Source organism: Sideroxyarcus emersonii (assembly GCF_021654335.1).
Classification (GTDB): Bacteria; Pseudomonadota; Gammaproteobacteria; order Burkholderiales; family Gallionellaceae; genus Sideroxyarcus; species Sideroxyarcus emersonii.
The window spans coordinates 735,206-791,775 of record NZ_AP023423.1 but is presented as its reverse complement, the minus strand read 5'-3'; the positions used below and the strand labels follow the sequence as shown (position 1 = coordinate 791,775).

60 protein-coding genes (2 of these 60 running past the window's edge) are annotated in these 56,570 nt (G+C 61.0%); 19 read left to right on the top strand and 41 right to left on the bottom strand.

The window, feature by feature from the left end; all coding sequences use genetic code 11:
* On the top strand, positions 1-2,249 hold the 3' portion of the coding sequence (locus L6418_RS03890) for a PAS domain S-box protein (RefSeq protein ID WP_237248161.1). Its footprint begins 1,108 nt before the window's first position; the window shows 2,249 of its 3,357 coding nt (coding positions 1,109-3,357); its start codon lies beyond the left edge, outside the window; its stop codon occupies positions 2,247-2,249.
* Complete coding sequence (locus tag L6418_RS03885; protein WP_237248160.1) at positions 2,246-3,271, top strand: HD-GYP domain-containing protein; 1,026 nt, start codon at positions 2,246-2,248, stop codon at positions 3,269-3,271. The genes L6418_RS03890 and L6418_RS03885 overlap by 4 nt, the downstream gene beginning before the upstream one ends.
* Positions 3,272-3,334: 63 nt before the next feature.
* On the opposite strand, the gene L6418_RS03880 is transcribed toward L6418_RS03885, so the two are convergent.
* Together L6418_RS03880 and L6418_RS03875 are read right to left on the bottom strand one after the other, a co-directional pair.
* On the bottom strand, positions 3,335-3,685 hold the full coding sequence (locus L6418_RS03880; protein ID WP_237248159.1) for a hypothetical protein: 351 nt from the start codon (positions 3,683-3,685) through the stop codon (positions 3,335-3,337).
* Positions 3,679-5,067, bottom strand: coding sequence for a (Fe-S)-binding protein (locus tag L6418_RS03875; protein WP_237248158.1), 1,389 nt, complete (start codon positions 5,065-5,067; stop codon positions 3,679-3,681). Before L6418_RS03875 ends, L6418_RS03880 begins: the two co-directional genes overlap by 7 nt.
* Positions 5,068-5,316: 249 nt before the next feature.
* Here L6418_RS03875 and nifB point away from each other — a divergent pair, with 249 nt between their 5' ends.
* The 8 genes from nifB (at position 5,317) to L6418_RS03835 (ending at position 11,663) form a co-directional block, all read left to right on the top strand.
* Positions 5,317-6,882 (top strand): nitrogenase cofactor biosynthesis protein NifB, encoded by a 1,566-nt coding sequence (gene nifB, locus L6418_RS03870; protein WP_237248157.1) that lies wholly within the window; start codon positions 5,317-5,319, stop codon positions 6,880-6,882.
* Between the two features lie 176 nt (positions 6,883-7,058).
* The gene (locus L6418_RS03865; RefSeq protein ID WP_237248156.1) at positions 7,059-7,313 is read left to right on the top strand and encodes a ferredoxin; all 255 of its coding nucleotides are present in this window, start codon (positions 7,059-7,061) and stop codon (positions 7,311-7,313) included.
* An 11-nt stretch (positions 7,314-7,324) separates the two neighbouring features.
* Positions 7,325-7,849, top strand: a complete 525-nt coding sequence (locus tag L6418_RS03860; RefSeq protein WP_237248155.1) for an ArsC/Spx/MgsR family protein — start codon at positions 7,325-7,327, stop codon at positions 7,847-7,849.
* Positions 7,842-8,126, top strand: a complete 285-nt coding sequence (locus L6418_RS03855; RefSeq protein ID WP_237248154.1) for a 2Fe-2S iron-sulfur cluster-binding protein — start codon at positions 7,842-7,844, stop codon at positions 8,124-8,126. The genes L6418_RS03860 and L6418_RS03855 overlap by 8 nt, the downstream gene beginning before the upstream one ends.
* Before the next feature lie 29 nt (positions 8,127-8,155).
* Positions 8,156-8,740 carry a nitrogen fixation protein NifQ gene (locus tag L6418_RS03850; RefSeq protein WP_237248153.1) on the top strand — a complete coding sequence of 195 codons (585 nt, stop codon included), beginning with the start codon at positions 8,156-8,158 and terminating at the stop codon, positions 8,738-8,740.
* Between the two features lie 213 nt (positions 8,741-8,953).
* Complete coding sequence (draG, locus tag L6418_RS03845) at positions 8,954-9,832, top strand: ADP-ribosyl-[dinitrogen reductase] hydrolase (RefSeq protein ID WP_237248152.1); 879 nt, start codon at positions 8,954-8,956, stop codon at positions 9,830-9,832.
* 74 nt (positions 9,833-9,906) lie between these two features.
* Positions 9,907-10,386 carry a LexA family transcriptional regulator gene (locus L6418_RS03840; protein WP_237248151.1) on the top strand — a complete coding sequence of 160 codons (480 nt, stop codon included), beginning with the start codon at positions 9,907-9,909 and terminating at the stop codon, positions 10,384-10,386.
* Entirely contained in the window at positions 10,365-11,663 is a 1,299-nt protein-coding gene (locus L6418_RS03835; protein ID WP_332875549.1) for a Y-family DNA polymerase, read from the top strand. Before L6418_RS03840 ends, L6418_RS03835 begins: the two co-directional genes overlap by 22 nt.
* A gap of 38 nt (positions 11,664-11,701) precedes the next feature.
* Here L6418_RS03835 and L6418_RS03830 read toward each other — a convergent pair whose 3' ends face one another.
* The 11 genes from L6418_RS03830 to L6418_RS03780 form a co-directional block, all read right to left on the bottom strand.
* Positions 11,702-12,286 carry a hypothetical protein gene (locus L6418_RS03830; protein WP_237248150.1) on the bottom strand — a complete coding sequence of 195 codons (585 nt, stop codon included), beginning with the start codon at positions 12,284-12,286 and terminating at the stop codon, positions 11,702-11,704.
* A 140-nt stretch (positions 12,287-12,426) separates the two neighbouring features.
* Positions 12,427-12,903, bottom strand: a complete 477-nt coding sequence (locus tag L6418_RS03825; protein ID WP_237248752.1) for a hypothetical protein — start codon at positions 12,901-12,903, stop codon at positions 12,427-12,429.
* 139 nt (positions 12,904-13,042) lie between these two features.
* Complete coding sequence (locus L6418_RS03820) at positions 13,043-13,564, bottom strand: TlpA disulfide reductase family protein (protein WP_237248149.1); 522 nt, start codon at positions 13,562-13,564, stop codon at positions 13,043-13,045.
* Positions 13,565-13,589: 25 nt separating this feature from the next.
* A complete protein-coding gene (locus L6418_RS03815; protein ID WP_237248148.1) occupies positions 13,590-14,627 on the bottom strand; it encodes a hypothetical protein in 1,038 nt (345 codons plus the stop codon).
* 77 nt (positions 14,628-14,704) lie between these two features.
* Positions 14,705-15,025 carry a copper-binding protein gene (locus tag L6418_RS03810; protein WP_237248147.1) on the bottom strand — a complete coding sequence of 107 codons (321 nt, stop codon included), beginning with the start codon at positions 15,023-15,025 and terminating at the stop codon, positions 14,705-14,707.
* On the bottom strand, positions 15,022-18,186 hold the full coding sequence (locus tag L6418_RS03805) for an efflux RND transporter permease subunit (protein WP_237248146.1): 3,165 nt from the start codon (positions 18,184-18,186) through the stop codon (positions 15,022-15,024). The genes L6418_RS03810 and L6418_RS03805 overlap by 4 nt, the downstream gene beginning before the upstream one ends.
* A 2-nt stretch (positions 18,187-18,188) precedes the next feature.
* Positions 18,189-19,457, bottom strand: coding sequence for an efflux RND transporter periplasmic adaptor subunit (locus tag L6418_RS03800; RefSeq protein ID WP_237248145.1), 1,269 nt, complete (start codon positions 19,455-19,457; stop codon positions 18,189-18,191).
* A gap of 55 nt (positions 19,458-19,512) precedes the next feature.
* On the bottom strand, positions 19,513-20,475 hold the full coding sequence (locus L6418_RS03795; RefSeq protein WP_237248144.1) for a multicopper oxidase domain-containing protein: 963 nt from the start codon (positions 20,473-20,475) through the stop codon (positions 19,513-19,515).
* Positions 20,476-20,612: 137 nt separating this feature from the next.
* Positions 20,613-20,969: a cytochrome c gene (locus tag L6418_RS03790; RefSeq protein WP_237248143.1), complete on the bottom strand. Its 357-nt coding sequence runs from the start codon at positions 20,967-20,969 to the stop codon at positions 20,613-20,615.
* Positions 20,959-21,645 carry a cytochrome c family protein gene (locus L6418_RS03785; RefSeq protein WP_237248142.1) on the bottom strand — a complete coding sequence of 229 codons (687 nt, stop codon included), beginning with the start codon at positions 21,643-21,645 and terminating at the stop codon, positions 20,959-20,961. The genes L6418_RS03790 and L6418_RS03785 overlap by 11 nt, the downstream gene beginning before the upstream one ends.
* Position 21,646: 1 nt before the next feature.
* Entirely contained in the window at positions 21,647-22,684 is a 1,038-nt protein-coding gene (locus L6418_RS03780) for a multicopper oxidase domain-containing protein (RefSeq protein ID WP_237248141.1), read from the bottom strand.
* A 422-nt stretch (positions 22,685-23,106) separates the two neighbouring features.
* Here L6418_RS03780 and L6418_RS03775 point away from each other — a divergent pair, with 422 nt between their 5' ends.
* Entirely contained in the window at positions 23,107-23,931 is an 825-nt protein-coding gene (locus L6418_RS03775; RefSeq protein ID WP_237248140.1) for a M48 family metallopeptidase, read from the top strand.
* A 15-nt stretch (positions 23,932-23,946) separates the two neighbouring features.
* Here the strand turns inward: L6418_RS03775 and nifM are convergent, their stop codons facing one another.
* From nifM to L6418_RS03675, 20 genes are all read right to left on the bottom strand, one after another.
* Positions 23,947-24,795, bottom strand: coding sequence for a nitrogen fixation protein NifM (gene nifM / locus L6418_RS03770; RefSeq protein ID WP_237248139.1), 849 nt, complete (start codon positions 24,793-24,795; stop codon positions 23,947-23,949).
* A complete protein-coding gene (locus L6418_RS03765) occupies positions 24,788-25,255 on the bottom strand; it encodes a nitrogen fixation protein NifZ (protein WP_237248138.1) in 468 nt (155 codons plus the stop codon). The genes nifM and L6418_RS03765 overlap by 8 nt, the downstream gene beginning before the upstream one ends.
* A 15-nt stretch (positions 25,256-25,270) precedes the next feature.
* Positions 25,271-25,603, bottom strand: a complete 333-nt coding sequence (nifW, locus tag L6418_RS03760) for a nitrogenase-stabilizing/protective protein NifW (protein WP_237248137.1) — start codon at positions 25,601-25,603, stop codon at positions 25,271-25,273.
* Positions 25,600-26,124: a hypothetical protein gene (locus tag L6418_RS03755; protein WP_237248136.1), complete on the bottom strand. Its 525-nt coding sequence runs from the start codon at positions 26,122-26,124 to the stop codon at positions 25,600-25,602. The genes nifW and L6418_RS03755 overlap by 4 nt, the downstream gene beginning before the upstream one ends.
* Entirely contained in the window at positions 26,121-26,855 is a 735-nt protein-coding gene (gene cysE, locus L6418_RS03750) for a serine O-acetyltransferase (protein WP_237248135.1), read from the bottom strand. The genes L6418_RS03755 and cysE overlap by 4 nt, the downstream gene beginning before the upstream one ends.
* A gap of 108 nt (positions 26,856-26,963) precedes the next feature.
* Complete coding sequence (gene nifV / locus L6418_RS03745; RefSeq protein ID WP_237248134.1) at positions 26,964-28,106, bottom strand: homocitrate synthase; 1,143 nt, start codon at positions 28,104-28,106, stop codon at positions 26,964-26,966.
* Positions 28,107-28,227: 121 nt separating this feature from the next.
* Positions 28,228-29,436 carry a cysteine desulfurase NifS gene (gene nifS, locus L6418_RS03740; RefSeq protein ID WP_237248133.1) on the bottom strand — a complete coding sequence of 403 codons (1,209 nt, stop codon included), beginning with the start codon at positions 29,434-29,436 and terminating at the stop codon, positions 28,228-28,230.
* 90 nt (positions 29,437-29,526) lie between these two features.
* Entirely contained in the window at positions 29,527-30,417 is an 891-nt protein-coding gene (gene nifU, locus L6418_RS03735) for a Fe-S cluster assembly protein NifU (RefSeq protein ID WP_237248132.1), read from the bottom strand.
* A gap of 155 nt (positions 30,418-30,572) precedes the next feature.
* Positions 30,573-30,896, bottom strand: a complete 324-nt coding sequence (locus tag L6418_RS03730; protein ID WP_237248131.1) for an iron-sulfur cluster assembly accessory protein — start codon at positions 30,894-30,896, stop codon at positions 30,573-30,575.
* 211 nt (positions 30,897-31,107) lie between these two features.
* Positions 31,108-31,269, bottom strand: a complete 162-nt coding sequence (locus L6418_RS03725) for a hypothetical protein (protein WP_237248130.1) — start codon at positions 31,267-31,269, stop codon at positions 31,108-31,110.
* Between the two features lie 27 nt (positions 31,270-31,296).
* Positions 31,297-32,754 (bottom strand): NAD(P)/FAD-dependent oxidoreductase, encoded by a 1,458-nt coding sequence (locus L6418_RS03720; protein ID WP_237248129.1) that lies wholly within the window; start codon positions 32,752-32,754, stop codon positions 31,297-31,299.
* Between the two features lie 130 nt (positions 32,755-32,884).
* On the bottom strand, positions 32,885-33,001 hold the full coding sequence (gene cydX, locus L6418_RS03715) for a cytochrome bd-I oxidase subunit CydX (RefSeq protein ID WP_237248128.1): 117 nt from the start codon (positions 32,999-33,001) through the stop codon (positions 32,885-32,887).
* 14 nt (positions 33,002-33,015) lie between these two features.
* Positions 33,016-34,155 carry a cytochrome d ubiquinol oxidase subunit II gene (gene cydB / locus L6418_RS03710; RefSeq protein WP_237248127.1) on the bottom strand — a complete coding sequence of 380 codons (1,140 nt, stop codon included), beginning with the start codon at positions 34,153-34,155 and terminating at the stop codon, positions 33,016-33,018.
* 14 nt (positions 34,156-34,169) lie between these two features.
* The gene (locus L6418_RS03705) at positions 34,170-35,735 is read right to left on the bottom strand and encodes a cytochrome ubiquinol oxidase subunit I (protein WP_237248126.1); all 1,566 of its coding nucleotides are present in this window, start codon (positions 35,733-35,735) and stop codon (positions 34,170-34,172) included.
* The gene (cydP, locus tag L6418_RS03700) at positions 35,732-35,935 is read right to left on the bottom strand and encodes a cytochrome oxidase putative small subunit CydP (protein ID WP_237248125.1); all 204 of its coding nucleotides are present in this window, start codon (positions 35,933-35,935) and stop codon (positions 35,732-35,734) included. The genes L6418_RS03705 and cydP overlap by 4 nt, the downstream gene beginning before the upstream one ends.
* 184 nt (positions 35,936-36,119) lie before the next feature.
* On the bottom strand, positions 36,120-37,748 hold the full coding sequence (locus L6418_RS03695; RefSeq protein ID WP_237248124.1) for an NAD(P)-binding protein: 1,629 nt from the start codon (positions 37,746-37,748) through the stop codon (positions 36,120-36,122).
* Positions 37,745-38,749, bottom strand: a complete 1,005-nt coding sequence (locus L6418_RS03690; RefSeq protein ID WP_237248123.1) for a thiamine pyrophosphate-dependent enzyme — start codon at positions 38,747-38,749, stop codon at positions 37,745-37,747. Before L6418_RS03690 ends, L6418_RS03695 begins: the two co-directional genes overlap by 4 nt.
* Before the next feature lie 13 nt (positions 38,750-38,762).
* Entirely contained in the window at positions 38,763-40,019 is a 1,257-nt protein-coding gene (locus L6418_RS03685; protein ID WP_237248122.1) for a transketolase C-terminal domain-containing protein, read from the bottom strand.
* Positions 40,000-40,593, bottom strand: coding sequence for a 2-oxoacid:acceptor oxidoreductase family protein (locus tag L6418_RS03680; protein WP_237248121.1), 594 nt, complete (start codon positions 40,591-40,593; stop codon positions 40,000-40,002). Before L6418_RS03680 ends, L6418_RS03685 begins: the two co-directional genes overlap by 20 nt.
* Positions 40,594-40,723: 130 nt before the next feature.
* Positions 40,724-41,380, bottom strand: a complete 657-nt coding sequence (locus L6418_RS03675) for a thiopurine S-methyltransferase (RefSeq protein ID WP_237248120.1) — start codon at positions 41,378-41,380, stop codon at positions 40,724-40,726.
* Between the two features lie 191 nt (positions 41,381-41,571).
* On the opposite strand from L6418_RS03675, the gene L6418_RS03670 reads away from it, so the two are divergent.
* From L6418_RS03670 to L6418_RS03655, 4 genes are read left to right on the top strand one after another with little or no spacing between them, the layout of a single operon-like run.
* The gene (locus L6418_RS03670) at positions 41,572-42,468 is read left to right on the top strand and encodes a TRAP transporter TatT component family protein (protein WP_237248119.1); all 897 of its coding nucleotides are present in this window, start codon (positions 41,572-41,574) and stop codon (positions 42,466-42,468) included.
* Between the two features lie 39 nt (positions 42,469-42,507).
* Positions 42,508-43,509 (top strand): TRAP transporter substrate-binding protein DctP, encoded by a 1,002-nt coding sequence (dctP, locus tag L6418_RS03665; protein ID WP_237248118.1) that lies wholly within the window; start codon positions 42,508-42,510, stop codon positions 43,507-43,509.
* A 3-nt stretch (positions 43,510-43,512) separates the two neighbouring features.
* Positions 43,513-44,028 carry a TRAP transporter small permease gene (locus L6418_RS03660; RefSeq protein WP_237248117.1) on the top strand — a complete coding sequence of 172 codons (516 nt, stop codon included), beginning with the start codon at positions 43,513-43,515 and terminating at the stop codon, positions 44,026-44,028.
* On the top strand, positions 44,025-45,311 hold the full coding sequence (locus tag L6418_RS03655; RefSeq protein WP_237248116.1) for a TRAP transporter large permease: 1,287 nt from the start codon (positions 44,025-44,027) through the stop codon (positions 45,309-45,311). The genes L6418_RS03660 and L6418_RS03655 overlap by 4 nt, the downstream gene beginning before the upstream one ends.
* 34 nt (positions 45,312-45,345) lie before the next feature.
* Here L6418_RS03655 and L6418_RS03650 read toward each other — a convergent pair whose 3' ends face one another.
* The 5 genes from L6418_RS03650 to L6418_RS03630 form a co-directional block, all read right to left on the bottom strand.
* Positions 45,346-46,584, bottom strand: a complete 1,239-nt coding sequence (locus L6418_RS03650) for an MFS transporter (RefSeq protein ID WP_237248115.1) — start codon at positions 46,582-46,584, stop codon at positions 45,346-45,348.
* Between the two features lie 46 nt (positions 46,585-46,630).
* Positions 46,631-47,176, bottom strand: a complete 546-nt coding sequence (locus tag L6418_RS03645; RefSeq protein ID WP_237248114.1) for a hypothetical protein — start codon at positions 47,174-47,176, stop codon at positions 46,631-46,633.
* A gap of 260 nt (positions 47,177-47,436) precedes the next feature.
* Entirely contained in the window at positions 47,437-47,895 is a 459-nt protein-coding gene (gene ssb / locus L6418_RS03640) for a single-stranded DNA-binding protein (protein ID WP_237248113.1), read from the bottom strand.
* 1 nt (position 47,896) lies between these two features.
* Positions 47,897-49,273: an MFS transporter gene (locus L6418_RS03635; RefSeq protein ID WP_237248112.1), complete on the bottom strand. Its 1,377-nt coding sequence runs from the start codon at positions 49,271-49,273 to the stop codon at positions 47,897-47,899.
* Positions 49,274-49,381: 108 nt separating this feature from the next.
* Entirely contained in the window at positions 49,382-50,203 is an 822-nt protein-coding gene (locus L6418_RS03630; protein ID WP_237248111.1) for an alpha/beta hydrolase, read from the bottom strand.
* Positions 50,204-50,397: 194 nt separating this feature from the next.
* Between L6418_RS03630 and uvrA the strand changes: the two genes are divergently transcribed.
* The 4 genes from uvrA to L6418_RS03610 all read left to right on the top strand — a co-directional run bounded on the left by uvrA (position 50,398) and on the right by L6418_RS03610 (position 54,610).
* A complete protein-coding gene (uvrA, locus tag L6418_RS03625; RefSeq protein ID WP_237248110.1) occupies positions 50,398-53,217 on the top strand; it encodes an excinuclease ABC subunit UvrA in 2,820 nt (939 codons plus the stop codon).
* Complete coding sequence (locus tag L6418_RS03620) at positions 53,214-53,735, top strand: CAP domain-containing protein (protein ID WP_237248109.1); 522 nt, start codon at positions 53,214-53,216, stop codon at positions 53,733-53,735. The genes uvrA and L6418_RS03620 overlap by 4 nt, the downstream gene beginning before the upstream one ends.
* Before the next feature lie 132 nt (positions 53,736-53,867).
* A complete protein-coding gene (locus tag L6418_RS03615; RefSeq protein WP_237248108.1) occupies positions 53,868-54,203 on the top strand; it encodes a hypothetical protein in 336 nt (111 codons plus the stop codon).
* Positions 54,200-54,610 carry a hypothetical protein gene (locus tag L6418_RS03610; protein ID WP_237248107.1) on the top strand — a complete coding sequence of 137 codons (411 nt, stop codon included), beginning with the start codon at positions 54,200-54,202 and terminating at the stop codon, positions 54,608-54,610. Before L6418_RS03615 ends, L6418_RS03610 begins: the two co-directional genes overlap by 4 nt.
* Before the next feature lie 66 nt (positions 54,611-54,676).
* Here the strand turns inward: L6418_RS03610 and rplQ are convergent, their stop codons facing one another.
* The 3 genes in view from rplQ to rpsD are tightly spaced (at most 41 nt apart) and all read right to left on the bottom strand, a layout consistent with a single transcriptional unit that may run on beyond the window.
* Positions 54,677-55,066 (bottom strand): 50S ribosomal protein L17, encoded by a 390-nt coding sequence (gene rplQ / locus L6418_RS03605; RefSeq protein WP_237248106.1) that lies wholly within the window; start codon positions 55,064-55,066, stop codon positions 54,677-54,679.
* Positions 55,067-55,107: 41 nt separating this feature from the next.
* Positions 55,108-56,076, bottom strand: coding sequence for a DNA-directed RNA polymerase subunit alpha (locus tag L6418_RS03600; RefSeq protein WP_237248105.1), 969 nt, complete (start codon positions 56,074-56,076; stop codon positions 55,108-55,110).
* 17 nt (positions 56,077-56,093) lie between these two features.
* Positions 56,094-56,570: the 3' portion of a 30S ribosomal protein S4 gene (rpsD, locus tag L6418_RS03595; protein ID WP_237248104.1), read on the bottom strand. Its footprint extends 153 nt past the window's final position; the window shows 477 of its 630 coding nt (coding positions 154-630); its start codon lies beyond the right edge, outside the window; its stop codon occupies positions 56,094-56,096.

The following is a 56,570-nucleotide window of genomic DNA, read 5'->3' as shown; positions in this document are numbered from 1 at the left end:
GCGACATCACCGAGCGCAAGCGACAGGAGGCAATGCGCGCGGAACTTGCCGCCATCGTGGAATCCTCCAGCGATGCAATCATCGGCAAAACCCTGGATGGCATCATCACCAGCTGGAACAAGAGCGCCGAAGCGATCTATGGATATTCCGCAGCCGAAATCGTCGGCAAGCCGATTACCATCCTCGCGCATCCGGCACATCATGCCGAGATCGATGAATTTCTGAAAAAAATCCGGAATGGCGCTGCAGTCGTCAATTACGAGACCGAGAGAATCCGCAAGGACGGCAGCCAGATCCAGATCGCGCTCACCCTCTCCCCCATCAAGGATGCTTCGGGCAATATAATCGGAGTCTCCACCATCGCGCGGGATATCACCGAGAAAAAGCGCCTGGAAGATGAGGTACGCCAAGCCAGCATCTATAACCGCAGCCTGATCGAAGCAAGCCTGGACCCGCTGGTGACCATCAGCCCGGAAGGCAAGATCACCGATGTCAATGAGGGCAGCATCAAAGCCACCGGGGTGCGGCGCGAAGAGCTGATCGGCACCGATTTCTCCAATTACTTTACCGAGCCGGAGAAGGCGCGGGCGGGTTACCTGCAAGTCCTTTCCAGAGGATACGTCACCGACTACCCGCTCACGATCCGGCACCGCGACGGCAAACTCACCGATGTGCTGTACAACGCCTCCGTTTACAAGAACGGGGAGGGCAAGGTTCTCGGCGTGTTTGCCGCCGCCCGGGATGTGACCGAACAGAAAGCGGCCCAGGAAGAATTGCGGCGATACAAGGATCACCTGGAGGAAGTGGTGCAGATGCGCACAGCGGATCTTGTATTGGCGCGCAATGCGGCGGAAGCGGCGAACCGCGCCAAGAGCGTATTCCTGGCCAACATGAGCCACGAGCTGCGCACGCCGTTGAATGCGATCCTCGGGTTTTCCAACCTGATGCGCAAAGACGCATTGCTCAGGCACGAACAGCGCGAGGACCTCGACATCATCAACCGCAGCGGCGAACACCTGCTGACCCTGATCAACGACGTACTGGAAATGGCCAAGATCGAGGCCGGTCGTGTCGAGCTGGAAAACAGCCCCATCGATCTCGGCAGCCTGGTGCGGGATGTCACCGACATGATGCATGTACGCGCACAGGAAAAAGGGCTGCGGCTGCTGGTCGACCAATCCTCCGAATTTCCGCGGTACATCAAGGGGGACGCAGCCCGCCTGCGTCAGGTTATGATCAACCTGATCGGCAATGCCGTGAAATTCACCGAGCAAGGCGGCATTACGTTGCGCCTGGGAGTGATCACCAATACCACCCAACACCTGCTGATCGAAGTCGAGGATACCGGCGTAGGCATCAAACCCGAAGACCAGAAAAAGCTCTTTGAACCGTTCATGCAACTGGGCGAATCGGCCATGCAGAAAGGAACCGGGCTGGGGCTGACGATCACGCGTCAGTATGTGCAACTGATGGGGGGAACGATCAGTTTTGAAAGCACCCCGGGCAAAGGCTCCGTCTTCCAGGTGGAATTGCCGCTGGAAAAACTTGAAGCGCACGATGTAGCCATGCCGGAAAGCATGCCAATGCGGGAGGTAGTCAGCCTGGCTCCGGATCAACCGGAATACCGCATCCTGATCGTTGAGGACCAGCTGGAAAACCAGTTGCTGCTCACCCAGTTGATGAAGAGCGTAGGTTTCCAGGTCAAGGTGGCTGAAAACGGCGCGCGCGCTGTGGAAATGTTCCAGAGCTGGCAGCCGCACCTGATCTGGATGGACAGGCGTATGCCCGTCATGGATGGCATGGAAGCAACCCGGCGCATCCGCAAACTGCCCGGCGGCAAATCGGTGAAGATCGTCGCCGTCACCGCCTCCGCCTTCAAGGAACAACGGGAAGAGATGCTCGATTCGGGCATGGACGATTTTGTGCGCAAACCCTATCGCTTCAATGAAATATATGAATGCATGACCAAGCAGCTTGGGGTGAAATACATCTATGCCGATGCTGCCACACCGGAACCCTCCAACGAGGTTACGCTGACGCCGGAAATGCTGGAAGTCTTGCCACCCGATTTGCGCCGTGAGCTTCGCGCCGCACTGGAAAGCCTGGAAGGCGAACGCATCAGTGCCGCCATCCAGCAAGTCCCCGCCTACGATGCCAAACTGCATAACGTATTGCATCATCTGGCGGAGAACTATAATTACCCTGCCATCCTTCAGGCATTGCAAGCCAGCCCGGGAACAAACACATGACACACAAAGGCAACATACTCGCGGTCGACGATACGCCAGCATCCCTGAAGCTCTTGACTGACCTCTTGCGGGAGGACGGCTATGAAGTGCGCGCCGCGATCAATGGCGAACTGGCCTTGCATGCCGCAGCCCAAAACCCGCCCGAACTGGTATTGCTCGATATCCGCATGCCCGGAATAGACGGATATGAAGTGTGCCGCCGCCTCAAGGCGCAGGCTTCGACACGCGATGTGCCCGTTATTTTTGTCAGCGCGGCGACAGAATCGGATGAAAAGGTGCAAGGGTTCAGTGTTGGCGCGATAGACTATGTCACCAAGCCTTATCAGCGCGATGAGCTCCTGGCCAGGGTTCATACTCATCTGGAGTTGAATCGTCTGCGCAACCATCTTGAGGATCTGGTTGACGAACGTACTGCCGAATTGAAGGAAAGCGAGAGAAAGCTCAGGACCAGCCTGATCGATTCCATCACGGCGCTTGCCGCAACCGTGGAAATGCGCGACCCCTATACGGCAGGCCATCAGCGCCGCGTGGCGGAGCTGGCCATCGCGATCGCCAAAGAACTGCACCTCGCGGAGGAGCAGATAGAAGGAATCCAGTTGGCCGGTGTAGTGCACGATGTAGGCAAGATCCAGATTCCGGCGGAGATCCTGAGCAAGCCGGGGCGGCTCACCCCGCTCGAATTCGAACTCATCAAACAGCATGCCCAAAGCGGGTATGAGATTCTCAAATCCATCGATTTCCCCTGGCCGATCGCCCGGATCGTGCTGCAGCACCACGAGCGCCTCAACGGTTCAGGTTATCCGCAGGGGCTGAAAGGGGAGCAGATCCTGCTCGAAGCGAAAATCATAGCGGTAGCCGATGTGGTGGAATCGATGACGTCTCACCGCCCATATCGGCCCGGTCTGGGAATCGATGCTGCACTGCAGGAAATTGCGCTCAACAAAGGCAAGCTTTACGAACCTGCAGCCGTGGATGCTTGTATCAGGCTGTTCCGGGAACGCGGATACGTCCTCCCCAGCTGAAACAAGATCATGGCAGCCGGGGGCTGCGCGCGTCAGGATCCGTCTCTCGCCGTGCATGATCAATCACGGCACGATGGAAAACAGCTGCGGCTGCTGCTTCCTGTAGTGTTTCAACCGCAACACGGTCAGCGGGGTGAGTTCCTGCACGGCCACCCATATCTGCAGGGGATGATGCGCATTGCCGGGCAGGATTGCCGCCAGGGCTTCCCACGCCGCCCAGTCGATCCCGGGCATGCGCTGCCGCACCTCGACAGGCAGGTCGGCAATAGTCCGGGTCATGCTGCCCAACCTTTGCAGGGCCTGGACACGAGCCAGCCGGCTGGAAAAGAACTCCGCTTCACTGAGGCCTTCGGTCAGGGTGATGATGTCCAGTCCGAGCTGTTCCAGCAGTCCCAGCATCGCGCCCGTCAGCATGATGCCCCTTGCTTCAATGCATCGCGCAGCAGCAATGCCACATGCCTCGCCTGGCGCTGTGCGCCTTCGCGTATCTGGTGGCGGCAGGAGAAACCATTCGCCAGGACGGCAGCATCCGGCACGCCGCGCAACGCGGGCAGCAAGTCGATCTCCGCCATGCGCATGGAGATGTCGGCATGCTCGGCCTCCAGCCCGAAGCTGCCGGCCATGCCGCAACAGCTCGATTCGATGAACTCGAATTCGAACTCGGGGATCAGGCGCAATACCTTGCGCAACGACTTCATCGCACCGACCGCTTTCTGGTGGCAATGTCCTTGCACCAGTGTCCTGCCCGGCGGCAGCGGCTTGAATTCGAGCGTGAAGCGCTTGCGGTCGTGCTCGCGCGCGATGAATTCCTCCAGCAGATAGACCTGCCTGGACAAGGCCACAGCGCGCTCTCCCAGACCGAGTTTCAGGTGGTCGTCGCGCAAGGACAGGATGCATGAAGGTTCCAGCCCGACGATGGGTATCCCGCTTTCCAGCGCAGGACGCAATGCATCCTGCATGCGCCGAGCCTCGGCCCGCGCGCGCTCCACCTGCCCCAGCGACAGCCAGGTACGCCCGCAGCACAGGGCGCGCCCAGGATCGTCATCCGGTGCGGCCTGCAGGGTGGCGACGCGATAGCCTGCGGCGCTCAACACCTGGTGAGCCGCCTCGGCGATGTCCGGCTCGAAGTGCATGGCAAAGGTGTCGACGAACAGAACCACGTCCCGGTCGCTTTTATCCGGCGCGCTCCGCACAGAGGGGGCCTTGTACGCTGCCGCCGCGGGTTCTGGCAAGCGGCGCCCCGCCGCGATACCGAGAACGAATTCGCCCAGTTGCGCCAGCCACGGCGCGCGATTGCGCCAACGGATCAGGCTGCGCAATGTGCGCCGATACCGCAGCCAGTCCGGCAGGTGCGCCATCAGCCAGTCGCGATGCGACACCCCCTTCAGTGCATTGTTCTGCGCCTGATATTCGATCTTGATGGCAGCCATGTCGACCTGGTTGGCGCATTCGCGCTTGCATCCCTTGCAGCCGACGCAGAGTTCCATCGCCTGCGCCAGCTCATCGCTGGCGAAAGCCCTTGTCCCCAGTTCGCCGTTCAATGCGGCTTTCAGCACCTTCACCCTGCCGCCGGGCGAGTGCGCGGCATCGCCGGTGACGCGGAAGCTCGGACACATCACGCCTTTGGGTGTGCGCTGGCACAGCTTGTCGCTGATGCATACCGCCACGGCCTTGGCAAAATCGCCCCCCGCGGCGGGGATGCCGGCATAGGCATCGCCCTGCCCCGCGGTTTCGTAAGCAGACCAGTCGAGATGATGTTTCATGGCCGGGATAGAGGCAAATACAGTGCCAGCCACGCTTTTTCCCTGCTGCTCGTGCTAACCCGCTGAGCCGATGCGCGATTGGCCGCCCAACCTGCCACCCCGATGACGGCGGCATGAAGATTTTGTCGCCTTCGCCACAAGCTGGTGCCGCTGTTGTGTGCCATTTACAACAGCGGGGCATGTCATGCGCACTCGACACATATAAAACAATCGGTTAGCCAGCGCAAACTGCCGGGCACGCTGCTTGCTCATACCCAGCCAGACCTTAGCGGAGGACACATCGTGCAACTACCCGTCATCAACAATACTGCAACCGAAGCCCCCAAAAGCGGCTGCTCCGCCGGATCGTGCGGATCGACCGACGACCAGATGAACCATCTGCCGGAACATATCCGCCAGAAGGTGTTCAACCATCCCTGTTATTCCGAGGAGGCGCACCACTACTTCGCGCGCATGCATGTGGCGGTGGCACCGGCCTGCAATATCCAGTGCAATTACTGCAACCGCAAATACGACTGCGCCAACGAGTCGCGGCCGGGCGTGGTGTCGGAGTTGCATCACCCGGACCAGGCGGTGAAAAAAGTATTGGCCGTCGCGGCCACCATCCCGCAAATGACGGTGCTGGGCATCGCCGGCCCCGGCGATCCTTTGGCCAACCCGGAGCGCACCTTCTCCACTTTCCGCCAGCTGGCCGAGCAGGCACCGGACATCAAGCTGTGCGTGTCGACCAACGGCCTGTCGTTGCCGGAACATGTGGAGGAGCTGTCCAAGCACAACATCGATCACGTCACCATCACCATCAACTGCGTCGATCCCGATGTGGGCGCGCAGATCTATCCGTGGATCTTCTGGAAGAACAAGCGCATCAAGGGACGCGAAGCGGCAGCCATCCTGATCGAACAGCAGCAGAAGGGACTGGAGATGCTGGTCGCCAGGGGCATCCTGGTGAAGGTGAATTCGGTGATGATCCCGGGCGTGAACGACAAGCACCTGGAAGAAGTCTCGAAGATCGTCAAATCCAAGGGGGCCTTCCTGCACAACGTGATGCCGCTGATCTCCGAAGCCGAGCACGGCACGTTCTACGGTCTCACCGGCCAGCGCGGCCCGACCCATGACGAATTGCAGGCGCTGCAGGATGCCTGCGCCGGCGACATGAACATGATGCGCCACTGCCGCCAATGCCGCGCCGATGCGGTGGGCCTGCTGGGCGAGGATCGCGGTGCCGAGTTCACGATGGACAAGATCGAGGCGATGGAGATCAACTATCCCGAAGCGATGAAAATGCGCGCCGAGGTGCATGCGGCCATCAACGAAGAACTGGAGAGCAAGCGACTGGCGAAAGAAGCCAAGGTGCAACTGGTCAACATCCAGGGCCTCAAAGGATCTCCCTCACCTCAATCCTCTCCCGCAAGCGGGCGAGGAAGCAATAGTGAAAAGCAATTGTTAATTCCTGCGCGCCCTGTGCTGATGGCGGTTGCCACCAAGGGCGGCGGCGTGATCAACGAACACTTCGGCCACGCCAGCGAGTTCCTGATCTACGAAGCCTCGTCCGAAGGCGTGCGCTTCATCGGCCACCGTAAGACCATCCCCTATTGCGAAGGGGGCGACACCTGCGGCGACGGCGAAAGCGCGCTGGATGTGACCATCCGCGAACTGGCCGGCTGTGAAGTGGTGCTGTGCAGCAAGGTCGGCTACGAACCCTGGGGGCCACTGGAAGCCGCCGGCATCCAGCCCAACGGCGAGCATGCGATGGAAGCCATCGAGGATGCCGTGCTCAAGGTGTACGACGAGATGCGCGTGGCGGGCAAGCTGGAACCGAAATTGGACGAACAGCAGAAAGTGGCATAACGAATCGTAAAACTACGTCATTCCGGCGAAGGCCGGAATCCAGTGAAAAAATATGTCCCGTAGAACGGACAAAACCGTGATGTTGTCCCGCTTCGCGGAATGTATTTAATCATCTGGATTCCGGCCTTCGCCGGAATGACGAGTTAATGAAAGTTGATTTAAAGAAGGAATAGATCATGGCACTCGAAATCATCGAATCCTGCGTCAACTGCTGGGCCTGCGAGCCGCTGTGCCCGAGCAAGGCGATCCACGAGGCAAAGCCGCACTTCCTGATCGACCCGGACAAATGCACGGAATGCGCGGGCGATTTCGAGGACCCGCAGTGCGCCACCATCTGCCCGATCGAAGGTGCGATCCTCAACGAGGACGGCAATGCGATGAACCCGCCGGGTTCGCTCACCGGTATTCCGCTGCAGAAACTGGCGGCCTGAGGGATTGCATCATGACCACTGTCGTCTTCTACGAGAAGCCGGGCTGCGGCAACAACACCAAACAGAAGGTGTGGCTGGCCGCATCGGGCCATACCGTACTGGCGAAGAACCTGCTCACCGAGAAATGGAACGCGACGGACCTGCGCCCCTTCTTCGGCGCATTGCCGGTGGCGCAATGGTTCAATCCCAGCGCGCCGCGCGTCAAATCGGGCGAGGTCGATCCCGCCGCACTGGACGCACATGCCGCACTGGAAATGATGGTTGCCGAACCGCTGCTGATCCGGCGCCCGCTGATGGAAGTGGACGGCGAATGCCGCGCCGGCTTCGATGCCGATGCGGTGCGCGCATGGATCGGGCTCAACGATGCAAGACCCGACGGCCTAGGCCGTCCCCCTCACCTCAATCCTCTCCCGCAAGCGGGCGAGGAGGCAAACGAATCGCTGCGCGACTTTTATAACTACGGCGACATCGAGGCCTGTCCAAAGGAACATCACGCACAGCCTTGTCCCGTATCCGAGGAATCCCATCATGCCTAAGGCCAACGTCACCTTCGAGAAACTCGGCCTCACCGTCACCGTCCCTGCGGGCACCCGGCTGATCGAAATCTCCGAGAAGATCGGTGCGGGCATCACCTACGGCTGCCGCGAAGGCGAATGCGGCACATGCCTGGTATGCATCGCCTCCGGCATGCAGAACATGAGCGAACGTTCGGTACTGGAAGACCGTGTGTTGCAGGAGAACATGGCCGCCAGCAACCAGCGGCTCGCCTGTCAGGCGCAAGTGCTGGGCGGGGACATCAGCGTCAAGGCTTGAACCTTTATCACACGACCGCAGGAGCGACCATGCAGCCAGACATCATGCCCGCCCAAAAGATTGCCGCACAGCCGAACCACGGACTGTATGCGGAACTGATGGCGCACGCGGCCGGGTTATCCAACGACGCACTGTTCGCGCAGATGATCTCCAGCCAGATCGGCGGCGTGGGCGCGCTGCCGCCGGGCCTCGGGCTGGAAGAAAAAGACTTCGCCGCGCTGCTGACGGAACATTTCCCCGGCGTCGAACTGGTCATCCGTTGCCAGGCAGCAGAAGCCGACCCGCGCGCACCGGAGCGCGACGACGTGCTCGGCCTGCTGCTGCAACACCGCGCCCACAGATGCATGTCGGAACAATGGATGGCGGAGATCGTCACCGCCGCCTGCATGGCCAGCGACCATCTGTGGCAGGATCTCGGACTGTGGTCGCGCGACCATCTCAGTCGCCTGATGACGCAGAATTTCCCCGCACTCGCGGCAAAGAACGTGCACGACATGAAGTGGAAGAAATTCCTGTACAAGCAGTTATGCGAACAGGAAGGCATCAACGCATGCCGGGCGCCCAGCTGCGAATACTGCACCGACTACCTGAATTGCTTCGGCCCAGAGGAGTGATCGCCTGACTCCAGGCGGGCATTCGACGATGGCTGGTATTGCGCGTGACGGCTCAGCCGATGGAACTATTGCCGAAACGGCCAGTCTTCCGGTACAGGCTGTCAAAGGATGGCTGCCTGACACACCTGCAAGCGCGTATGCCATGGTTGCCAGTGGCTACGGCCCCGACCTCACACGCAGGCTGATTACCTGGACGAACGGAGCCGCATTGCCATGATCACCACCGACCGCGCCATCGCTGCCTACCTCGGCCTCGCCATCGGCGATGCGCTGGGTGCGACGGTGGAATTCATGACGCCGCGCGAGATCGCTGCGCAATACCGCGTACACGACACGCTGCGCGGCGGCGGCTGGCTGCATCTCAAGCCGGGACAGGTCACCGACGACACCACCATGTCGCTGGCGCTCGGCAATGCCATCCTTGCACAAGGCAGAGTCGACGCGCTCGCCGCCGCACAGGCTTTCGATGCCTGGATGCGCGCCAAGCCGGTGGACATCGGCAACACCGTGCGGCGCAACCTGCTGCGATTCCGCAGGACCGGTGACCCGGAAGCCCCCTACTCCGATCACGATGCGGGCAACGGCGCAGCGATGCGCGTGTTGCCGGTGGCGCTCGCCACTTTCGGCCAGGCGGAAGAAACCGTGCGCGCCGCCTGCCGCGTGCAGGCCCATGTCACCCATCACTCCGCGCTCTCCGATGCCGCCTGCGAATGTCTGGCGCTCATGGTGCAGGATGCGCTGCGCGGCGCCGGCAAGAATCACCTGCTGCACCAACATGCCCACCCGCTGGTCGCTCGCCATCCCGAATTCGGATTCCGCGCAGTACGCCAGATCGGCAACCCAAGCGGCTATATCGTCGACACGATCCAGGCGGTATTCCAGAGTTTCTTCGATACCGACGATTTCCGCACCTGCCTGATCGACGTGGTCAATCGCGGCGGCGATGCAGACACCACCGGCGCGATCGCGGGCATGCTGGCAGGCGCCTTGTACGGGATGGTGGAAATGCCTGCCGCATGGCTGAAGACGCTGGATGAAGACATCCGCCGCTCCTGCGAAACCCAGGCACTGGCATTGCTCCCGGCCGGATGATGCAGGCACAGGATTGACAACAGAACGAACGTTCTTTAGTATTCAAAGAACGTTCGTTCTGTATCTATCATGCCATGGCCAATTTCAATCCCGACCTTTCCTCCCAGCGGCGCCGGCAGGCGCATTCCGCCTTGCTGTCGCTGACACACCCCAACAAGTCCATGTTCGAAAGGCAGCGCGCCCTGTTGCGCAAGGCGGTGCCGGCAGGCTTCCCGTCGCCTGCCGACGATTATGTCGAGCGACGCCTCAGCCTGGACGAGCACCTGATCCAGCACCGCGAATCCACGTTTTTCATGCGTGTCGCCGGACATTCAATGCGCGACCTCGGCATCTTCGACGGCGACCTGCTGGTGGTGGACCGCTCCGTACCGGCCGCGCACGGCTGCGTGGTGGTGGCTGTGATCGATGGCGAATTCACCGTCAAGCAGTTGCTCCATACCCCGCAAGGCAAGGTGCTGCGCGCCGCCCATCCGGACTACCCCGATGTTGCCGTCACCGCCGAATACGACTTCTCCATCTGGGGGGTGGTGCAGTGGAACGTGCACAGGGTGTGATGCGCCGCGCCATCGCGCTGGTCGATTGCAACAACTTCTATGTTTCCTGCGAACGCGTGTTCCAGCCCGGGCTGGAAGGCAAGCCGGTCGTCGTGCTCTCCAACAACGACGGCTGCGTGGTATCGCGCTCGCAGGAAGCGAAGGATCTCGGACTGAAGATGGCGGCACCGTGGTACCAGATGAAAGACCTCGCCCAACGGCACGGCATCGTCGCCCTCTCGTCCAATTACAGCCTGTATGCCGACATATCCAACCGCGTGATGTCCCTGCTTTCGCGTTTCAGCCCGGCCCAGGAGGTCTACTCGATAGACGAATCGTTCCTCGACCTGGGCGGCATCGCAGCCGACCACACCGCCTACGGCCAACAGATACGCGAAACCGTCAGGCGATGCGTCGGCATCCCGGTATGCGTGGGCATCGCTCCCAGCAAGACGCTGGCCAAACTCGCCAATCATGTCGCCAAACAGGATCGCCGCCTCGGCGGGGTGTGCGACTTCAACCGCCTGTCCCCGGCCGAACTGGATACCCTGCTCTCCTCCATCGCAGTGGGCGAAGTGTGGGGCATCGGCAGGCACACCGTACCCGGACTGGAAGCGATCGGCATCCGTTCCGTGCTCGACCTGAAACGCGCACCGGCCAACCGGCTGCGCGCCAGGTTCAGTATCGTGCTGGCGCGCATCGTCGAAGAATTGAACGGCGCCGCCTGCCTGGAACTGGATGACGTCGCCCCCGCAAAACGCCAGATCACCTGTTCGCGCTCATTCGGCACGCTTACTGCCAGCCTCGTCGACCTGGAACAGGCGCTGATCGCCTACACCACCCGTGCCGCCGAAAAATTGCGGCAACAGCATTCGATGGCAGGCGGCATCCAGGTATATATCCGCACCAACCCGCACCGGAAACGCGACCCGCAATACCAGCAGAGCATCCTGGTACCGCTGGCCGGGCCGAGCAACGACACCCGCCTGTTCTGCCGCGCAGCCTTATACGGGCTGGGCCAGATCCACCGCAGCGGCTACGCCTATCAGAAGGCCGGCATCACGCTCACCCACATCATCGATGCGGCGGACAAACCCAATACGCTGTTCGACGATGTTGTCCTGCAGCAGAGAACCTGCACGCTGATGACCACGCTGGATCGCATCAACCGCAGGATGGGCAGCGGAACGATCCGGCTGCTGGGGGAAGGAACCAGCGCACGCTGGGCGATGCGCAGGGAGAACCGGTCGCCACGCTACACGACGGAATGGAATGAACTGGCGGTATGCCGGGGCTAGCGCAGCCTGTCCCGCTCACCGCCCAGATATGGCGCGGCTTATTTACCGTTGAATTTCTGGATCGCTTCTTTCAGGGACTTCACCTGCCCGGGCGTCTTGTCGACGCCCTTAGGTACGGCAGCAGGTACGGTTTCCTTATTGCCGCTTGCTGCCGCGGCAGGCACTGCGGCCGGCGCAGAGACCGCACTGACCGCCACGGGTGAACTGGCGGCTTGTTGCAGTTGCATCTCCAGGGTGGGCGTCATCTTGAGTTTGATCTGCAAGCGGGTCACGCTCTGCACGATCATCTCGTCCTGCTCATCCAGCTTTTTGCGCTCCTCCGCATGCAGGGCCTTGTCTCGCGTCACGGCGAACTTGAGCGCTTCCAGTTCGGCCCGGCTGCCGCCAAGGCTTGCATTCAGGCTATCCACCCTGGCGGCCAACTCGGCCAACTGGGCGCGCTCCGCCTGGGATTGGTTGTTGACCACGGCGATCACACCGACGGTCAGCGCGACGACAGACACGACCGGTGCGAAAGCGATCGTCGCATAATGCGCGACGACCTTCAGCTTGGCACGGGCAAGCTCCGCTTTCGATGGCGTGCCGTCGTCCGCTTCGGCATCGTGTTCCCTGTCGTTATCCATGATGATCTCCCAGGCCAAGGTTGAAGTTCGGGGATCGGCACAGGCAGCGCCCCCCACTCGCATGCCCAGTCTATCACCATGCACAGGCGAAAAAAATCGGCGCCTTCTGCAAGGCGCCGATCCATCCGGGTCTGCTCGCGCTAGCTCTTCTTGCGCAAGGCCACGACGGCGATCACGACGATGACGATGCCCAGCAACCAGAGCCAGTATTTTTCCAGCAAGCCCGGCTCGGCAGGTTTGGGGACCGGAGCAACCGACACGGCGGGAGGCGGTGCCGGGGCCGGTTCCGGCTGCGCCACCGGAGCGGGTGCCGGTGCTGGTGCGGGCTCAGGTGCGGGTGCTGCGACCGGGGCCGGTGCTGCCTTGGCTACTTTTTTCTTTTTGGCTTTCTTGACTACGGGCCTGGGTGCGGCCTGCTCGGCCGCCGCTGCGGGCGCGGGGGCCTGTTCGGCAACCGCTGCCGGTGCAGGCGCAGGTTCAGGTGCGGCCGTCTTTTCGGCAGCCGCCGCCGGAGCTGGCTCAGCGGCAACCTCCTTCGGTTTGGTTGCGCAGGCCGACAAGGCCAGCGCCGAGCAAAGCAGCGCTACAGGTAAAGCAACATTGTGCATTCTTGACATAGCGTTCTCCTGAAAAGCGGTTGACGGGGTATGGCTGGAGGACATCCTCCCATAGTTACCTACCTCAGGCAAACCGCGGAGAAACATTATTGCAACGCATGCGTAACTGGTTGATGTGCTCCTGATATTGCCTCATCCATCAAAACCTGCCGCCGCCAGGCGACACCTTGCTGTCCAATATTTCCTCCACCTCCTCCCTGGTGACCGGTCCATCGTGTTTTCCGACGAGCTTGCCTGAAGGATCGTAGAGGAAACTGGTGGGCATGCCGTGCATCTCGCCGAAATCGCTGGCGATATCTTCATTGCCCAGCACCACGGGATACGACACCGCCGTCGAGCGCACCGCCTCCAGCACCTCCTGCCGCTTGCGGTACAGCACGGCCACACCGATCACCTGCACATCCTTGCGCTGTTGCTGCAGCGCCTCCAGCTCGGGCATCTCCTGCAGGCAGGGCGGGCACCACGGCGCCCAGAAATTCACCAGCACCCACTTGCCCTTCTCCGCAGCCAGCGTGTGATGCACCCCGGCCGTGTCCTTCAGGTCCCAGGCACCCGCCCGCACCGCGGGGGCCGAACACAGCAGCAGCGCCAGCAGCGCGCCCGCCCAGGAGATCGGCGCAGGCGGCAGAAAGGATCGTTCCATGCGGGGGGGCATCATCATGCGGGGTTCCATCATCCGGTTCGCCTCAGAAAGACTGCCTCAGCCCCAGCGTCAGGGTATAGCCCGGCGTCAGCTGGAGAGAATTGACGTTCTGGTAGATCGGGATCTGCACGAAGCCGTAGACGGACGCGCCGCCGCCGACACGCACCGATACGCCGGGGGCCAGATACGCCAGGGTGCCGCCGCTGACCGACACGCCGGTGACCGGATCGACCGGGACGGTGAAGGCGCCGCTGTCGACCTCGCGCTTGATCACGTTCAGCTGCAGCATGGGCGAGACCTTGGCGCCGAAGCCCGCATAGCGGATGCCGGTGTTCAGCTGATAGGCGTCGCCGGGACGGTAGTACAGGTTGCCCAGCGCCTGCTGGGTGGCCACGGCATGCTGGACGGTGCCCTGCAGGAACCAGCCGTAGGTGTCGACGGTGCCGGTGGTGTAGGCGCCGAGGATGAGGTCGGTGGAGCCGGTGCCGATCTGCAGGCCGGCGTCCAGCGGGGTGCCGGCGGCGGTGCCGCTGTCGAAGTTCTTGCCGAAATTGCCGGTGGGCAGCTTGATGCCGGCGATGAGGCCGCTGGCCCCCTCCTCGGACAGGCCGGTATAGCGACCGACGAGGCGGATGTCGCCCACACTGGCGTCCGCCGAGGCGGAGTAGCTGGAGCCCAGCGGGGCGGTGGTGCCGTAGGTGCCGTGGCTGCGCATGACATAGGGGACCTGCACGCTGATCCCCCAGTCGTCGTCGTTATAGATCAGCGAGGCGGTGACGGTCTGAGTTCTGGTATAGGCCTCGACTTCCTGGCCGGCAGCGAGCTGGCTGTTGATCAGGGCGGGGGAGGCCGCCGCGGTGCCGTAGCGCTGGCGGTTCTGGTTGAGGTAGTCGTACGACAGGTCCGCCGTGAAGCCAGGCTTGCTCGAGATCCCTTGCGATTCCCAGTCGCGCGACAGCGTGCATCCGCAAGCGGCACAGGCATACGCGCCGGCACTGTTGAGCAGTGCGAAGATGGCCAGGACGACGCCAGACAGTCTGACGCGATCTGCCGCAAGGCGGATCGGTAAGCTTGCGCGCAAGAACGAGGGAGCCCGGCAGATTTGGGGGCTCCCGTCGATCAAGCCCGGCAGGACGACACGCTGGTCCATCATGCGGCTCACTTCACGCCGGTTACCACATAGCTGTTATGCTGCTTCACGAACTGGAACTCGACCTTCTTTCCCGTCGCCAGTTTGCTGAAGAGTTTCTTATCGCCCACGGCAAAATCCATGGTCATGGCCGGCCATCCCAGACTGGCGATAGGCTCATGGCTCAGCGTCACCGTCCCCTTCTCCCGGTCGACCGCCTCGACCACGCCGACGCCTTTATTGGCATCGGCACTGGTGCTCATCCCCCCCATGTCCATGCCATCGTGGGCAGATGCATTGCCCATCGGGAACAGCGCCAGCGCCGCCAGCAAGATCATCAGTTGTTTCATGTTGCGTCTCCTTTCACTTGGTTAAGAATCGTACTGTCCGAATCCGACTGGCCGGCACGAACCAGCCGTTTCTCCTGCCATCCGAGGTAGATCAGCGGCACCACGACCAGCGAAAGCAGCGGTGCGGTGAGCATTCCGCCGACGAGGGGTGCCGCGATCCGCTTCATCACATCGGTGCCGACCGCATCGCTGAACATAACCGGCAGCAATCCGGCAACGATCACCGACACCGTCATCATCTTCGGGCGCAGGCGCATCACGGCACCGCTCATCACCGCATCGCGCAGGGCCGCGCTGTCGATCGTGCGCCCCGATTCGCGCAACGCATCGATGGCACGATCGAGATAAAGCAGCATGACCACGCCGAATTCGGCAGCGACGCCCGCCAGCGCGATGAATCCCACCGCAACCGCGACGGACAATTGGTAACCGAGCAGGTAAACCGTCCAGACGCCGCCGATCAGCGAGAACGGCAGGCACAGCAGCACCAGCCATACTTTGTCCCATTGCCGGAAATGCAGGTAAAGCAGCGACATCACCAGCAGGAGGGTGAACGGGATCAACCAGGACAAACGCTGTCTGGCATGTTCCAGATTTTCATATTGCCCGGACCATGTGATCGCATAGCCGGGGCCGACCCTGACCGACTTCCCGATGGCCTCCCTGGCTTCCCGTACGTACCCACCCAAATCTCGCCCTGCCACATTGAGATAGACATAACCCGCCAGTCGCGCATTTTCGCTCTTGATCTCTGCCGGCCCGTCCTCGATGGCGAAATGCGCCAATTCACGCAACGGAACCTGCTCGCCGCTCGGCAGCGTCACCCTGCTCTCCGCCACTTTCGCCAGCGAGCCTCTGAGTTCGCGCGGATAGCGCAGGTTGATGGAAAAACGCTCGCGCCCCGCGATCATCGTGCCGATGTCCTCGCCGCCGATCGCCCCCTGGACCATCTTCTCGACATCGGCGACTGTCACCCCGTAGCGCGCCGCATTCCAGCGGTTGACCTGGATATCGAGATAATGCCCGCCGACCACTCGTTCCGCGAACACATCCTGGGTGCCTGGAACTTTCCTCAATGCAGCTTCGATCGCGCCCCCCAGCTCAGCGATCCCGCGCAGATCCGGCCCGGTGATCTTGATGCCGAGCGGAGTGCGTATGCCGGTCGCCAGCATGTCGATGCGGGTGCGGATGGGATAGCCCCATGAATTGGTCAATCCGGGCAGCCGGACTTCGCGATCCAGTTTGGCCACCAGGTCTTCGACGCTCTCGCCCTCAGGCCACTGGCTCTTCGGCTTGAGCAGGATGGTGGTCTCGAACATCGACAACGGCGCCGGATCGGTCGCCGTATCCGCACGTCCGGCCTTGCCGTACACGCGCGCCACCTCTGGCATGGATTTGATGATGCGGTCGGTGACCTGCAGCAGGTTGGCAGCCTCGTCCAGCGAGATGCCGGGCAGCGTGGTCGGCATGTAAAGCAGATCGCCTTCGTATAGCGGCGGCATGAATTCGCTGCCGATCCGGCCCAGGGGATAAAACGCCGATACCAGCAGCACCCCGGCCAGGGCGAGGGTGAGCCTGCGCCTGCCCAGCACCCAGAGCAGCACCGGGCGGTAGCCCGCCTGCAGCAAGCGGTTCAGCGGATTGCGCTGTTCGCCGGCGATTCTGCCGCGAATGAAATACCCCATCAGCACCGGCAGCAGAGTCACCGCCAGCATCGCTGCCGCCGCCATTGCATAGGTCTTGGTATAGACCAGCGGGGTGAACAGCTTTCCCTCCTGCCCGGTCAGCGTGAATACCGGCATGAACGAAACGGTGATCACCGCCAGGGAAAAGAACAATGCCGGACCGACTTCCCGTGCGCTGTGCCGCGCCGCTTCCCATCGGTTGCCTGTCTCTCCCATGCGCTCCAGGTGTTTGTGCATGTTTTCGACCATCACGATGGCAGCATCCACCATCGTGCCGATAGCGATGGCGATGCCGCCCAGCGACATCACGTTGGCCGTCACCCCCTGCGCCTGCATGATGATGAAGGCGACCAGAATGCCCAGCGGCAGGGTCACCACGGCGACCAGCGCCGAGCGCATGTGGAACAGGAACAGCAGGCACACCAGCGCCACGGCCAGTGACTCCTCGATCAATTTTCCTTGCAGGGTATGCACTGCATCGAGGATCAGCCCGGAGCGGTCATAGGTCACCACCAGTTCGACGCCTTCGGGCAGCCCGGAGCGGATCTCCTGTAAACGCTGCTTGACCGCATTCACCGTTTCCAGGGCATTCTGGTTATGGCGCATCACCACGATGCCGCCGACTGCCTCGCCCATCCCGTCCAGGTCGGCAACCCCCCGGCGCGGTGCCGGACCGGTGCCGATATGCGCGACATCCTGCAGGCGCACCGGTATACCCCGATCGTCCACGGCCAGCGGAATGCTGCGTATATCATCGAGATCCTTCAGGTAGTTCTTTGAGCGCACCATGAATTCGGTGCGCCCGAGCTCCATCACCGCGCCTCCGCTGGCGGAATTGTTGGCCCTGACCGCCTCCGCTACTTGCTGCAACGTGATCCGGTATGCGGCCAGACGGTCGGGATCGACTTCGATCTGGAACTGCCTGGCCATGCCGCCGACCGTCGCCACCTCAGCCACACCGGGCAGGCTTTGCAATTCGTATTTCAGGAAAAAATCCTGCACCGCCCGCAGCTGGTCGGCATCGTATCGATGACCGCGATCCACCAGCGCATACTCGAATATCCAGCCGACACCGGAGGCATCCGGCCCGAGCGTTGGCACCACCCCTTTGGGCAAGCGGGCTGCAGCCTGATCCAGGTACTCCAGCACCCGTGAACGGGCCCAGTAAGGATCGGTACCCTCCCTGAACAGGACATAGAGATAGGATTCGCCATACATCGAAAAACCGCGTACGGCGGTCGATCCCGGCACAGATAACAGTGCGGAAGTGAGCGGATAGGTGACCTGGTCCTCGACCACTTCCGGCGCTTGCCCCGGATAGGGCGTCTTGACGATGACCTGCACATCGGACAGATCGGGGATCGCATCCAGTGTCATCCGCTGCGTCGCGCGGATGCCGGCGATGGCAAGCAGAAACGCGAGCGCCAAAACCAGCAGGCGGTTATCGATGGACCAATCTATGATGCGCCGGATCATCTTCAGTGACCATGCATGCGTTCGGACGCGGCACTCAGCGAAGCCGCCGAATCCAGCAGAAACTGGCCATTGACCACGACTTCGGCGCCTTCCTGCAAGCCATCCAGGATCTCCACCCGGTCGCCGCTCTCCACGCCGGTCGTGACGGCGACAGGCAGGAAATGCCCCTCGCCCCGTGACAGCATCACGACGTTCCCCCGGCCGGTATACAGTACAGCCGAGCGCGGTACCACCAGCGCTTGGTGCGGCCGGGTCAGGATGGTGACATCGACGAAAGTGCCGGGGCGATAATGCCGGTTCGCATTGTCCAGCACTGCCCTGGCAATCACCTTGTTGTTGTTCGACAAGGGATTGATGAAACTCAGGCGGGCATGTGTCTCCTGCCCGTTCGCGTCGCGGATGACCACGCTGTCGCCGCGCTTCACCTGCCCGGCCTGGTCCGGGTAGAGCGCGATCTCCACCCACACCCGGGATACATCGGCCAGCACCAGCAACGGATTCGACGGCATGACATAGCTGCCTTCCCTGACATTGACCTGACTGACCACGCCCGAACGCGCGGCCACGATCTGCACCACATCGCTGGCCTGCTTCTTTTCCTCGATGGTACGGATGCTCTCGACGCTGACACCTTCTTCCTGGTGCAGCTTGGCCCTGTCATTGGCGGCATCCATCGCCATTTCCATCACATAATCGTTTTCGGTATCCGGTGTGGTCTGGATGGTTTCCAGCAACTGCTTCCTGCGCTCGATGGAACTCAGGTACGTGCGCTGCCGCGCGACCAGGTCGGGCGAATAGAAATCGTACAGGACCTGTCCGGCCCTGACCTCTTCACCTACGGCATGGACATACAGCTTCTTGATCCAGCCTTCGTACTTCGGCTGCACGGAAAACGCCTGATTCTCGGCAACGACCACGTTGCCGTAAGTCTCGATGGGCTGCGCAACCGTCTCTTGTCTGCTGCGGGCCAGCCGGACGCCGAGACGCTGCTCGATGGCGCTGTCGACCCGGATGCCATGCGCGTGCATTTCGGCGGTGCCGGATTCAACCAGCTTCATCCCGCAGATCGGGCAGACGCCCGGATGGTCTTGCGTGATTTCCGGATGCATGGGGCAGACCCAGTATTTGTCGGGCCCCATGTTATTGATCTGGGGTAGTGCTTCTGCACGTTTCGCTGCGTCCGGATGTGCAATCAATGGACGAGCGAGAAAAAATGACACCAGCAGGATCGCGGCAATCAAAACGACACTGGTGACCTGCTTCCTGCTCATGCTGGCGATTCCTGAATAAAAAAGGGGGAGGATTGGCCTCCCCCAAAGCCCACAACTACTTGAGGATGATCTGCTCGCCGTGACCCTTCTTCGGATCGGCGTCTTTCTTGCTCACCAGTACAGTGATCGCACCGCGCAGGGCCGCATTCATCGAATGGTCGACGATCGCGATTCCCGCCACATCCTTGTCCTTCGGCGTGACGATGTCGAAAGTGTCGGCTTCGGCCACTGCCACGTTGTAGGTCTGGATGCCATACAGCGTATTCTTCGGATTGCCGTTGATGTACACGCGATCCCAGATGCTGGCGATCGGGTGCAATGCAACCGGCAGGTTGACGTTGGCGTTCAGGAAGAAGATACGCACACGCTCGCCCGGCAGTGCCTCCAGCACGTCGTGACCGCCGTTCGGGTCATGTACCGGATCGTAGTGCAGGACCTTGCCGTTGATCAGCGACCCCTTCCACGCATTGGCGTCGTTCAGCATGGCGCCGTAGTTCTCCACATCCGGAAAATACTCCTGCTGTACCAGCACATATTCGCGATCCGCTTTCGGATAGTTCTTCCTGTCCTTGGGCTCGACGATGATCACACCGTACATGCCGCGTGCGATATGCTGCACCATCGGGCTTGCGCCGCAGTGATACATGAACACGCCGGGAACCTTGGCTTCGAATTTGAAATGCTTCTGCTCGCCGGGTTTGACGGGTGCGAACTCATCCAGGACGTTCACTTGCGCAGCGTGAAAATCCATCGCGTGCGAGTTCTTGTTCTCCGGGGGGTTGATCAGGGTGAAGTCCACCGTATCACCCTCGTTCACCCGCACCGGTTTACCCGGGATGGTGCCATCGAACGTCCACGCCGCCATGGTGTCTGCCCCGCCGACCGCCTTGCCATTGGTCGCAACGTCAACTTCCCTGGCCGTCATCGTGATTTCGACGGTTTTGGCAAACGCCCCCGACGTCGAAAGCAAGGCTGCCGCGGCAAACGCCACACAAGTCACTTTCTTCATTTTTTTCATTCATGCTCTCCCTGTTTATCTACGTTAAACACAACTACTCACTTGCCATTGCCTCCTCTACTGCTGTTACTGCTTCCTCTCCTCCTCCTTCTGCTTCTTTTGCTTTCCCCTGAATCCTTGCCGCTCTTCAACTCCTGTCACGAACCAAACTTGCATTTGCACAACATGCGCAAGTGCTGGACCAGATCGCGGATCTCCTCGTCGCTGAAGGTGTCTCCCCATGGCGGCATCAGGATGGACTTGTCTATCGACGGCCCTCCCTCCTTGACCACCTTGAACAGGGTCTCATCCGAGCGCGCCGACATCGCCTTGGCATCGGTGTGATCGCGCGGCTGCACTTCCATGTCACGCACGTTGATGCCGTTCCCGTTACCTTTGAGGCCGTGACATTGAACGCAATAGGTGCCGTAGTTGTCGGCAGCGCTTTCCTTGGCGACGGCAGGTGCGGAAAACAGCAGTGCCGCCAGAATGAATAGGATCGTGTTATTTGGCATTTCCGTTCTCCGTCGCTATCGCTTCAAAGTAGTAGCCCAGTTTCTGGATATTCGCATCCGACACATGCTTGTTCGGCATCCAGGTCTTGGGCTCCCAGACCTGCGGGTTGCGGATGAAACTGGCGATGAATTCCGGCTGCAGACGCTTGGCGGCGGTATAAACCTCGGGGCCGGACAGGCCGCCGAAATCAGGCTCGATCCGATGGCAGGCGGAACATCCCAGGAACTTGTCGAACATCATTTCGCCCATCATCTTTGAGCCGGTTCCCGGTTCGATCTTCTCTTTCGCGATCAGGTCGTCGTGCTGTTTCAGTTTCATCAGCTCTGCAGCGACTGCTGCTGCATCGGGAGCCGGCAGGGCCATATGGGGCTTGATGGTCGATTCATCGACGACATCGTGCTTCTCCCCTGTCTTGATATGCTTTGCATAGAATTCCCCCGCCGGACGTATCTGCCGCGGTTGCTGCAGCCAGCCGACCAGCCACTCCTTGCGGTATTTGTTTCCTGCGTAAGCCAGATTCGGCCCCTTGATGGCCCACAGTTCCTTCAACGTCTGCGGCGCCGGTCCGGTCAGGTTGTGGCAAGACTCGCAGTCCTTCTTCAGGATCGCCGCCCCATCAGCGGCCAGTGCGGGTGCCGCAAGACAGGCCAATGCAATAACGATCAGCTTTTTCATTTCACCTCCGCCTTCTGGCTTGTTCAATCGGCTTTCCCTGGAAAGTCGGGTTGTTGAATAATCCATATCCCTGCGCCAGCGATTCGCTGTAGAAGAAATTCGGGTCATAGACCTTGTCTTTCCACGCATAGAACGGATCGAACTTGATTCCTTCATATTCGAACACGGTCACCGGGCCACCCAGCATGGCGCCGTTGTTCGTCATGTGCTTGTCGACATGGTCATGCATGATGAATAGTCCGGGATTCTTCATTTCGACGATGGCGTCGTAGCGTTCGCCGGGGCCGACAGAGATGGTGTCCACGTAATACGGGTGTGCCAGCGGATAGCCATCCTTGTGCGTGATCAGCATGTCGTGTCCATGCATGTGCATCTCATGGAATTCGTCTCCCGCGCCAAAGAAGCGCAACCTGAGCACATCGCCTTTCTTCACGCGGATCGGTTGCGTATACGGGAACGATTTGGCATTGACGGAAAAATAATCCGAGACATCCTGCGGCGCGCCGCCCTTGCCATAGGTATTGGCATAGGCCGACTCCCAGGTGTTCATCATCAGGATCGCGTCCTTGGTCACTTTCTTTTCCAGGTCGCTCGGATTCTTCGGATCGATGATCAGCGGCCCCCACATGCCGCGAGTGGCGACGTGCTCCCAGACATTGACATGGCAGTGATACCAGAGGCTGCCAGGACGATCGACCGTGAACTTGTACGTGAACGACTCGCCCGGCTGGATCGCATCCTGCGTGATTCCCGGCACGCCATCGTTGTGCCACGAACCTATCTGGTTGACGCCATGCCAATGCATGGTGTGAGGCAGAGTCGTGTTGTTCGTCACATGCACGGTCACCTCATCCCCCTGCTTGACGTGAATCAGCGGGCCGGGCACCTGCCCGTTGAAGGCAAACACCTTGTTGACGAATCCGGGCGCCACTTCGATCGTGACCTCGTCTATCGTCATGTTGAATTCGCGTTGTGCGGCCCAGCCCAGCCCGGGCAATAGTGCCAGGCACACAACCAGCGCCCTCACCGCTTTTGTCATGCTCACTCTCATCACTATCCCCCCACTATTGGTATATTTTGAATACATCTTTAAGGGCAAAAAAAACGGCTCGCGCCTCAACCCGCTTCTGCCACCAACAACCACCAACAACCACCAAACTGCTTTTGCTTCGCAAACCACATCAGAATTGTGTTGGAATAAAATTAACATCACAAATTGATAATGTCAACTTGTGATATATATTTCATACAACAAGGCTGGATAAGCAGTTAGAAATCATCGACCTGAATCTCACATCACCAACGACCCGGCATGAGGCACATTGATCTCGCCTGATCAAGGATGGCCATGTCGATGACGAGTTCACCCGCAAACAGATGAGCAAAAACAGGCTTCAGGGTAAAATGCCGGACAGGAATTCATCAGCACTGCCGATCCGGGCAGCGCCTGCTTTCACCAACATGACCGTATTCAGAATCTTCACAGCGGCCCTGCTTGCTCTGCCATGCGCCACCCTCAGCGGCTGTACGACCACCACCGACAGCGGTGCCGTCGGCGCGACCCGTCCGCAACTGCTGCTCGTCTCGTCCGCCAAGCTCGACCAGATGGCCGCGCAAAGCTATACCAAGCTGAAATCGGACTCGGCCGGCAAAGGCGCTCTGAACCAAGATGCCGCGATGCTGCAGCGCGTGCGGGCGGTAGCGGCGCGGATCGAACCGCAGACTGAGGTGTTCCGCAAAGATGCGCCGGGATGGCACTGGGAAGTGAACGTCATCAGCAGCAACGAGCTCAACGCGTTCTGCATGCCGGGCGGCAAGATCATGTTCTATTCCGGGCTGATCGACAAACTCCACCTCAGCGACAGCGAGATCGCCATCGTGATGGGGCACGAGATCTCGCACGCACTGCGCGAGCATTCGCGCGAACAACTGTCGCAGGCCATCGCCGCACAGACCGCGATCGATATCGGCACCGCCCTGCTCGGGTTCGGCGCAGGTTCGGCGGACCTGGCATCCGTCGGATACGAAAAGCTCGTCGCCACCAAATTCAGCCGTACCGACGAAAGCGAGGCCGACCGCATCGGCCTGGAACTTTCCGCGCGTGCCGGCTATGACCCGCGTGCCGGCATCAGCCTGTGGCAGAAGATGCTCCAGGCCAGCCAGGGCGGCGGCCGACCTCCCGAGTTCCTCAGCACCCACCCGGCGGAAGAAAATCGCGTCCAGCAGATCGAGGCTTTGCTGCCGACCGTCATGCCGCTGTATGAGGCCGCACAACAGAAACACTGATCCGGCGGGTCGGGGTTATTCAGCCCCCAGCAATTGCCTGATCCATGCCTGCTGGCACACACGCTTGCGTTTCTGCTCCAGCAACTTGCGGATATGTGGCCTGGCCTGGTCGAAACCCAGCACGCCGGCCACGGTGATCGTGTCGCAGCGCAGTACATGAAAACCAAGCTCGGATTCGATCACCCCGCTCACGCCGCCCGCCTCCAGTTCGAATAGCGCGTGATCAAGCTGTGGGAACAGCTTGCCCCGCGGCAAATCGCCCAGCTTGCCGCCATCCAGCGCGGTCGGGCATTCGGAATGCTTGAGCGCCTGTTCTTCGAAGCGTTGCGGCTCTTTCGCCAGTCGCGCAGCTATCGCATCGATACGCCGTCTTGCCTCCACGCGCGTGTTCTCGGCGGTGCTGTCGTTGATGGTGATAAGGATATGGCGTACCAGCCGCGTCTCGGCGCGGCGGAATTGTTCCGGGTGATATTGGTAATACAACTCCACATCCATGTCGCTGACGCTGGCAGCCTGGGTGGCCACCTTTTCCAGGATGGCCTCGACTTTCATCTCGCGCTCCAGCGCGGCGGCAAAGCTGGCCGAGTCCAGCCCGTTGCGCGCCAGGTCTGCGACGAATTCCTCTTCGTCGGAATAACGGTCGCGTATCTCCGCCATCGCCGCCGCCAGCGTGGAAGGCGGCACCACGACGTCGCGCGCCTCGGTCGCAGCCAGGACACGGGTCTCGACCTCATGCTGCCGTTGTGCCATGGCCTGGACGCGCTCGAACTCTCCGCGCCGCAAGTCATCCGTGGCCTTGCCGTAAAGCTTTTGCGCAGCCTTGAGCGCAAGATAGGCCACACCGGATTCGGTCGCATCAGGCATCGGATTGCTCCTCATCGCCATAGACCCGGGTTGCCTCCAGCGCGGTTTCCGGCACCTGCAGCACCCGGTCGTGAAAGATCACGTGGTATTGCACGCCATCGTGCTCGTCGCGGAAGACCTTCAGTATCTCCCCCTCCATCCCCGGCGTGACCCGCACTTCGCCGCGCACGGCAAGCGATATCCTGCTGCGCACCCGTTCGCGACTTTCGAATTTGCTGGGTATCCATACATCGTCGACGCCGATGAGCTCTTCTTCGCGGAAGCCGACGATCTTGTTCTGTTCGAGCACGTTCACGGTATAGATCAGCTGGTCCTGCAAGAATGTGCCAACGTTCATGACGAAACCGGTGGAACCGCGCCGGATCAGCAGCGTGCCGATGGCCAGTCCGGGATAGGTGCCGTCGTTGCGCACATTGCGCACGATGCGGACTTCGTCGCCAAACTGAAATTTGGGCAGCACGATTATTCCCCCGCCTTACTTCGGCTTGCTCACCGAAATCGAACTGATCGGCACGAATTTCACTTGCGGCTCGTGCATGTGGAACACCTTGAACACCTTCTCGGTAAGCGCATCGGACTTCACGAAGTCCAGGTACGCCTGGCGCAGCAGCGTGGTATAGATCGAGCGGCGGCCATCCTCCACTTCCGGCAAGGTCGTCTTGCCAAGGTAGTCGTGGAAGCGCTGCAGGATATGCAGACGATTCACATGCACCACCGCAGGGTCGTATTCAATCCCGAAGTAGTTCAGAAAATCCTCGGCGGAGACCAGTTCCTCCATCGCTTCGTCCAATGACAGTTCTTCCATCATGCCCTCCTTGGCACCATTCCTTCATCATCCAGCACCTGCTGCAACACTTCCAGCAATGCCTTGCCGCCCATGCGGTCGTGGCCGTCCAGCTCGACCAGTTTCTCCAGCATCGCCCGCCCGACTGCGAAACGCCCCAGGCGCAGGTTGATATAGCCGGTCGCCTTGAGCACCGTCAGGTAGAAGCGCACCAGTCCCATCGAGCGCATCACCCCGGCTCCCAGGCTGGTTTCGTTCAGATAGCGCCAGGTCTCCGGGAATTCCAGCCGCCGCCCGACCACCGCCATCGTGCTCTCGCCCACCAGCAACGCATCTTCCAGGCGGTGCTGGTAGAAGTAATAGCGGTACAGCGCCACCAGTACCATCAGATGCTGCGGTGCCATGAAACTGGCGCGCAACAACATGCCTTCCGCTTCCTCGCTGCCGTACTTGTCGGCCGCAGATACGATGAGGTCGGCGATCTCCGGCGCCAGCGGTTCATCGAAATACAACTCGGCTTGTTCGAAATCGAGCAGGTCCATCATTCTTTCCTCAATTGGCGCGCCACTTCCGTGCCGCACAGATCGTCTGCTTCGCAGGTGTGGCATAGTCCATCCACCGGCTCACCCTGCTTGCGCAACTGTCCTTCCAGGACTTCGATGCGCTCCATCAGGCAGGCGATGGCACGGCCTACCGGATCGGGGATCAGATGATGGTCGAGGTTGATGCCGTAGATGTTGTCGGTGCCGGCTTCTTCGGTGCGCAACACGATCTTACCGGGAATCCCGATCACGGTGCGGTGCGCAGGCACATCTTTGACCACGACTGAATTGGCGCCGACACGCACTTGCTCGCCGAGCGTGATCGCGCCCAGTATCTTTGCACCCGCGCCAACCACAACACCGTTGCCGAGTGTCGGATGGCGCTTGCCTTTGTTCCATGTGGTGCCGCCAAGTGTGACGCCGTGATACAGCGTGACGTCGTCGCCGATCTCGGCCGTCTCGCCGATCACCACACCGGCACCGTGATCGATGAAGAAACGCCTGCCGATGGTGGCGCCGGGATGGATATCGATGTTGGTGGTCAGCCGCGCAAACCAGGACAGCAGGCGCGCCAGATAGCGCAGACCGAATTTCCATAACCGATGTGCGATGCGCTGCATAAGGATGGCATGCACGCCGGGATAAGTCGTCAGCACCTCGAAGCGCGAACGTGCGGCCGGGTCACGCTGAAATACGCAGCTCACGTCTTCGCGTAGAAGCGTGAAGAAGCCCAACGTTTTTTGACTTTGAACGCACCCCTCACCCGTCCCTGCGGGCCACCCTCTCCCGCTTGCGGGAGAGGGGGTGGGAAGAGGGTGAGCATCTAGTGGCATGTTCATCTCCTAGTGCGCGGCACTGGGCTGACGCCCGATGTAGCGTTGGTAAAGGAACAGCAGTTCCTGGTCGGCAGGCGAGCGTTTGGCGCGCTCGGCAAAACTGCGGATGTCCGGCAGCAGCGCGCGCGCCTCGGCCTGACTCAGGTTGAGACCCATGGTGGCATAGGCGGCGATGATGCCGTGCGCACCGGAATGCTTGCCGACCACCAGTTTGTGCTGACGGCCCACCTCGACCGGGTCGAAACCCTGATAGGTGTCCGGGTCCTTGAGCAGGCCGTCGACATGGATGCCCGCCTCGTGCGTAAACACGCCCTCGCCCACCACGCTCTTCTGCCAGTGCACCGGGCGTCCCGATGCGGTCGCCACCAGCCTGGAAAGATCGGTGAAATGCGCAAGGTCGAGGCCGGTCTCCAGACCGTAGAGCTTCTTCAGCCCGAGTGCGACCTCTTCCAGCGGCGCGTTGCCCGCGCGTTCGCCCAGGCCGTTCACCGTGGTATTGATATGTGTGGCACCCGCCACCGCCGCAGCCAGGCTGTTGGCGGTGGCGAGTCCGAGATCGTCGTGCGCGTGCATCTCGATCTCGATATCCACCGCACTGCGCAGCGCCGAGATCGCCTTGTGCACGCCGAACGGTTCCATCACGCCCAGGGTATCGGCGAAACGGAGACGGCAGGCGCCGGCAGCCTGCGCCGCATCGGCCACCTGCAACATGAAATCGGGATCGGCACGCGAGGCATCCTCGCAACCGACGATGATGCCCATGCCCTGTTCGCAGGCGAACGGCACCAGGTCGAAAATGGTCTCCAGCACCCACGCGCGGTCGCGGCCCAGCTTCTTTTTCAGGTGGATGTCCGACACCGGGATCGACAGGTCCATGTAATGCACGTCGACCAGCTCCGCCGCCAGAATGTCCGGCTTGCACATGCGGCACCAAGCCACCAGCCTGGCATTCAGGGCTAGCGAGGCGACCGCATTGATGCTGTCGCGCTCCTCCTCGCCCATCGCCGGGATGCCGACCTCCAGCTCAGGCACACCGAGCGCATCTAGCTGGCGCGCGATGTCCAGCTTCTCCTCCAGGGTGAAGGCCACCCCGGCGGTCTGCTCGCCGTCGCGCAGGGTGGTGTCGTCGATGGTGATCGTGCGGGACATTTCAATTTCCTTGAAAGTTACGTTTCGTTGCGTTCAACACGGATAGCAGATACTTGTGAAGCGGCCATCATCCCTAGCCCCTCTCCCTCTGGGAGAGGGGTTGGGGTGAGGGCGACTTTGTTCATGCGTAGGTCGGCGCGAACGCCTTTTCCGGTTCAGCCGCAGGGCCGTTGCCCTCCCAGTACGGCGACAGTTTGCGCAGTTGCGCGATGATCTCCGGTACCACTGCGATCACGCGATCCACTTCCGCTTCGGTGCTGTAGCGCGACAGCGAGAAGCGCACCGTGCCGTGTGCGGCGGTGTAGGGAATGCCCATCGCGCGCATCACGTGCGAAGGCTCCAGCGAGCCGGAAGTGCAGGCAGAACCCGAGCTGGCGGCGATGCCGAACTTGTTCAGCAGCAGCAGGATCGCCTCGCCCTCGATGAACTCGAACGCGATGTTGCTGGTATTGGGCAGGCGGTTGTCCGGGTCGCCGGTGACGAAAGAGCGTGGCACCTTGGCCAGGATGCCGGCTTCCAGCTTGTCGCGCAGCCGTTTCACTTCGCTGTTCTCGTAGGCCATTGCTTCCAGCGCCATCTCGGCAGCCTTGCCCAGCCCGACGATGGAGGTGGTATTCTCGGTGCCGGCACGGCGGCCGCGTTCCTGGTGACCGCCGCGCAGCAGCGGACGGAAACGGGTGCCGCGCTTCAGGTACAGCACGCCGATGCCCTTGGGGGCATGCAGTTTGTGGCCGGACACGGAGAGCATGTCGATCTTCGTATCCTTCAGGTTCAGCGGCACCTTGCCCACGGCCTGCACCGCGTCGGTGTGGAACATCGCACCGGCGGCATGTGCCAGTTCGGCCATCTCGACCACCGGGAAGAAAGTACCGGTCTCGTTGTTCGCCCACATCGCCGACACCACGGCAGTCTGATCACTCAGCAGCTTCTTGTATTCATCCAGATCGATGCGGCCTTTGCTGTCCACCTTGAGCAGGTGCACCTTGTAGCCTTCCTTTTCCAGATGCGTGCACAACGTAAGGATGGCCGGATGCTCGACGGTGGTGGTGATGATCTCCTTGCGCTCCGGCTGCGCTTTCAGCGCGGAGATGATCGCGGTGGAATCCGACTCGGTGCCGCAGGAAGTGAAGACGATCTCGGAGTCGTGTTCCGCGCCGAGCAGCTCCTGCACCTGCATGCGCGCCTTCTTGATTGCGAGGCCGACCTTGTTGCCGAAGCTGTGCATCGACGAAGGGTTGCCGAACTGCTCGGTGAAGTACGGCAGCATGGCCTCAACTACCGCCTCATCGACACGAGTCGTGGCGTTGTTGTCGAAATAGATGCCTTCCATTTTAAATTCCCCTTCGGTGAATTTCAGTTCTGAGTGCTGAGTTCTGAGTGCCGAGCCTGAGGTACACGGCACTCAGCACTCAGTACTCGATTAAGGATTGCAACTCGCCCGGCTCAACGCGCCTGCCTTGGTCGGCACAATCTTGATGAACTCTTTCAGTTCCTCCATCAGCTTCTGCTGGATTCCCTGCAATGTCAGCGCTTCCATCTGGCAGCCGGAGCAGGCGCCGGTCATGTTGACGTAGATGGTCTTGCCGTCCACATCCACCAGTTCGATGTCGCCGCCGTCGCGCTTCAGTTGCGGACGCACCGTTTCCAGCACCGCCTCGATCTTGCGGATGCGCTGCAGGTTGGTCATGCCGGCCGGCGCAGCCTCTTCCCTGGCCGGAGTGCCGGGCTTGAAGTTCTCGCCGCGCTCAGCCATCACCTTCACCAGGATCTCTTCGATGCCCTCATGGCAGGAGGAACAGCCGCCGCCGGCCTTGGTGTAGTTGGTCACGTCCTGCACCGAGCTGAGATTGTTGGCGCGGATGGTGTCCTCGATCAGTACCGCATCGATGGCGAAACATTTGCACACCAGCGCGCCTTCTTCGTGGTCGTCGCTCCACACTTCGCCGCGATAGTTGGCCACGGCCGCCTGCAGCGCCTCGCGCCCCATCACCGAGCAGTGCATCTTTTCCGGCGGCAGGCCGTCGAGGTAATCGGCGATGTCCTGGTTGCTGACCTTGAGCGCCTCGTCCAGCGTCTTGCCCTTGATCATCTCGGTGAGTGCAGAGGAAGATGCGATGGCCGAGCCGCAACCGAAAGTCTGGAAATGCGCATCGAGGATGATGTCCGTCTCCGGCTCCACCTTGAGCATCAGGCGCAGCGCATCGCCGCAGCTGATCGAGCCGACATCGCCGACCCCGTTCGCGCCTTCCAGCACACCGGCATTGCGCGGCTGGAAGAAATGTTCCTTGACCTTGTCCGAGTAGTCCCACATGGTGTTCTCCTAGTATCCAAAGTTGCGTAGCGACCGACCGCACTCCCCTCCCTCGGGGATAACCAGCGACTTGCCCGCTTGCGGGCTTAGTCGACTGGCTAGTTGTTTCACCAGAGGGGGAACGGAAGCGAGGGAAACGATCATGCACATGATCGTCAGGCCGAGAAAGATGAACCGCACGCACAGCTGGAGCTGGCGTTCGGGTTTTCGAATTTGAAGCCGCTGCCGTTCAGGCTGTCGACGAAATCGACGGTCACCCCCTCCAGCAGTGGCGCGGACAGCGGATCGACCAGCAGGGTGACCGGGCCGTATTCCAGCACCGTATCGTCCTCGTTCCTGGCCTCTTCCAGCGACATGCCGTACTGGAAACCGGAGCAGCCGCCGCCGGAGATGGCGATGCGCAGTCCAGCCACGGGCGTGGCGGCGCCTTTGATGAATCTCTCCACAGCGGAGATCGCGTTGGGTGTCAGGTTGATCATGGTTCGCTCCTATCGGGTGGTCTGTGCCCGAGTATTCGCAAACTGCGTGCCAACCCCTGTCGATCAGATCAACAGACTGTTTAATTGGGAAATTACCTGAATCGCACGCTCAACTCGCGTGTGTGGAACAAGACGGGGATGGGGTGTTGTAGGATTTGCGACAAGCGAGAAAAAGCCCCTGTTCCTCGCGGAGACAGGGGCTGTTTCAGCCTTAGTGATGCGATTTTGTGATCAGCTTGAGCATCTTGAGGTTGATGACCACGAAGCGGTATAGCTGCCACAGCAGGCAGGTCCGCATGAAGCGGGTGAAGCCGGTCGGTGCCGGAGGGTAGTAGGCCTGCTGGTACGGCTCTCTGTTGGTGATGTTGCCCATGTTCGGTCCTTGTAAATGTTGAGTTGATCAATCCGGGATCAGCGACCAGCCCGGACGCAGCTTGGCCTGGTAGATGAAGGCATGGTGCAGCAGATACTTCATCCAGTGGCCGGCCAGACCGATCTCGCCGAAGGTCAGGTCGATGTCGCGGCCGAACTCCGGATATTTCTCGTAGTCCGGCACTACCGGGAATACGGTCATGGTCGCCGCAGTGCCCTTGAAGATGTGCGACCCGGTGGAAGCAACGCAGGCTGCGCCCATCTCGGCCATCGATGCGGTATGCGTCGGTTTGTCGGCGCCGTTCAGCATGTCGCGGATGCTCATGGCAACCGCTTTGGCCATGGCGGCCGACGGCATGCCGGTGCGCGGCGCCGTCGGATTGATTGGCGTGCCGTTGGCACTTTGCATCGGCTTGCTGATCAGGTGGGGAGGCGCAAAGGCGATACCGACCGCGAAGATGTTGCGAAAGGAGGGTGTCTGATAGGTCTTCGGCCAGTCGCGGGCCGACCATTCCAGATAGGGGCGCTGGGTATAGTCGGCATCGACCTTCATGAAGCCGTTGGGCGCGAACATCTGGCTGGTGATGTCCTCGCCGGTCTTGTTGAACGCTTTCAGGCCGACGCCGGCGAATGGCGGGATCAGCATGGAGAAGTCGAATGCCAGTTCATGGAATGTCCCGTCCATGGTTTCATAATGAATCTTGCCGGCTTCGACCTTCTTCACATGCGCACGGGTGATCCACTCGATGCCGCGCTCGACCATCAGCGACTCGGCAAAGGTCTTGCCGTTGGTGATGTAGCCGCCGCGCTTGATGTGCACGCCGCCCATGCCGAAGTCGCCCAGCTCGTATTCGTTGCTGATCCAGATCAGGCGGGCCTTGTCGCGCACGCCGGCTTCGCGCAAGGTGTGATCGACGTTGTAGATGTACTCGAACGCAGCCCCCTGGCAGGTGCACATGCCATGGCCGGTGCCGATCACGATGGTCTGCAGCTCGCCCCTGCGCATGGCATCGATGCTGGCCTGCAGCTTGTGGTTGGCTTCCTGCGCATGGCTGGCGGTACACACGGAGACGGTGTGGCCATGCTCCGGTCCCAGTCCTTCGGTCGCGCCGAAGTTCAGTTTGGGGCCGGTGGCGTTGACCAGAAAATCGTAGCTGATGTTCTCCTGCACCCCGGCCTTGGCCGGGTTGGTGTATTCGACCGTCACAAAGGGCTGCGCGCTGCCGGTATTGCCTTCGGGGTGGATCGAGACGGCCTTGGCCTGGCGAAAGTCCACATGGGTCTTGCCGTACAGTTCGGCGAGATCGAAAGTGACGTCCTTTTCGGCCATCTGTCCCACGCCGACCCAGATATTGGATGGGATCCAGTTCCATTTTGCATTCGGCGACACCACCACGATCTCGTGCTGCCTGCCTATCCATTTATTGAGATATCGGGCAACGGTATGTCCGGATATACCCGCGCCCAGAATTACGACTCGCGACATTTTCTCTCCTTCGGTAATACGATCAAGTTCAAATACAAAACTGGCTACATCTGCTTCTCGCGTACCCATTCAACTGCGCCCTGCCGGCACTGCCGCATCCGGCCCGGTGCCGGCAGGGAGGACGCGCCGATCAGGAACGGTCCTTTTCCTGCTCCGCGGAGCAGGCCTGCGCATCGCAAATCATGGTGTTGACGATGGCCAGCAGCACCGCCATCGAGACGCCCAGTATCCAAGCAAAATACCACATCGTCGTTCTCCTTTCTAATAAGCGGATTTGTCGTTGGCCTTGATGAAGGCTTCAGTCACCTTGCCGGACATCATCTTGTACGCCCAGCTGGTGTAGACGATGATGAGCGGCAGGAAGATCACGGTCGCGCCCAGCATCAGCCCCAGCGTCATGTGCGACGACACGCTGTCCCACACCGTCAGGCTGGAGCGCGGATCGGAACTCGACGGCATGATGAACGGAAACAGCGAGACGCCCGCCGTGCCGATGATACCCAGCATACCCAGCGCCGAACTGACGAAAGCGGTCAGCGGCTTGTTGAACCAGGCTGCAGCGATCGCCAGCAGGCCGCCGGCGAAACCGATGGCCGGCACCAGCTTGGTGGCCGGATACAGGCTGTAGTTGTTGAGCCATGCGCCTGCCTGGGTGACGACGGTCTTGTCCAGCGGATTGGGCAAGGCGTTGTGGTCGATCACGCTGGTGATGACATAGCCGTGGATGCCATTCGCCAGCCAGACCCCGGCGGCGGCGAAAGCGGCCAGCGTCAGGGTGCCGAACACCAGCGATGCGGTACGAACCCGGCGGTACACATCGCCTTCGGTACGGATCATCAGGTAATTGGCACCGTGCGCCGTGATCATCGCCGAGCTGACCACTCCGGTGAGCAGTGCGAACGGATTGAGCAGGGCCCAGAAGGTGCCGGTGTAATAGCTGCGCAACGTGTCGTCGAAGTGGAACGGCACGCCTTGCAGCAGGTTGCCGAACGCCACGCCGAAAATCAGCGGGGGTACGACGCCGCCGACGAACAGCCCCCAGTCCCAGGTCTTGCGCCAGGTCGGGTTCTCGATCTTGCTGCGATAGTCGAAGCCGACCGGGCGGAAGAACAGCGCCCACAGCACCGCCAGCATGGCCCAGTAGAAACCGGAAAAGGCAGTGGCATACACCAGCGGCCAGGCGGCGAAGATGGCGCCGCCGGCGGTGATGAACCAGACCTGGTTGCCGTCCCAGTGCGGACCGACGGTGTTGATCATGATGCGCCGCTCGGTGTCGTTCTTGCCGGCGAAAGGCAGCAGCGTGCCGACGCCCATATCGTGGCCGTCCATGATGGCGAAGCCGAGCAACAGTGCGCCGACCAGCAGCCACCAGATGAATTTGAGTGTTTCGTAATCCAGCATGTCTATCTCCTCGTTTAGATAGTGGCAGTTGCGGTTTGCTCGGCGTGGTAGCGGCCGGTACCCAGGCTGGCGGGTCCCTTGCGCGCGAACTTGACCATCAGGTACATCTCGATGACGAGCAGTCCGGTGTAGAACACGACGAAGCCGGTGAGCGATCCGTACAGGCTGCCGACCGAGAGGCTGGAGGCCGACAGGTGCGTGGGCAACACGCCATAGATGGTCCACGGCTGGCGGCCGTATTCAGCCACGAACCAGCCGAATTCGGCGGCGATCCACGGCATCGGGATGAACAGCACGGCCCAGCGCAGCAGCCAGCGCTGCCTGAGGAAAGTGCCGCGCACCGTGTGGTACAGCGACAGGCCCAGCAGCAGTGCGAAAGCGAATCCCAGCGCGACCATGATCCGGAACGACCAGAACATCGGCGCCACGCGCGGCACAGTGCTGTCCACCGCCTGCTGGATCATGTCCGGCGTCGCCTTGGCCACGTCTTCAGTGTATTTCTTCAGCAGCAGGCCGAAACCGATATCCTGCTTGTGTGCCTCGAACACCTCCTTGGCCGCCGCGTCGTTCTTGTCGCGACGCAGCGTCTCCATGGCGCTCACCGCGAGCATGCCGGATTCGATGCGCTTGCGGTTCTTTTCCTTGATCTCCGCAATGCCGGGAATCTCCTTGGTGAACGAGCGAGTGCCGATGATGCCCATCACGTAGGGAATCTGCACCTCAAGGTCGTTGCGCTGCTCCTTCTCGTTGGGAAGCGCGAACAGGTTGAACGCGGCCGGAGCCGGTTCGGTATGCCACATCGCCTCCATTGCGGCCAGTTTGGTCTGCTGCGACTCGGAGATGGTATAGCCGGACTCGTCGCCCAGCACGATCACCGACAACGCGGAGGCAAAGCCGAAGGCGGCAGCGATGCGGAACGAGCGGCGCGCGAACTCCAGGTCGCGTCCCTTGAGGATGTACCAGGACGAGATGCCCAATACGAACAGCGAAGCGGTGACATAACCGGCGGAGACGGTATGCACGAATTTGGCCTGCGCGGTCGGGTTGAAGATCACCTGCCAGAAGTTGGTGAGCTCCATGCGCATGGTGGTGTAGGAGAATTCGGCACCGACCGGGTCCTGCATCCAGCCGTTGGCGATCAGGATCCACAGTGCTGACAGGTTGGAGCCGATGGCGGTCAGCACGGTGACCATGAAATGCTGGCCTTTGCTCAGCCTGTCCCAACCGAAGAAGAACAGGCCTATGAAGGTCGACTCGAGGAAGAAGGCCATCAGGCCCTCGATCGCCAGCGGCGCACCGAAAATGTCGCCGACGTAGTGCGAGTAGTATGCCCAGTTGGTGCCGAACTGGAATTCCATGGTCAACCCGGTGGTGACCCCGAGCGCGAAATTGATACCGAACAGTTTGCCCCAGAAGCGGGTCATGTCCTTGTAGATCTGCTGTCCGGTCACCAGGTAGGAACCCTCCATGATGACTAGCAGGAAGGTCATGCCCAGGGTCAGCGGAACGAACAGGAAGTGATACAGCGCGGTGACCGCGAATTGCAACCTCGAAAGGTCGACCAGTTCAGTACTTATCATTTTTCCTCCTCATGGCTGTGCTGTGATGTTGTCTTTGGGGTTAAGGGATGCAAAATCGCGTTGCCGACCTGATCCGGCGTCAGGTCGCGGTCGCTGGGACCGCTGAAGAACAACCACCACAACGCCAGCAAGCCGAGCAGCTTGACGACGGTAACGATGGCGACCTTTTTGGTCAGTGGGTGTTCAACAAAGAATCTCATGCACGGCTCCAGTGAGCAGATGCTGCCTTGATCGATCCATATATAATAATATGATGATATTCTTATTTGCAACCACGTTTTCAGGGCGCGGCCGATACGCCGCCTGCCGGAATCAAGAATAAACCTTGCATTTCATCGACTTGATCTCCCGGCAGGCATCCTGAAGACCGTCTTCGAAGTCCGGCTAGATTTCTTCCGGGACCATCTTGATCGCCCCGCACGGACATTCCGAAACGCAGATCCCGCAGCCCTTGCAATAGTCGTAATTGAATTCGAAGCGTTTGCCCGGCCCCAGCTTGATCACCGCGTTGTCGGGACAGACGCCGTAGCAGTTGTCGCACTCGAAGCAGTTGCCGCAAGACAGGCAACGGCGCGCTTCGAACAAGGCGTTGCTTTCATCCAGTCCGCCCTGTACCTCCTCGAAGGTGGACAGCCGGCGCAGGATGTCCAGGGTGGGACGCAGCGTCTTCGGGGCGTCGTCGTAATACCAGGGATTGAGTTTCTCGTAATTGGCCAGTTCATGTTTCGGCCCTGCCGAGTAAGTCTCGCCGCGCAGCCAGGCATCGATGTTGCGCGCGGCCTTCTTGCCGTGGCCGATCCCCACCGTCACGGTGCGTTCGGAAGGCACCATGTCGCCGCCGGCGAAGATGCCCGGGTAACCGGTCATCAGGTTGACCGAGACCTGCACGGTGCCGTCCCTGATCTCCAGCCTGGGTACGCCGTCGAGCAGCGACAGATCCACATCCTGGCCAAGCGCCAGCACCAGCGTATCCGATGACAGCGCCTCAAACTCGCCGGTAGGTTGCGGGAATCCGTGCTCGTCCAGCCGCATCTTTTCGATGGTGAGGGCCCCTTCGTCGCTGACCTGCTTGATGGTCGACAGCCATTTGATGAGCACGCCTTCCTGCAAGGCCTCCTCGACTTCGAACTCGTGCGCGGGCATCTTCTCGCGGGTACGCCGGTAGACGATGACGGCCTCCTCCGCACCGAGGCGTTTGGCAGTGCGCGCCACGTCGATGGCGGTGTTGCCGCCGCCGTAGACCACCACCCGGCGACCGAGCATGGGCTGCTCTTCGCCTTCCATCGAGCGCAGTACGGAGACGGCATCGAGTATCTTCGCCGCCGAACCTGCCGGGATGTAGGCGCGCTTGCCGATGTGCGCCCCGACAGCGAGGAAGACAGCATCGAAACCGCCGCCCTGCATGGCATCAAGCACGTTGTCCACCCTGGTGTTGAGCTTGAGCGTGACGCCCAGGTCGAGGATGCGCTGCACCTCGGCATCCAGCACATCGCGCGGCAGGCGGTATTTGGGGATGCCGAACCGCATCATGCCGCCGGCATACGGACCGGCATCGCAGATCGTGACCTGGTGGCCGAAACGTGCCAGGTGATAGGCAGCAGAAAGCCCGGAAGGCCCTGCGCCGACGACCAGCACTTTTTTGCCCGAATGTTTCTCCGGCAGATCGAATTTCCAGCCGCGCTTGATGGCTTCGTCGCCGAGGAAGCGCTCCACCGAGTTGATACCCACGGCACTGTCCAGCTGGCCGCGATTGCATGAAGTCTCGCACGGGTGGTAGCAGACGCGCCCCATCACGGCGGGCAACGGATTGTCCTGCACCAGCACGCGCCAGGCCGCTTCGTAGTCGCCCGCTTCGGCATGGAACAGCCAGCCCTGGATGTTCTCGCCGGACGGACAGGCGTTGTTGCACGGCGGCAGCCGGTCCACATAGAGCGGGCGCAGGGTGCGCCACGAACCGGTATGGTTGGCCAGCGAGGAACCGACATCGAGGGTGATGGCGAATGGCTTGTTCATCGGTCCGCTCCTTCCTCGATCAGGCCGAACTTGCGGATATTGTGGTCCGCCATTGCCTGGATGCGCGCGATGGTCGCCACCGCAGGCACCTTGCCGAACAGGTGGGCAAAACGGCGTTGCAGCCTGAGATAGTCTTCCACCGGCACGCGCTTGCGGATCCTGGAGACGCTGGTGACCACGCCGTGCTCGGCTTCGTAGACCGGGAACAGCCCGCTCTCCTTGACCAGGCGCGCCAGCTTGATGGTGTCGTGCGACGCCGCACCCCAGCCGAGCGGACACGGCACGTAGATATGGATGTACTTCGCGCCGCGTATGCCGATGGCCTTCTTAACCTTGTATTCGAGGTCGTGCAGGTCGGCGACAGTGGCGGTGGCAACGTAGGGGATGTTGTGCGCCATGGCGATCTGCGGCAGGTTCTTGCCCTGCCCGAACACGTTGCCGGGTTCGGGGCCGACCGGCATGGTGGTTGCCGTACGCGCAGCGGGCGGCGTCGCGCTGGAACGCTGCACGCCGGTGTTCATGTAGGCCTCGTTGTCGTAGCAGATGTAAAGCACGTCGTCGTTGCGCTCGAACATGCCGGACAGGCAACCGAAACCGATGTCGGTAGTGCCGCCGTCGCCGCCCTGCGCGATGACGCGCACGTCGCGGCGGCCTTTGGCGCGCATCGCGGCGGCGATGCCGGTGGCGACCGCTGCGGTGTTGCCGAACAGCGAATGCAGCCACGGGATCTGCCACGAGGTCTCGGGATAAGGCGTGGAGAACACCTCCAGGCAACCGGTGGCGTTCGCCGCGATGAGCCTCCTGTTGCTTGCGTTCATCGCCGCATCGATGGCATAGCGCGCGCCCAGCGCCTCGCCGCAGCCCTGGCAGGCGCGATGCCCGGAATTGAGCGAATTGGTACGCTGCATGTTGGCCTGCACGCTGCGCTCTTCCGGCGCCAGCAGGCGGTTGCCGACGGTGAAGGTGCCGGTCTGGTAGAACTTGACGGGCTGGAACGGCATGGCGTCTTCCTCCTCAGGCAATGCGCGCGGCGACGACGCCGACATCGCGCAGGATATTCTCGGCCAGCGGGCCGGAACGCCGCATCTGCTTCTCGCGCTGCAGATGACGCTCGATCAGCTTCCCGTCGAGATCGAGGAAGGTCAGCTGTTCCAGCTCATCCCGCTGCGCCTGGTGCAACAGATTATGCAGCGAGGCCTTGGTGATGGCGCGTCCGCCGAGTCCCGCGATCACCGTACAGGTGGGCAGAGGCAAGCCGGACAGCGCCATGCGCACATCGGTGGAGACGATACCGCCGATACCCACCGCCAGGCTTTTTTCCAGCACCACGACGCGCCGGGCAGCCTGCAACGCATCGCGCACCGCGGCCAGCGGGAAGGGGCGGAACGAGACCACGCCCAGGACGCCGATCTTGTGGCCCTCGTCGCGCATCTCGTCCACCACATCCTTGATGGTACCGAGCACCGAGCCGAGGGCGACGACGATGGTCTCCGCATCTTCGCAACGATAGGGACGCACCAGCCCGCCCGAATCGCGGGCAAAGATCTTCCTGAATTCGGCGGCATGCTGCGGGATCAGTTCCAGCGCCTGCATCTGCTTGGCGTGCGCGAGATAGCGCACTTCGGTAAAAGCTTCCGGACCGACCATCGCGCCGATGGACACCGGCTCGTCCGGATCAAGCACCTGGCGCGGCACGAACGGCGGCAGGTATGCGTCCACCTGGGCCTGCGTCGGCATGTCGACCCGCTCGTAGGCATGGGTCAGAATGAAACCGTCCATGCACACCATCACCGGCAGCGACAGTTCCTCGCCCAGGCGGAATGCCTGGATGTGCAGGTCGAGCGCCTCCTGGTTGGTCTCGGCAAACAGCTGTATCCAGCCGCAGTCGCGCTGCGACATCGAATCGGAGTGGTCGTTCCAGATGTTGATGGGCGCGCCGATCGCGCGGTTCGCCACGGTCATCACGATCGGCAGGCCGAGACCGGCCGCGTTGTACACCGCCTCCACCATGAACAGCAGGCCCTGCGAAGCAGTGGCAGTGTAGGCGCGCGCGCCGGCGGCGGAAGCGCCGATGGCCACCGACATCGCGGCGAACTCGGATTCGACGTTGATGAATTCGCAAGGCTGCAACTCGCCGGACTTCACCATCTCGCCCAGCGCCTCGACGATGTGCGTCTGCGGCGAGATCGGGTAGGCGCAGATCACTTCCGGGCGGCACAGCGCGACCGCTTCGGCGACGGCGCGCGAACCTTCACATTGCTTGAGCGACATGGGCTGCCTCCTGCATCTTGCGTTGCACAAAATCGTAGGCGGCGGTGGCGGCGGCGATGTTGCCGTCGGCCACCTTGCCGGAAAACTTCTCGCGCACCGCGGCAGCCACCGAAGCCAGATCAACTTTGCCGCTGAGCGCTGCGAAGCCGCCGAGCAGCGCGGCATTCGGCAACGGACGCCCGACATGCTGCAAGGCCAGTTCGCTCGCCGGGACGGTGCACAAGCGCTCCGCCCGCCGCCCGGTGGCGATTTCGCCGATACCGAGCGCCTCGAAACTGCGTGAAGTGTTGATCAGTACATAACCGTCCTGCCGCAGGCCGCCGAACACATCGACCTGATGCAGCAAGGTAGGATCCTGGATGATCAGCGCATCGGGCTGCATGACCGGCTCGCGCAACCGGATCTCGCGGTCGGCAATGCGGCAGAAGGCGACCACCGGGGCGCCGGTGCGTTCGGAACCGAAACTGGGAAAGGCTTGCGCGTAGTTGCCCTGCAAAAAGGCGGCGATGGACAGCATCTCCGCTCCGCTCACCACCCCTTGACCGCCACGACCATGGATTCTGACCTGGAACATGTCGCACTCCTTGAGAGTCCCCGCATCACCGGGCTGCTGCAGATGGTCCATTATCACATCAAATCGGCTCCCGCATACCTGGCACGCGGTAAATCCCCTATACCGATAACGAGAATGCTCGCCCCGCTCCCTACCCCAGTGTCAGCAGGAAGATGTTCTCCTGCAACCGGCTCAGGCCGCGTTGCCGGAAACGCGGATTGTCCGGCAAGGCATCATGCTGCGCCAGCAAACGTATGCTGGCACGGCTGCCATAGAGCGCCTCCACTTCGTCGATGGAAACCGCAAAAGGCGGCCCCTGCATTTCCGCCTGCGGGTAATCGAACGTGACCAGCAGGATCTGCGTCCCGGGCGGCAGGATCTCCGCCAGGTGGCCGGCATAGCGCTCGCGCATCTCGGGCGGCAGCGCAACCAGCGATGCCCTGTCGTACACCCCGTTCACCTGTGCCAGATCCCCGCGCTGCAGGTCGAAGAAGTCTCCGCACAGGATGCGGATGTCGCCCGCCTCGCACTGCTCGAACTTGCCGCTGACCGTATGGCTCGGCGCATAGCCGTTTTCCTCGAAGAACGCCTGTACGGCGATGGCGCTGAGCTCCACGCCGAGCACCGGGCAGCCCTGCTTGCGCAGCCACAGCATATCGAGGCTCTTGCCGCACAGCGGCACGAACACCCGGGTATCCCGGGCTGGAAACAATTCCTGCCAGTATCGCCGCAAATACGGATTGATCTCGTCCTGGTGGAAACCGATCTCGTTCCGCTCCCAACGTTCCAGCCAAAAGTCTTTTTTCATTTGCCGATCCCGCCCATCTTCATCGATCATCCGCCCACGCTCCAGACATCCCGCGCCGAACACCCGCACCTTGATAGCAGGTACACTACCAACGAACCTGCCGCTCGACAATATACCTAGATAAAGATGCCGCAAAAAACAGACCGCATGGCGCCCCTTCACGGTTGCACATGCCATGGAAATGGTTTAGCTTGCGCAGAAAACAAACCGTACGAAACCATCCCGCCCCAACCATGCACCTGACCCGCCTGATCGCCTATCTGCTGACGCTGTCCGCCCTGACCGGCTGTGCCGGCTTTGTCACATCCGCCTCCGGCAAGCTTGCCGACAACCTGTCCAGCGCGATCCTCAACCAGGACGACCCGGAAACGGTGGAGGCCGGCATGCCTTCCTACCTGCTGCTGGTCGACAGCCTGATCGAGGGCGACCCGAAGAACGAAAACCTGTTGCTGTCGGGCAGCAAGCTATATGGCGCCTATGCAGCCGCGTTCGTCAAAGAACCGGAGCGCGCCAAACGCCTGGCGCGCAAGGCTCGCGCCTACAGCGATCGCGCGCTGTGCGCCCACGACGCGCAGCTGTGCAGATTGCTGGAGCGCCCCTACGATGAATTCGTCGCCGCCATCGGCAAACTGAAAGCGGACGATGTGCCGCTGATATATGCCAGCGGCGCGGCCTGGGCCGGCTGGATACAAGCCAACAGCAGCGACTGGAACGCGATCGCCAGCCTGCCCAAGGTGAAAGCCATGATGATGCGCGTGGTCGAACTGGACGAAACCTATAGCCACGGCGAAGCGCACCTATATCTGGGCGTGTTCGCCACATTGCTGCCGCCGGCGCTGGGCGGCAAACCGGAGGAAGGGCGCATGCATTTCGAGCGCGCCATCGAACTCTCCGCAGGCCGGGACCTGATGGCCAAGGTAGAATATGCGCGCCGTTATGCGCGCATCACTTACGACCGGCCGCTGCACGACCGGCTGCTGCAGGAGGTGCTCGATGCCGAGGCCGTCGAACCCGGGCTGACGCTGAGCAACGTGCTGGCAAAACGCCAGGCGCGCGAGTTGCTGGCGAGCGCAGACAGCTATTTTTAAGAACAACACAATCGTCCGTTGAGGCGTGAAGGGAAAAAAATGCGTGCACTGTTGTCATTCATGTTTGCGGCACTGCTGGCCGGCCCGGTGGGCTCGGCCCAGGCGCTGAACCTGAAGATCGCCACACTGGCGCCGGATGGCACGCAGTGGATGCAGGAGCTGCGCAAGGGCGGCGAAGAGATCGAGAAGCGCACCGAAGGACGCGTCACCATCAAATTCTATCCCGGCGGCAGCATGGGCAGCGACCGCGTGGTGCTGCGCAAGATCCGCGCCGGCCAATTGCAGGGTGGTGCGCTTACCGGCGGCGCGCTGGCCGAGATATATCCCGATGCGCAGGTCTACAGCCTGCCGATGCTGTTCCGTTCCTACGATGAACTCGATTATGTGCGCGCACGCATGGACAAGAAGATCGCGCAAGGCATCGAGGATCACGGCTTCGTGACTTTCGGCATCACCGACGGCGGCTTCGCCTACCTGATGTCGAATACGCAGCTGCAGCACGTCGACGACCTGAAGAACCAGAAGATCTGGGTGCCGGAGGGCGACGATATCAGCCGCGCGATGTTCGAGACGCTGGGCGCTCCCTCGCTGCCCTTGCCGCTCACCGACGTACTCACCGGCCTGCAGACCGGGCTCATCACCACCATCGGCGCGACCGCCTCCGGCGCCATCGCGCTGCAATGGCACACCAAGGTGAAGTACCTGACCGATGTGCCGACCATGTCCATCTTCGGTGCGCTGGCCGTCGACAAGAAGGCATTTTCCGGCATGAGCGCGGCCGACCAGGCGGTCATGCGCGAAGTGATGGAACGCGTGTACGCGGCAATGAATCGCCAGACCCGCATCGACGACAACAGTGCGCGCGAGGCATTGCGCAAGCAGGGCATCGTGTTCGTTTCGCTGGCGCCGGACGAGATGGCCAAGCTGCACGCCGCCGCCGACCAGACCATCGAACGACTGACCAGCCAGGGCGTGTTCTCGCCGGCTCTGGTCAAGGAGCTGCGCGGCAATCTCGATGCATACCGCCGCAGCCACCACTAGCGCATGCCGACCCGCAACCTGCCCCCCGTGCTGGCCCGCCTGATCAGGGTCGTCACCTGGACCGAGAACGCACTGCTCATCGCCATGCTGGCATCGATGGTGTTGCTGGCCGCTGCGCAGATACTGTTCCGCAATTTCTTCGACACGAGCATCTTCGGTGCCGATCAGTTGCTGCGCCTGCTGGTGCTGTGGGTGGCATTCCTAGGCGCCGTCGCCGCCAGCCGTGAGGGCAAGCATATCCATGTGGACGCCATCGCGCGCTGGTTGCCGGGCCGGCTCAAGTCGGGAGTGGTAGCAGCGACCGACCTGTTCACGCTGGCGGTGTGCCTGGTGCTGGCGTGGCAGGCGCTGCGCTTCATGCAGAGCGCACACGAATCTGGCGAAATGGTCTTCGGCTCGCTGCCGGTGTGGGTCGCTGCCAGCATCCTGCCGCTGGCATTCACGCTGATCGCACTGCGTTATGCCTTGCGCTTCGTGCACCATGTACAGCAGGCCCGCGGGCGCGAGGTGGCGGAATGACCATGATCCTGATCGGCATCGCGCTCATCGCCATGATGCTGCTCGGCGCACCGCTGTTCGCGGTCATCGCCGCCAGCGTGATGGTGAATTTTGCGCGCGACGATGTCGACCTGACCGTCGTCGCCATCGAGATCTACCGCCTGGCCGAGATGCCGGTGCTGCTCGCCATCCCGCTGTTCACTTTCGCCGGTTACCTGCTGGCCGAATCGAATGCCCCCAGGCGCCTGGTGCGCATCACCAATGTCTTCTTCGGCTGGATGCCCGGCGGACTGGCGGCGGTGGCACTGGTCATCTGCGCGATGTTCACGGCTTTCACCGGCGCCTCCGGCGTGACCATCGTGGCGCTCGGCGGCATGCTGTACCCGGCCCTCAAACAGGCAGGCTATCCCGAACGCTTCAGCCTCGGCCTGGTCACCACCTCCGGCAGCATCGGCCTGCTGTTCGCTCCCTCGTTGCCGCTCATCCTCTACGGCGTGGTGGCGCAGCAGCTCAACATCGGCCATTCGGTGTCGATCAGCGACCTGTTCCTGGCCGGCATCCTGCCCGGCCTGCTGATCGTATTCCTGCTATCGCTGTATGGATTGTGGCAGAACCGCGGATCGCAGGCCGTACACCAGCCATTCAGCTGGCGCGAGGCGCTGGCCGCGTTGCGCGAGGCCGGCTGGGAACTGCCGCTGCCCGTCGTCGTGCTCGGCGGCATCTACAGCGGCTACTTCGCCGTCTCCGAAGCAGCGGCAGTCACAGCCATCTATGTATTCATCGTCGAGGTGCTCATCCACCGCGAGATCACCTTCACCAACCTGCCCAGGATCATGCGCGAATCCATGGTGCTGGTCGGCGCCATCCTGATCGTGCTGGGCATGTCGCTGGCTTCCACCAACTACCTGCTCGACGCCGAGATCCCGGCCAAGCTGTTCAGCTTCATCCGCACCCATGTGGACAATGCCTACAGTTTCCTGCTGCTGCTGAATATCTTCCTGCTGCTGCTCGGCATGATGCTCGATATCTTTTCGGCCCTGGTGATCATGGTGCCGCTGATCCTGCCGATCGCGGTGGGCTACGGCATCCACCCGGTCCATCTCGGCATCATCTTCCTGGCCAACATGGAGATCGCCTACCTGATGCCGCCGATGGGCATGAACCTGTTCATCGCCATCTACCGTTTCGACCGGCCGATGCTGGAGATCTTCCGCGCCGTGCTGCCGTTCGTGGCCATGCTGCTGGTCGCCGTGCTGATCATCACCTACTGGCCCGAACTATCGCTGGCGCTGATCAGGCACTGAAGCAAGCTGCCGGCCTCCGGCTGCCGTCGCACACCTAGTGCAACTGCTGCAGGTTCAGTTTGCGCAGTCCTGGTGCCAGACGCGCGGTCACGGCAACGATGAGCAAGGACATCGCCCCGCCAAAAACCACCGACGGAACCAGCCCCATCAGCCGCGCCGCCAGGCCGGATTCGAAAGCGCCCAGCTCGTTCGAGGAGCCGATGAAGATGCCGTTGATGGCCGAGACGCGGCCGCGCATGGTGTCCGGCGTCATCAGTTGCATGATGGTGCTGCGCATCACCACCGACACGCCATCGCAGATCCCCGAGAGCATCAACAAGAAGGCGGCCACCCAGAAATGGCTGGTGAGGGCGAACAGGATGATGCAGGCCCCGAATCCCGCGACCGCGGCCAGCAGGTACCTGCCCGCATGCCGACTCAATGGATGGCGCGCAAGCATGATTCCGGTGACGATTGCCCCGATTGCCGGGGCCGCGCGCAGGATGCCGAGACCTTCCGGTCCGTAGTGGAAGACGTCATGGATGAAAGCCGGCAACATGGCGACGGCGCCGCCGAACAGCACGGCAAACATGTCCAGCGCCTGTGCCCCCAGAATGATCTGGTTGCCGAACACGAAACGCAGCCCCTCGGCGATGCTCGCGAATATCGGGGCGCTGGCCGCCGCCGGCGGTTCCGCGATGCGCAGCATGAACAAGGATGCCGCAGCCATCAGGCTGAGAATGGCGGCCACCAGATAACCGGCGGCGATACCGAACCAGGCCACCAGCACCCCGCCCAATGCAGGACCCAGCACCAGCGCCGACTGGAAGACGGAACTGCCGATCCCGGCGGCTCGGGCATAATGCTCCCGCGGCAAAGCCAGTGCGATCAGCGCATTGTAGGAGGGACCGATGAAGGCGCGCGCCATGCCGCCGGCCGCGACGGCAGCATAAATCCAGGTCAGTTCATCGCCGGCCGTCATGCCAAGTGCGACTGCCAGCAGCACCAGCGCATTGCAACCCAGAACCATGCTGGCCAGCACACCGAACATGCGGCGCGAGTGATGATCGACGACATAGCCGGCAAACAGGGCAAAGCCGAAATAGGGAATCACCTCTGCCAATCCGACCAGCCCGAGGTCAAAGGGATCATGCGTCAACTGATAGATATGCCAGCCGACCACCACGGCGATGATCTGGTAAGCCAGCGATATCTGGAAACGGAAACCCAGCAGTTTGATGAAGCCGCGATTGCCCAAGATCGGGTTCGGGTGTGGCAGGGACGGTTTTTGCATGCGGGTTCGGCCGGGGAATCGGGATGAGGGATATCTTTCCGGGGCGTCAGCGCCAGCTGTCCGGATTATATTTTGCGCAATATATTCTGGCATCCTGGCCGGCATAAACGATCCTGCTGCCCAGCCCTGACTCCATCGGTGCATAACGCATGGTTCCGTCTTTCATGTAGCCGATGCCGGTACTGCCCAGAATGGCATCCGACAGCGCATCCGGCTTGGCCTTGATCGTCGCGGCCAGGAAAACCAGCTGGCCGGACCCGTCGCTTACCAGGATATCCGACACCTGCATCCCCCACAGCGATGTCTGGACCTTGAACCAATAAGCTCCGCCTTCTTGCTTGTAGGGCGCCCCGAAAGACTCTTTCAAATAGGACCAGAAGAAGAACGGATCGATCTGGTCAAGACACAGCAGTCCGCTGCCGATGGTGGTGCCGAAAGTAGAAGCCGGAACACCTGCCGCAATACAGGCGGGTGACAAACAGGAGGCCAGCATCAGGCCGGCAGCCAGCGCTGCACGTTGAATGCCCGATGCTCGTCCGGCGTCGCCACGGCGCTGCGCATGCTGCTGGCAATTGAAGTCTGAATCGATCACGGTTTTCCTTCCCGCAGGCAACCGGCGTCATGTCGGCGACCATTCCTGGCGATTATCCGCCTGAGCCGAGGCCGGCAAAAGACAAATATCGCAGCGTTCTGCCTGCTATCGACCATGGCCAGCCAGACTTTAATCGAACTGCCGTCCCCAGCGCTTGCCGATCGAGGCAGATGATATGGCCGGCTCGATTTTCCCGGGAGGGTCAATGAAAAACGACCGCCGAAGCGGTCGCTATCTTAACAATTTAGATATTATCCAGATCAGAAGGGGATATCGTCATCGAAGTTGTCGAAATTGCTCTTGCCAGTGCTGGCCGCGGGTTTGGCGGCGGCACTGCGTGCCGGAGCGGCCGACTGATTCTCCACCACCTCGAAGCTGCCGCCGCCGGACTTGCTGCCCAGCATCTGCATTTCGTTGACGATGATCTCGGTGGTATAGCGATCCTTGCCCGTCTCTTTATCCTGCCATTTGCGCGTCTGTATCTTGCCTTCGACGTAGATCTGCGAACCCTTTTTCAGATATTCGCCCGCCACTTCGGCCAGGCGGCGATAGAACACGAGATTGTGCCACTCGGTCTTTTCCTGTTTCTCGCCGCTCTTGTCCTTCCAGTTCTCGGAAGTCGCCAGCGTGACGTTGGTCACCGCCTCGCCATTGGTCATATAACGGGTCTCCGGGTCCTTACCCAGACGCCCCACCAGGATCACTTTGTTCACCGACATCTCAAGCCCCTTTCACTAGATTTTCAACCGCGTCTTCGTCGAACCCGCCGATTTCCACCTTGAGGCAGGCGATCTGCTCGCCAGCCACCACCAGCACTTCACTCACTCCCCGCAATTGTGCCAGAGACTGCTGCATTGCACGCGCTGCTTCTTCGCTCAATTCGGGCAGATGATACATCCTGGTCATCAGGGGACGCGGTGGCCGCATGCCGGAAGCGACCGCCAGCCACAGCAGCAGCATGCCGACTGCGAACACCAGCACCGAATTGCCGCCATAGAACTGCATCAGCAGCCCTCCCATGGCAGAGCCGAAGAACGCGCCCAGGAACTGTACGCTGCTGAACACGCCCATCGCCGTACCTTTGGCAGCCAGCGGCGCGATCTTGCTGACGATGGAGGGCTGCGTCGCTTCCAGCACGTTGAAGGCGGTAAAGAACAGCAACAGGGAGATAGCCACCCCCCAGATGCTGCCATGCAGGAACAGGATCGCCAGCTGGGCCACTGCTGCCAGCGCGATGGCGGCCATGAACACCTGCTTCATCTTCGCCTTCTTCTCGGCGATGATGATCGGCGGCACCATGAGGGCGAAAGCGATCAGCATCACCGGCAGATAGACCTGCCACTGGTGCTGCGCATCGAGCCCGTCGGCGCGCAGGATGAACGGCACCTGCATGAACACTGACATCAGGATCGCATGCAGCGTGAACACGCCGAAATCCATGCGCAGCAGATCCTTGTTGCGCAGCACCTCGGCCAGTTTTCCGGTATTGGTTTCGGTATCGGAATGGAAGCGCGTGATGGCGGGATTGGGGATGAACCACAGCACCACGGCGATGGAAACGAAGGCCAGGATGCCGATCAGCGAGAACATCCCGGACATGCCGATGTGCTTATACAGCAACGGCGACAGCACCATCGAGACGGAGAAGGTAACGCCGATGGTCATGCCGATCATCGCCATCGCCTTGGTACGATGTTCTTCGCGCGTCAGGTCGGCGGTCAGCGCCATCACTGCCGCGTTGATCGCACCGGCCCCCTGCATCACGCGCCCGGCGATGATCCAATAGATGTCGTCGGCCGATGCCGCGATGAAACTGCCCGCCGCGAACAGCAACAGCCCGATCACGATGATCGGCTTGCGCCCGTATCGATCCGACAGCCAGCCGGCCGGAATCTGCAGGATGGACTGCGTCAGGCCGTATGCGCCCAGCGCAATCCCGATCAGGAAATGGCTCTGCCCGCCAGGCAGTTTTTCGGCATACAAAGCAAAGATCGGCAGGATGATGAAGAGTCCCAGCATGCGCAGGCCATAGATGCCGGCCAGGCCAATGCTGGCGCGCCGCTCAAGTGGGGTCATGGAGATGGATGTGGTCGACATAAAGCAGAGATGAAGGCGATAGTCGAGTATTTTAGCAGACCTCTACCGGAAGCTTGGTAAAAGTCCATTACTTCGCTGGAGTCGGCAGGCTGGAAGATGCCCGCACGGCTAATGCAGGTTCTGCGACACGAAAGATGAGAATATCTGGCGGCACTCCACTCTGGCAACGATGCAATTGTCTTCGTGATCCCCGCCCTTGATCAGCTTCAGGGTCTTGGGTTCGGGGGCGGCATCGTAGAGTTGCTGAGCCATCTGGGTGGGAACCGTCCTGTCCCAGGTGCCGTGGATGATCAGCAGCGGGATCTTGAGCTGAGATATCTTGGACAGCGAGTCGAAACGCTCATGGATCAGCAGGCTGGTGGGCATGAAGCCATAATCGATGTTGCTCATCGCCGTCATCGTGGTGAACGAGGACTCTTCGATGATCCCGGCCGCTTCCGGATGATGGACCGCCAGATCGATGGCAATCGCCCCGCCCAGAGAGTGCCCATAGATGAAAATGCGGTTCGGAACGAGGGCGCGCTGCTTGACCAGATAGTTCCAGGCGGATTCGGCATCCTCGTACACCTTGGCTTCGCTGGGTTGCCCACCGGTGCTTTTGCCATAGCCCCGATAATCGATCATCAGGACGTTGTAGCCGAGCTTGTGCATCTCTCGTGCGTACTCAAGTTCGCGGTAATAACCGACGTTCTTGTCGTTGCCGTGCAGGTAGAGCATCGTGGGGGCGCCGCTTGCGTCGACAGGAATCCACCAGGAAAACAGTTCGCCGCTTTCGCTGCCTGTCCCCGATTTGATGCGGAGTTCGTCCGCCTTCAACCCCACCCGCTCGGGCGTTGTCTGCAAATCGTTCGTAGGCTCGAAAATATAGTGTTGCTGCATCGACCAGAAATAGATGCAGGCACTTACAAAGGCAATCCCTAAAATACCCATGATGTCCTCTGACTTAAGATTCGAATGATGGGGCCCGGCCACGGCGGCATGTCGGGCCATATATTACCCCACAGCCCTGCCGCGCCGCCCGGTCAATATAACGCAAGAGCTTGCGGGACAGAACTTGCGGCCGTTTGGGAAAGCTGGCGATTTCGCGTATATTGGCGGGTCGTCTTTACTTGCAGCTGGCGGGCATGGAATACATCAAGATACGCGGTGCGCGCACCCACAACCTGAAGAACATCAACCTCGATCTGCCGCGCAACCAGTTGGTGGTGATCACCGGTCTATCCGGCTCGGGCAAGTCCTCACTCGCCTTTGACACCCTGTATGCCGAGGGGCAGCGGCGCTACGTCGAATCGTTATCCGCCTATGCCAGGCAGTTCCTGCAGTTGATGGAAAAGCCCGATGTCGATCTGATCGAGGGGCTCTCGCCCGCCATCGCCATCGAACAAAAGGCCACCTCGCACAATCCACGCTCCACGGTCGGCACGGTCACCGAGATCCACGATTATTTGCGTCTGCTGTTCGCGCGTGCCGGTGACCCGTATTGCCCGCAACACGATATCGTGCTGCGGGCGCAGTCGGTGGGACAGATGGTGGATGCAGTGCTGGCCCTGCCGGAAGGCACCAAGGTGATGATCCTGTCGCCCATCGTGGTGGAGCGCAAGGGTGAACAGCTGGAGCTGTTCGACGAACTGCGCGCGCAGGGTTTCGTGCGGCTGCGCGTGAACGGCAAGGTGTGCGAAATGGACAACCTGCCGAAGCTGGCGAAGAACCAGAAACACACCATCGAAATCGTGGTGGACCGCCTGAAGGTGGCGCCGGACATCAAGCAACGCCTGGCTGAGTCGTTCGAGACCGCCCTGCGTCACGCCGATGGTCGTGCGCTGGCGGTGGAGATGGATACGGGCATCGAGCACCTGTTCTCGGCCAAGTTCGCCTGCCCCATCTGCAACTATTCGCTGCAGGAACTGGAACCCCGCCTGTTCTCTTTCAACAGCCCGATGGGGGCATGCCCGAAGTGCGACGGCCTGGGGGTGATCAGCTTCTTCGATCCGCAGCGCATCGTGACATTTCCTTCGCTGTCGCTGTCCGGCGGCGCCATCAAGGGCTGGGACAGGCGCAACCAGTTCTACTACCAGATGCTCGACAGCCTGGCAAAGCACTACGATTTCGATCTGGAACGCCCGTTCGAGAATCTGCCCGACAAGATCCAGAAAATCTTGCTGTACGGCAGCGGCCGCGAAGAGATCGCCTTCCAGTACCTGAACGAGCGCGGCAAACGGGTCACGCGCGAACACCCGTTCGAGGGCATCGTCAACAATCTGGAGCGCCGCTATAACGAGACCGATTCGCCCACGGTACGCGAGGAACTGGCTAAGTATCTGAATACCTGCGCATGCCCGGATTGCAAAGGCACACGCCTGCGCGAGGAAGCGCGCCATGTTCGCGTCGCCGATCGCACCATTTATGATTTGAGTGCATTGCCGCTGAAGCAGGCGCTGACTTTTTTCCGCAACGTGGCCCTGCCCGGCAACAAGCAGGCCATCGCCGAAAAGATCGTGCAGGAGATCGCCAGCCGCCTGACCTTCCTCAACAACGTGGGACTGGATTACCTGTCGCTGGAACGCTCCGCCGAGACGCTCTCCGGCGGCGAGGCGCAGCGGATCCGCCTGGCATCGCAGATCGGTTCCGGATTGACCGGCGTGATGTACGTGCTGGATGAACCTTCCATCGGCCTGCACCAGCGCGACAACGACCGCCTGCTGGACACGCTGAAACGCCTGCGCGACATGGGCAACAGCGTGATCGTGGTGGAGCATGACGAGGATGCCATCCGGACTGCCGACTATGTGGTGGACATGGGCCCGGGTGCGGGCGAACATGGCGGTCGCGTCGTGGCGCAAGGCACACCGGATGAAGTGTGCGCCAACCTGCAATCGCTCACCGGCGATTATCTGGTCGGACGACGCAGCATTGCCGCGCCGAAGAAATACCGCAAAGCCGACCCGGAGCGCAGGCTGAAGATCATCGGCGCCTGCGGCAACAACCTGAAGGATGTCACGCTGGACCTGCCGGTCGGCCTGCTCACCTGCATCGCCGGCGTTTCCGGTTCGGGCAAGTCGACGCTCATCAACGACACTCTGTATAACGCAGTGGCGCAACATCTGTATGGCAGCACCGCCGAGCCCGCTCCTTACGCCGCGATCGAAGGCCTCGAGTTCTTCGACAAGGTCATCAACGTCGACCAGTCGCCCATCGGGCGTACTCCGCGCTCCAATCCCGCGACTTATACCGGCCTGTTCACGCCGATCCGCGACTTGTTCTCCAGCGTACCGGCGGCACGCGAACGCGGTTACGGCCCGGGACGTTTCTCTTTCAACGTCAAGGGTGGGCGCTGCGAATCCTGCCAGGGCGATGGCGTGATCAAGGTTGAGATGCATTTCCTGCCGGATGTGTACGTACCATGCGATGTTTGCCACGGCCATCGCTACAACCGGGAAACGCTGGAAATCCAGTACAAAGGTAAGAATATCCACCAGGTGCTCAACATGACGGTGGAACAGGCGCATGAATTCTTCGCGCCGGTGCCGATCATCGCGCGCAAATTGCAGACCCTGCTCGATGTGGGATTGGGTTACATCACGCTGGGACAGAGTGCGACCACGCTCTCCGGCGGCGAAGCGCAGCGCGTCAAGCTGTCGCTCGAGTTGTCCAAGCGCGATACCGGACGTACGCTGTATATCCTCGACGAACCGACTACCGGCCTGCATTTCCACGATATCGATTTGCTGCTCAAGGTCATCCACAAGCTGCGCGACCAGGGCAATACCGTGGTCGTCATCGAGCACAATCTGGATGTGATCAAGACCTCCGACTGGGTCGTCGATCTGGGCCCGGAAGGCGGCGATGGCGGCGGCCTCATCGTTGCGCAAGGCTCGCCCCGGGATATCGCAGCAAACCCGGACAGTGTGACGGGGCCGTATTTGCAGAAACTGCTCGATAGATGATCAGGCGGCTTTTCCTTGCCGGCTGCCTGCTGGGCGCATTGCCAACGCTGGCAAGCGGTTTCGACACCGATGAAATGGTTGCTGCCCACAATCGCTGGCGCAAGACAGTCGGCGTTCCCCCGCTGGTCTACTCACAAGACCTGGCTGCTTCGGCCCAGGAGTGGGCGGACCATCTGAAGCAGGACAACCGTTGCAGGATGCAACACAGTCAGCCTGATGGACGCTATGGCGAGAACCTGTTCTGGGCCAGCGCCGTGGAATGGTCGAACGGCAAACGGGATTTGCAGATGATCGGCCCGGACGCGGTAGTGGACGACTGGGCAGGCGAGCGCGCCAATTACGACTATAAGAACAATCGCTGCGCCAGAGGCAAGATGTGCGGACATTACACGCAACTGGTCTGGCGCACCTCGACAACCGTCGGTTGCGCCGTTGCAGTGTGCGAAGACACCCGCGAACAAGTCTGGGTCTGCCAATATCAGCCGCCGGGCAACTGGGCTGGAAAAAGGCCTTACTGATTTTCCTGCTGCGGCAGACTCTCCACAGTGCTTCGCACCTGCGGCCATTTTCGCACAATACTTGACAATATTTATTGGTTAATGTTAGATGGCGATGCGTTTGCTCCAATAATCCACCCAAGGAGAACGATCATGAACATCAACAAGTTAGCCCCCCTCGCCTTGTCTCTGCTATGCGCTTCAGCCTTTGCCGCGGATGGCTCCATCAGCATCAGTTCCCCCGCGAATGGCGCCATGGTAAGTGCCGGCAAAAAGACCCCGGTTGTCTACGAGGCCGCGCTCGGTTCAACCGGCGACCACCTGCACCTCTACGTCGACGGCAACCGAGTGGACGTCTTGCGGGAAAAGAAAGGAAGCGCCGAACTTGATGCCCTGCCTGCCGGCAAGCATCACATCTGCCTGACCGTGAATACCAAATCGCATGCCCCGACAGGCGTGGAAAGCTGTGTAGATGTGACTGCACAATGAGCACTGCGCAAAACCTGAGCTACAGCGCCATCCAGGTCGTACACAATTTTGGCGCCGTGGCGACGGTGGCAGGATCGCTGATTGCCAGGAGGGTGCGCGATAACGTGGCGCGCCGCAAATTGGCGCAGCTGGTACTGGTCGGCTGGCTGACGCAGGCCGTGAGCGGCGCCACTTTCGGCATGGTCAGCTATTACTACTACCATCAATTTCCCGATATTTCGGGAATTGCCATCGTTGCCCTGCTGATCAAGATGGCATGTGCCACGCTCGGCATCGCGCTGCTGATAATCTATCTCTGGCAAAGCACCCGCTGGAGCGAGCGCGGAAAAGAAAAAGCATGGGCATCGTCTTCCGCACTTGCGATCACCGCGATTTCAGCTGCAGCCTTTTTACGCTGGTTTGCCTAGCCAGTGCTGCAAAAAACAAGGCCGGATCAAGTCCGGCCCTGTTTTATCGCATTGAGAATGTCCTGCTTATTCGCCTGCATCTACCGGCTGAGCATCTGCCGGACGATCCATCAGTTCAACCAACGCCATCGGCGCATTGTCGCCTTTGCGGAAGCCGAACTTCAGGATACGCGAGTATCCGCCATTGCGGGCAGCATAACGCGGACCCAGTTCGTCAAACAGCTTGGTGACGATCTCGCGATCGCGTAGGCGGGCGAACGCCAAGCGACGATTGGCCAAGCTCGGGTTCTTGCCCAATGTCAGGATAGGCTCGGCAACGCGGCGCAGTTCCTTGGCCTTCGGCAGGGTGGTCTTGATGACTTCGTGACGCAGCAGCGAAACGGTCATGTTGCGCAACATCGCCAGACGGTGGCTACTGGTGCGGTTAAGTTTTCTCAGTCCTAAACGGTGACGCATGATTTTCCTCTCTTGCTATCCAGCCTCACGGCTGAAGAAGCTTATTTCTCGGACATTGCCGTCCAGTTTTCCAACTTCATGCCCAGCGACAGGCCGTGTTCTGCCAGCACTTGCTTGATTTCATTGAGCGATTTGCGGCCCAGGTTCGGGGTACGCAACAGATCTGCTTCGGTGTTCTGAATCAGGTCGCCGATGTAATGGATGCTCTGTGCCTTCAGGCAGTTGGAAGAACGCGGGGTCAGTTCCAAATCGTCGACCGGGCGCAACAGCATCGGATCGACCTTAGGAGCTTGCGGCTTTTCGACCGGAGCCGGTGTACCTTCCAGAGCAGCGAACACGGAAAGCTGGTCAACCAGGATGCGCGCGGCATAGCGGATTGCTTCTTCCGGATCGATGGCGCTGTTGGTCTCGATGTCCATGATCAGCTTGTCCAGATCGGTACGTTGTTCGACACGCGCGCTTTCAACAGCGTAGCTCACGCGGGAAACCGGGCTGAACGAAGCGTCAAGAGCGATATGGCCGACCGGGCGGGTTGCGCCAGGCTGCATGCGCGAAATAGCGGATACATAGCCGCGGCCTTGTTCGACCTTGATTTCCATATCCAGCTTGCCGCCGGCAGCCAGATGTGCGATGACATGGTTCGGATTGATAACTTCAGTGTCGGCACCCACTTCGATGTCCGCAGCAGTGACCACACCCGCACCGGACTTGCGCAGATGCAAGGTCGCTTCGCGCGCATTGTGCAGCTTGAGCACCAACCCCTTCAGGTTCAGCAGGATCTCGACTACGTCTTCCTGCACGCCGTCGATGGATGAGTATTCGTGCAACACACCCGCGATCTTGACTTCCGTCACCGCATAGCCTGGCATGGAAGACAGCAGGACACGACGCAGGGCATTGCCCAAGGTGTGGCCATAGCCGCGCTCGAACGGCTCCATCACAACCCGCGCCTGGGTGGCAGAGATGCGCTGAACATCAATGATGCGAGGTTTCAACAAATTATTAGACATATCCTACTCCGCGTGGATTACTTGGAATACAACTCGACCACGAGATGCTCATTGATCGTGGCAGGCAATTCAGAACGCTGGGGAACCGCCTTGAAGGTTCCTTTGAACGCCTTGGCATCCACCTCGATCCACTCCGGGAAGCCGCGTTGTTCGGCTGCCTGGACTGCGGATTTCAAACGCAGCTGCCCCTTGGATTTTTCCGCCACTTCAACCACATCCCCAGGGCGCACCTGGAAGGAAGGAATGTTGACGCGCTTGCCGTTCACCAGCACGCCGTTGTGGCGTACGGTCTGACGGGCCTCAGCACGCGAGCCACCGAAACCCATACGATAGGCCACGTTGTCCAAGCGGGATTCGAGGAGTTGCAACAGGCTTTCGCCAGTGATACCGCGGGACTGCTCAGCACGCTTGTAAGTCAGGCGGAACTGGCCTTCCAGCATGCCGTAGATTCGGCGCAGCTTTTGTTTTTCGCGCAGCTGGCCACCGTACTCGGA

Excerpts from the sequence above, each read along its gene's own strand:
- L6418_RS03885 (WP_237248160.1), top strand. The coding sequence starts at position 2,246 with ATGACACACAAAGGCAACATACTCGCGGTCGACGATACGCCAGCATCC.
- L6418_RS03880 (WP_237248159.1), bottom strand. The coding sequence starts at position 3,685 with ATGCTGACGGGCGCGATGCTGGGACTGCTGGAACAGCTCGGACTGGAC.
- L6418_RS03865 (WP_237248156.1), top strand. The coding sequence starts at position 7,059 with ATGGCACTCGAAATCATCGAATCCTGCGTCAACTGCTGGGCCTGCGAG.
- L6418_RS03860 (WP_237248155.1), top strand. The coding sequence starts at position 7,325 with ATGACCACTGTCGTCTTCTACGAGAAGCCGGGCTGCGGCAACAACACC.
- L6418_RS03855 (WP_237248154.1), top strand. The coding sequence starts at position 7,842 with ATGCCTAAGGCCAACGTCACCTTCGAGAAACTCGGCCTCACCGTCACC.
- L6418_RS03850 (WP_237248153.1), top strand. The coding sequence starts at position 8,156 with ATGCAGCCAGACATCATGCCCGCCCAAAAGATTGCCGCACAGCCGAAC.
- draG (WP_237248152.1), top strand. The coding sequence starts at position 8,954 with ATGATCACCACCGACCGCGCCATCGCTGCCTACCTCGGCCTCGCCATC.
- L6418_RS03840 (WP_237248151.1), top strand. The coding sequence starts at position 9,907 with ATGGCCAATTTCAATCCCGACCTTTCCTCCCAGCGGCGCCGGCAGGCG.
- L6418_RS03830 (WP_237248150.1), bottom strand. The coding sequence starts at position 12,286 with ATGGATAACGACAGGGAACACGATGCCGAAGCGGACGACGGCACGCCA.
- L6418_RS03825 (WP_237248752.1), bottom strand. The coding sequence starts at position 12,903 with ATGTCAAGAATGCACAATGTTGCTTTACCTGTAGCGCTGCTTTGCTCG.
- L6418_RS03820 (WP_237248149.1), bottom strand. The coding sequence starts at position 13,564 with ATGATGATGCCCCCCCGCATGGAACGATCCTTTCTGCCGCCTGCGCCG.
- L6418_RS03810 (WP_237248147.1), bottom strand. The coding sequence starts at position 15,025 with ATGAAACAACTGATGATCTTGCTGGCGGCGCTGGCGCTGTTCCCGATG.
- L6418_RS03805 (WP_237248146.1), bottom strand. The coding sequence starts at position 18,186 with ATGATCCGGCGCATCATAGATTGGTCCATCGATAACCGCCTGCTGGTT.
- L6418_RS03800 (WP_237248145.1), bottom strand. The coding sequence starts at position 19,457 with ATGAGCAGGAAGCAGGTCACCAGTGTCGTTTTGATTGCCGCGATCCTG.
- L6418_RS03795 (WP_237248144.1), bottom strand. The coding sequence starts at position 20,475 with ATGAAAAAAATGAAGAAAGTGACTTGTGTGGCGTTTGCCGCGGCAGCC.
- L6418_RS03790 (WP_237248143.1), bottom strand. The coding sequence starts at position 20,969 with ATGCCAAATAACACGATCCTATTCATTCTGGCGGCACTGCTGTTTTCC.
- L6418_RS03785 (WP_237248142.1), bottom strand. The coding sequence starts at position 21,645 with ATGAAAAAGCTGATCGTTATTGCATTGGCCTGTCTTGCGGCACCCGCA.
- L6418_RS03780 (WP_237248141.1), bottom strand. The coding sequence starts at position 22,684 with ATGACAAAAGCGGTGAGGGCGCTGGTTGTGTGCCTGGCACTATTGCCC.
- L6418_RS03775 (WP_237248140.1), top strand. The coding sequence starts at position 23,107 with ATGACCGTATTCAGAATCTTCACAGCGGCCCTGCTTGCTCTGCCATGC.
- nifM (WP_237248139.1), bottom strand. The coding sequence starts at position 24,795 with ATGCCTGATGCGACCGAATCCGGTGTGGCCTATCTTGCGCTCAAGGCT.
- nifW (WP_237248137.1), bottom strand. The coding sequence starts at position 25,603 with ATGATGGAAGAACTGTCATTGGACGAAGCGATGGAGGAACTGGTCTCC.
- L6418_RS03755 (WP_237248136.1), bottom strand. The coding sequence starts at position 26,124 with ATGATGGACCTGCTCGATTTCGAACAAGCCGAGTTGTATTTCGATGAA.
- nifV (WP_237248134.1), bottom strand. The coding sequence starts at position 28,106 with ATGTCCCGCACGATCACCATCGACGACACCACCCTGCGCGACGGCGAG.
- nifS (WP_237248133.1), bottom strand. The coding sequence starts at position 29,436 with ATGGAAGGCATCTATTTCGACAACAACGCCACGACTCGTGTCGATGAG.
- nifU (WP_237248132.1), bottom strand. The coding sequence starts at position 30,417 with ATGTGGGACTACTCGGACAAGGTCAAGGAACATTTCTTCCAGCCGCGC.
- L6418_RS03730 (WP_237248131.1), bottom strand. The coding sequence starts at position 30,896 with ATGATCAACCTGACACCCAACGCGATCTCCGCTGTGGAGAGATTCATC.
- L6418_RS03725 (WP_237248130.1), bottom strand. The coding sequence starts at position 31,269 with ATGGGCAACATCACCAACAGAGAGCCGTACCAGCAGGCCTACTACCCT.
- L6418_RS03720 (WP_237248129.1), bottom strand. The coding sequence starts at position 32,754 with ATGTCGCGAGTCGTAATTCTGGGCGCGGGTATATCCGGACATACCGTT.
- cydX (WP_237248128.1), bottom strand. The coding sequence starts at position 33,001 with ATGTGGTATTTTGCTTGGATACTGGGCGTCTCGATGGCGGTGCTGCTG.
- cydB (WP_237248127.1), bottom strand. The coding sequence starts at position 34,155 with ATGCTGGATTACGAAACACTCAAATTCATCTGGTGGCTGCTGGTCGGC.
- L6418_RS03705 (WP_237248126.1), bottom strand. The coding sequence starts at position 35,735 with ATGATAAGTACTGAACTGGTCGACCTTTCGAGGTTGCAATTCGCGGTC.
- cydP (WP_237248125.1), bottom strand. The coding sequence starts at position 35,935 with ATGAGATTCTTTGTTGAACACCCACTGACCAAAAAGGTCGCCATCGTT.
- L6418_RS03695 (WP_237248124.1), bottom strand. The coding sequence starts at position 37,748 with ATGAACAAGCCATTCGCCATCACCCTCGATGTCGGTTCCTCGCTGGCC.
- L6418_RS03690 (WP_237248123.1), bottom strand. The coding sequence starts at position 38,749 with ATGCCGTTCCAGCCCGTCAAGTTCTACCAGACCGGCACCTTCACCGTC.
- L6418_RS03685 (WP_237248122.1), bottom strand. The coding sequence starts at position 40,019 with ATGTCGCTCAAGCAATGTGAAGGTTCGCGCGCCGTCGCCGAAGCGGTC.
- L6418_RS03680 (WP_237248121.1), bottom strand. The coding sequence starts at position 40,593 with ATGTTCCAGGTCAGAATCCATGGTCGTGGCGGTCAAGGGGTGGTGAGC.
- L6418_RS03675 (WP_237248120.1), bottom strand. The coding sequence starts at position 41,380 with ATGAAAAAAGACTTTTGGCTGGAACGTTGGGAGCGGAACGAGATCGGT.
- dctP (WP_237248118.1), top strand. The coding sequence starts at position 42,508 with ATGCGTGCACTGTTGTCATTCATGTTTGCGGCACTGCTGGCCGGCCCG.
- L6418_RS03660 (WP_237248117.1), top strand. The coding sequence starts at position 43,513 with ATGCCGACCCGCAACCTGCCCCCCGTGCTGGCCCGCCTGATCAGGGTC.
- L6418_RS03655 (WP_237248116.1), top strand. The coding sequence starts at position 44,025 with ATGACCATGATCCTGATCGGCATCGCGCTCATCGCCATGATGCTGCTC.
- L6418_RS03650 (WP_237248115.1), bottom strand. The coding sequence starts at position 46,584 with ATGCAAAAACCGTCCCTGCCACACCCGAACCCGATCTTGGGCAATCGC.
- ssb (WP_237248113.1), bottom strand. The coding sequence starts at position 47,895 with ATGTCGGTGAACAAAGTGATCCTGGTGGGGCGTCTGGGTAAGGACCCG.
- L6418_RS03635 (WP_237248112.1), bottom strand. The coding sequence starts at position 49,273 with ATGTCGACCACATCCATCTCCATGACCCCACTTGAGCGGCGCGCCAGC.
- L6418_RS03630 (WP_237248111.1), bottom strand. The coding sequence starts at position 50,203 with ATGGGTATTTTAGGGATTGCCTTTGTAAGTGCCTGCATCTATTTCTGG.
- uvrA (WP_237248110.1), top strand. The coding sequence starts at position 50,398 with ATGGAATACATCAAGATACGCGGTGCGCGCACCCACAACCTGAAGAAC.
- L6418_RS03620 (WP_237248109.1), top strand. The coding sequence starts at position 53,214 with ATGATCAGGCGGCTTTTCCTTGCCGGCTGCCTGCTGGGCGCATTGCCA.
- L6418_RS03615 (WP_237248108.1), top strand. The coding sequence starts at position 53,868 with ATGAACATCAACAAGTTAGCCCCCCTCGCCTTGTCTCTGCTATGCGCT.
- L6418_RS03610 (WP_237248107.1), top strand. The coding sequence starts at position 54,200 with ATGAGCACTGCGCAAAACCTGAGCTACAGCGCCATCCAGGTCGTACAC.
- rplQ (WP_237248106.1), bottom strand. The coding sequence starts at position 55,066 with ATGCGTCACCGTTTAGGACTGAGAAAACTTAACCGCACCAGTAGCCAC.
- L6418_RS03600 (WP_237248105.1), bottom strand. The coding sequence starts at position 56,076 with ATGTCTAATAATTTGTTGAAACCTCGCATCATTGATGTTCAGCGCATC.